We start from the raw sequence: 57,671 nt of genomic DNA on the forward strand, positions 1-57,671 counted from the left end.
TTGAATCGTGTTCTGGCAGGAACATACTGATTCTACAAGAGAAAACCACTCGCCATCTTCGTTTTCAGGTGAGTCTCGTGAATAAGCCGGGTTGAATACTGCCCTAAAGTTCAAGCGTTATTGCATCACAGGCAATCAACTTACCAAAAACAATCACAAACTGCGCGTTGATATAATTCAACTTAATCTCCTTGTATCACCCTAGGCCAAGGCATGCCAGCGCGCTAGCCTGGCCAGCCAAGCGCTCACTGCGCGCCACGAATTGATAACCCTGCCCAATTCACGTATGTTCGCCGCCTGTTTGGTATCTTTATCAGGACGACTTGCGGCCTTTTCCATGGCAAAACGTACGGCGGGTTATACATCCTCAGGCATCGGTAAAATTGCGACTCTTTCAGTGCTGCTGTCCGAGTTTGACGACGTCATACCGATCAGGCCTTTCTGCTCTCCGCCGTCAACGGTTATTGGCTGGGGCCTCAAGCCCACGACGCGACGATCGAAACGTTATGCCGAGCGCAAGAACCTGCCCCACATCGCCTTGGAGGACGGTTTCCTGCGCTCGCTTGGCCTCGGTGTCGAGGGCTATCAACCGCATAGCATGGTGGTGGATGCCACCGGCATCTATTATGACGCCTCGCGCCCCAGCGACCTGGAAACGAGTCTCAACGAAGCCACCTTCAGCAGCGAAGAGCTGGCCCGTGCCGAGCGCTGCATGGCCCTGCTGCGGCACCATCGTCTCTCCAAGTACAATCACGCCCCCGATACACCGTTGAATCACTCCAACGCCACGGTCCTGGTCGTCGACCAGACCGCAGGCGATGCATCGATCACCTATGGTGGTGCCAGCAGCGAGAGCTTTCAACGCATGCTGCAAGAAGCCTTGGCCAATCACCCCGATGAGGAGATCCTGGTCAAGATCCACCCCGATGTGATTGCGGGCAAGAAACAGGGCCATCTTACCCAGGCACTCGACCACCCCCGCTGCCGCATCATCAGTGAAGACATCAACCCCTGGGCACTGTTCGACCAGGTCGACAGCGTTTACGTCGTCACCAGCCAGCTCGGCTTCGAAGCCCTCATGGCAGGCAAACAGGTGCATTGCTTTGGGCTGCCCTTCTACGCAGGTTGGGGGCTGACCCAGGACAAGCTGGCCTGCCCGCGCCGTACGCGCACCCGCTCCTTGCCGGAAGTCTTTGCGGCGACGTATTTGCGCTACGCACGCTACGCCAACCCCTACACCTGCCAGCCCGCCACGCTGGAAGAAACCATTACCCTGCTGGCCGACCAGCGTCGCCAGCAGGAACGACTGCGCGGGCCATGGGTAGCCTGCGGTTTCTCCGCCTGGAAACGCGGCTTCATCGGCTGTTTTCTCGGCCCCTGCGCCAACATTCACTACCAGGAAACGCTGCCCAGCACTATCGAAGGCACGCCATCGGCCCCCCGCATCCTGGCCTGGTCCAGCGCCCTCACGCCAGAGTTCGAGGCACGTAATGCTCACGCCCTGCATAAAGTATGGCGCATCGAGGATGGCTTCATTCGCTCGGTAGGGCTGGGTGCAGACCTGACCACACCGCTCTCCCTGGCCATCGACCGCCAAGGCATCTATTACGACCCCACCCAGCCCAGCGAGCTGGAAACGCTTCTGGAAACCCACGCCTTCGATGCGCCGCTGGTCGAACGCGCCGCAGCGCTGCGTGAACGCCTGGTGGCTCTCAAGCTCTCCAAATACAACGTCTATGGTCAGGCCAAAATAGACCTGCCCAGTGGCAAGCACGTCATCCTGGTGCCCGGCCAGGTGGAAAGCGACGCCTCGATCGCCACCGGTTCTCCCCAGGTCAGCACCAATAGCGCCCTGCTGCGCGCCGTGCGCCATGGCCACCCAGACGCCTTCATCATCTACAAGGCTCACCCAGACGTGACCAGTGGTGCGCGGGTCGGCAAACTCGATAGCGACGCCAAACAGTTGTATGATCTCGACGGCAGCCACATGGAGATCACCGCCCTGCTGGAGCGGGTCGATGCCGTGCACACCATGAGTTCATTGACCGGCTTCGAGGCGCTGTTGAGACATCGTCAGGTACACACCTATGGCCTGCCCTTTTATGCCGGTTGGGGGCTGACCCGCGATGCCATGCACTGCCCAAGACGCACACGCAAGCTGACCCTGGATGAGCTGGTGGCAGGCACCCTGCTGGTATACCCCGGCTATGTCGACCCAAACACAGGTCAGCTATGCAACGCTGAAACCGTCGTCGCGCTACTGGAACAGGCCAAGACGCGTCAGCATCACTCACAAAAACATTTGCTTACATGGAAGCAGCGGCTCTATCGCAGCTATCGTAACGTATTCATTGGAAGATATTGAGTTGAAGCAGAAGCGTGCATTTTTATTCCTGCAGGGCGTATGCTCGCCCTTTTATCAGCGTCTGGCTAGGCGCTTGACCGATGACGGCCACCGTGTTGTCAAAGTCAACTTCAATGCAGGTGACATTCTTTATTGGCAGCGCACCCATAGCAAACATCATTTATTTCGTGGTCCGTTAACGGTACTACCTGAATACATCACATCGCTTTGGAAGCGCTACGACATTACCGACCAAGTCATGTTCGGTGATCGGCGTCCCGTCCATCGCTCGGCTATCGAACAAGCCGACAAGGCCGGGGTGCGTACCCATGTTTTTGAGGAAGGTTACTTTCGCCCTTTCTGGGTCACGCTTGAGCGCGATGGCGTCAATGGGCACTCTCTTTTGCCGCGAGACCCTGCTTGGTTCTATGAAACAGGGAAAACATTACCTCTGCTACCAAAGCCAGTGCGCTTTCGTTCGGCTTTCAAGATCCGTGCTTTGCACGATGTTGCTTACCACACAGCCGGATTGCTCAACCCGTTGATCGCCCCACGCTACCGCAACCATTCCCCCATCACGGCACCAGTGGAATACGCGGGTTACATCAAGCGCTTTACACAACTGAAACAGTGGAAAAAACGCGACGCCCAGCGCATCAATGCGTTGATCGAAAGCGGACGCTCGTATTTCATGCTGCCGCTACAGCTCAACACCGACGCCCAGATCCGTGACCACTCCCCCTATCAAAACATGGAGGAGGTCATGGACCATGTGATGGGCTCTTTTGCGGTCAACGCTCCACAAGGTGCCCAGCTATGCATCAAGAACCACCCGCTAGACATGGGGCTAGTCGACTACCCCGCCATCATCCAGCGGCTGGCCGATTTTTATGGTCTTCAAGGGCGGATCGTTTACTTAGAGTCAGGAGACCTCAATCGACTGCTCAAATATGCAGCAGGCACGGTAACAGTCAACAGTACCGTCGGTATCGTTTCCCTGGAACACAAGTGCCCCACCTTTGCACTGAGCGACCCGATCTATCATATGGCAGGCCTGACCTATCAAGGCAGTCTCGACGAGTTCTGGCACCAGCCGCCACCGCCCAGCGCCCAGCTGTTCGACTATTTCCGTAACACTGTCATGTATGCCACCCAGCTCAACGGGGGGTTTTACTGCCAGCCCGGCATCGACCTGGCGGTCAATAACGCGGCCCAGGTACTCGAAGCCTGCCCCTCCCCGCTGGAGAGACTGCTGTGAGCACCTCACCCCAAACAGGCCACCGCTGCGTGCTGATCACCGGCGCCACCGGAGCCATCGGCAGCGCCCTGGCCAACGAATATGCCACCCAAGACACCCACCTGATCCTCCACGGCCGAAACCTCGTCGTGCTGGAACAGGTAGCCGAAAACTGCCGCGCCCAAGGGGCCCAGGTCACGCTATCGAACATCGACCTCGGTGATCAGACCGCACTGGCCAACTGGCTGGGCGAGCTATGCACGCACCACCTGCCCGATATCGTGATCGCCAATGCGGGCAAGAACACCCACCCGCCCCAGGCGGGCGAGCTGGAACCCTGGCCAGACGTTCAGGCGCTGCTGGACATCAACCTGACCACCCCCATCGCCATGGCCCACCATCTGGTGCCCGCCATGCGCGCAAGGGGCAGTGGCCAACTGGTGTTCATCAGTTCCCTGGCCGCCTGGCACGGGCTGCCCAGCACGCCCACCTACAGCGCCAGCAAAGCGGCCATCAAAGCCTACGGGGAAGGCCTGCGTGGGCTGCTCGCCCCGGCCGGTATCGGCGTCACCGTGGTCATGCCCGGCTATGTCACCTCGCCCATGTGCAACGCCATGCCCGGCCCCAAACCCTGGGAGTGGCCCCCGGAACGTGCCGCCCGCGTCATTGCCCGAGGCATCGCAGCCAACCGGCCACGGGTCAGCTTCCCGTTTCCGCTCAACTTCGGCACCTGGTGGCTGGCCGTACTGCCCGCGTCGGTGTCCCAGTGGCTGATCAAACGGCTGGGGTTCGACCACCTGGAGGGCGGCTCATGATGCTGCTCTCAGGTGCCGCGATGGCCGCCATGGCCCCCGCGCTGGTCACCGGGCTACTCGGCAGCCTGCTGGCTGAAGCGCTGCTGCGCCCCCAGCCACGCCCTTTCTGGCAGCGCCGTCTGGCCGCCAATGCCGTGCACCTGGGCAGCTGGCTGCTGCTGTTTGGCGTGTTCACCCTGCTGCTGCAGCGCCCCTGGTTTGCCGTGGTGTTCATTCTCTCGCTGCAGTTGGTAGTAGTGCAGTCCAGCAACACCAAATCGGCCACGCTCAACGAGCCTTTCATCTGCCACGATTTCGAATACTTCTGGGATGCCATCTTGCACCCCAGGCTGTACGTGCCCTTCTTCGGCATCGGGCTCGCCATCGCTGCCAGCAGCGCTGGGGCCGTGGCCATCGGCAGCTTTTTCTATTTCGAGCCGTCGCTGGTGGGCCAGTGGGGCTTGATGCCTTGGCTCTTCAGTTGCCTGCTGCTGATATTGGCGGGTGCACTGCTGCTGGCGGCCAGCCTGAAGCGCTTGCCCCCGCCCACGCTAGCCCCCATACACGACCTGCATGAAACAGGGCTATACACCAGCCTGTGGAGCTACGGCGTCGCGCTGATGCGCTCCCGTGCGCCTGGCCCGGAACGCTCACCGTTCCAACCGTTCAGCCAGCCGCTCGGCGAACCCCAGTGCCCGCCTGACGCCACCACCGTCGCGCCCACGAGCAAGGGCAACACACTGCCAAACGTGATATTGGTGCAGAGCGAGTCCTTCTTCGACCCCCGCCCGTGGTGCCAGGACGTGGCGCCAGGGCTGCTCAGCCAGTTCGATGCCACCGCCGCCGAAGCCCTCGAACAGGGCGAACTGCACGTGCCCGCCTGGGGCGCCAACACCGTGCGCACCGAATGCGCAGTGCTGACAGGCCTGGCACCCAGCGACTGGGGGCCGCGTCAATTCAACCCCTACCGCACGCTGTCACGCCACCCTCTCGCCAGCGTGGCCAGCGCATTCAAGGCCCAAGGGTATCGCACCGTGTGCGTGCACCCGTACCCGGCCACCTTCTACCTGCGCGACAAGGTCATTCCTCTGCTGGGCTTCGACACGTTTATCGATCTCAGCGCCTTCGAAACCCAGGAAAAGCACGGCCAATACATCGGCGACCAGGCCGTCGCACGAAAGGTTGGACGCCTGCTGAAAGATGACGATAATAGGCCGCTATTCGTGTTCGTGATCACCATGGAAAATCACGGCCCGCTGCATTTGGAAGCCCCCCAGCAGCAGCGCCTCGCCGAGACGCTGCCCAACGCCCCATGGCCGCTGCCGAACCATTTGCGAGACTTGGCAGTCTATCTTCACCATCTGGGCGAAGCAGACCGCATGCTGGGGGGTCTCAAAACGGCCTTGACGGAGGCGCAAAGGCCGGGGCTACTGGGATGGTACGGCGATCATGTGCCCATCCTGCCCGCCGCGTATGGATATTTTGGCGCCCCTACGGGCCGCACGCCATACATGATATGGTCAACGCAACGGCAACCGTCTGACCCACCGCCTGCCGAGCACATGCCGCAGGGAATAGCAGCAAACGAACTTGGCGTCCGACTATTTAAACGAGTGTTTGGACGCGATATAAGTAGTGATGTGATCAAGGCAGAACCAGAACCTCAGGAGCAAGAATGACTAAACGCGTGGCCATTATTGGTGCCGCCCATCGTTTCCCAGGCACCACCCCTGAAACGTTCTGGCAAGACCTGCAAGCCGAAAAAGACCTCGTCACCCAAGTAGCGCCCGACCGCTGGAGCCACGATGCGTTCTGGCACCCCGACAAGCGCCACCCCGGCACCAGCGTGACGTTCGCCGCCGGTAGCCTGGGCGATATCAGCGGGTTCGACGCAGAGTTTTTCGGCATCTCCCCCAGGGAAGCAGCCAACATGGACCCCCAGCAGCGCATGCTGCTGGAGCTGGCCTGGGAAGCCATGGAAAGCGCAGGCATCGTGCCCAGCACCCTGCGTGGCAGCCAGTGCGGTGTGTTCCTTGGTGTGGCCAGCCTGGATTACTCCTATCGGCTGGCCGACGACATGGCGGCCATCGACGCCTCCACCGCCACAGGCAACACGTCCAGCATCGCCTCCAACCGGCTGTCGTACATTTTCGACCTGCACGGCCCCAGCATGTCGCTGGACACCGCCTGCTCGTCTTCCATGGTCGCGTTCCACCAGGCTTGCCAATCCATTCGCAGCGGTGAAACTCCCATGGCGCTGGCAGGGGGCATCAGCCTGCACCTGCACCCCTACGGCTTCATCATTTTCTCCAAGGCCAGCATGCTGTCGCCCACCGGGCGCTGCCAGGTCTTCGATGAAGCAGGCAATGGCTACGTGCGCTCGGAAGGCGCGGGCCTGTTTCTGCTCAAGGACTACGACCTGGCCGTCGCCGACGGCGACAACATCCTGGCGGTGGTAGCAGGGTCGGCGGTCAACACCGACGGCCACAAATCCGGCCTGACCGTGCCCAACCCCAGCGCTCAGGTTGCCCTGATGCGCAGCGCCTACGAGCAAGCGGGCATCTCCCCCGATGAGATCGACTACCTGGAAGCCCATGGCACCGGTACCGCCGTCGGCGACCCCATCGAAACCCGTGCCATCGGTGAAGCCCTCGGCCAGCATCGCAAAACCCCGCTGCTCATCGGTTCGGTGAAGAGTAACGTGGGCCACCTGGAAACCGCCTCCGGCGTGGCCGGGCTGGCCAAGGCGCTGTACAGCCTTCAGCACCGCGAAGTGCCCGCCACCATCGGCATTCGCAAGCTGAACCCGCGCATCAAGTTCGACGAATGGAACCTGCACGTGGTCACCAAGGCCCAGCCGCTCAAGCCCGAGGGCAAGCTGGTCATTGGCGTCAACTCCTTCGGTTTTGGCGGCGCCAACGCCCACGTCATTCTGGAAAGTGCCCCGGAAACGCCCGCCGCTGAGCGTCAGGTGCCGGACACCCGTCTGCCCATACGTATCAGCGCACGCAGTGAAGCCGCCCTGGCCGCCAGTGCCCAGGCGCTGGCCAACCACCTGCAGGCCACCGAGCAGCCGTTTTACGACATTGCCCACACCCTGTTTCACCACCGTGAGCAGCACAGCCACGGGGCGCTCTGCTTTGCCAGCAGCGCAGCAGAAGCCGCTGCCGCACTTGGCCAGTTTGCTGAGGGCGATACCAGTCAGCTCACCACCCTGGAGCGCCTCACTGACGCCAAGGGCCCGGTGTTCGTCTACGACGGCAACGGCTGCCAGTGGGCCACCATGGGCCACGACCTGCTCGCCACTGCCCCGGCCTTCAGCGACGCCATCGACCGCGTCGATGCACTGTTCCAGCGCCACGGCAACTTCTCACTGCGCGCCGAGCTGGCAGGCCTGAACCAGCAAGCCGGCGAAGAAGAACGCTTCGTCAGCACCGAAATTGCCCAGCCTGCGCTATTCGCCCTGCAAGTGGCGCTCACCGAATGGCTCAAGGAGCAAGGCATTACCCCCGCCGCCGTGTTCGGCCACAGCGTGGGTGAAGTCGCTGCCGCCTGGGCATCGGGTGCCCTGAGCCTGGAAGACGCGGTGAAGGTGATCTACTACCGCAGCGACTTCCAGGGCAAGACCCGTGGCCAAGGCGAAATGACCGCCGTGGCCATGAGTGCCGACGACATCGCCCCTTGGCTGGCCAAGCCCGAGTTCGGCCGAGTCAGCCTGGCCGGTATCAATAGCCCCAAAGGCATTACCCTGGCAGGCGATAAAGACCAGTTAAGCGAACTGGAAGCGGCGCTCAGCGCCCAAGAGGTGTTTGCCAAACGCCTGCCGCTGGATTACGCCTTCCACAGCCCCGCCATGGACAGCATCCAGGAAGGCGTGGTGGAAGCGCTGGGCGGTATTCAGCCGCAGCCCACTCGAATTCCGTATTTCTCCACCGTCACCGGAGCCTTGGCCGAAGGCACGACGCTGGATGCCCACTACTGGTGGCTGAACATCCGTGAACCGGTACTGTTCGACGATGCCGCCACGCAGCTGATTCAACAGGGCTATAACGTCTTCGTCGAGGTCGGTGCGCACCCCATCTTGCGCCGCTACCTCAACGAGTCGCTGCGCCAGCAAGAGCACAGCGGCCTGGTACTGGGCACCGTTGAACGCCACAAACCCGGTCTCGAAGGGCTGCAGCGCACGCTGGGCCAACTGCTGCTCAGCGGGCTTTCCCTGCCCAGCGGGCACTACTTCCCCGTGGAAGGCCAGCGCGTTCTGCTGCCTCGCTACCCATGGCAGCGCACCCACCTCTGGGTGCAAGGTACTCAGGATGGCCAAGGCCTGCTGTCGCGCTACTACCAGCACCCGCTGCTGGGCTACCCGCTGGCCCAGCAGGAGCACACCTGGGAAAGCCAGCTGGACACCAAGCGCCAGCCCTGGCTGGCCGACCACGTGGTGGGCGAAGGCGCCGTCTTCCCCGGCGCGGGCTTCATCGAGCTGGCCCTGGCCGCCGCCATGCAGCAAAAAGACTCTTCGCTGCTGGATATCGAAGAGCTGGAAATTCGCGCGCCGCTGCTGCTGGACGGCCCCAACGGGCGCACCATGCGCCTGACGCTGGACCCCGATGACGGTCGCCTGGAAATTCACTCCCGGGAGCCCGCCACCGGCAGCGAATGGCAGCTCAACACCGTGGCTCGCCGCATGCGTGAAAGCCGTGGCTTCCTGCTCAATCGCCAGGCCCCGGCACTGCCCAGCCGCGCTGCCGACTACACCCTGGAGCAGCACCTGGCCATGGCCGAGCGCATCGGCCTGCACTACGGCCCCGCCTTCCAGGCCATTACCCGTGGCTGGATCGAGGGCGACAGCGTCATCGGCGAGATTCACCTCTCGGAAGCCGTCACCGCCCAGCTCGACACGCTGCACGTGCATCCCGGCATTCTCGATAGCGCTTTCCAGCTGTTCATTCCGCTGCTGGCACGCCAGGCCGAGTTTGCCTCGCAGCTCGCCTTCGTGCCCGTGCGCGTAGGCCGTATTCAGGTCAATGCCGAAGCCGGAACCCCCGTGCTGGCCCGCGCCGTCATGGGCAAACGGGCACCGCACTCCTTCACCGCCGACTTCGAGCTCTACGATGCCGAAGGCCACGCCGTGGCCGTGCTCAGCCAGACCCGCTTCAAGGCCATTCGCCTGAACCGCGCGCACCACCAGCACTTCAGCTACCTGGATATCGAACTCACGCCCGCGCCGCTCAGCGCCGTCACGCTACCCATGCCAAGCGAAGCCCTGCCACGCCTGATGGGGCTAAGCGATGCCTTCAGCGCCAGCACCGGCCAGCGTTACGCTCAGGAAGTCGCTCCGCTGCTGGACAGCCTCAGCGAAGCCTTCGCCCAGCAGGGCCAGCCTGCCGAGGCCACCGCACCCGGCGACGATGCCGCCAGCGACGAAGCAGCGCCCCTGCCCCCGGAAACCATCTGGCAACTGCTGGTCCAAGACTACCCGGACTACTTCGCCCCCATTCATCTGGTGGGCAGGCTTGGTCTGCACAAGGAAGCCCTGGCGCGTGGCACCGACACCCTGGAAAGCCTGGGCGTCACCCACGAACACCTGGCAGGCATCAACCGCGTCCTGATTGGCGAAAGCGGCTGGCAAGTACTGGCCAGCGAGCTGGGCAGCCTGATGGAAGCAGCCCTGGCCGCCCTGCCCGAAGGCCAGCGGCTGGCCCTGCTGGAAGCAGGCCCCTGCGCCCCCGCGCTAGGCCAACGCCTGCTGGAACGGCTTGCCCATCACTCGCCCAAGGTCACCGACAGCTACCGCTACCGTGCGCTGACCACCAGCGACACGGCGCGCCATCAAGCGGAACAGCTCCAGGAACGCTACCCGCTGATCGACGTTCAGCCGCTGGAAGAGACCCTGCCCACGCTGGCAGAGGCACAAAAAGCCCAGCTGGCCTTCATCAGCGCCGATGTCACCCAGCCCGAACGCACCCGCCAGCTCATCGAGGCCTTGCCTTCGCAGTTGGCGCCGGGCGCACAGCTCATCGTGGTCGGCATTCATCCCAGCCGCTGGCTGGACGACCTGCTGGCCACCCCCGGCATCGGCCAGGCCGCGCTGGAACAAGCCACCCTCATCGAGTGGTTCTCCGCCCAAGGGCTCAGCGTGACCGCGCCCATCGAGCTGGAAGAGAACGGCGCCTACCTGCTGCACGCGCAAGCCCCCAGCGAACAGCCGGGCAGCGCAGCGCAAGCGACCCAGGCACATACCCTGGTCATTGCCGACGCTGCTCAGCAAGCCCTGGCCAACGTGCTGGCGGCAGCGCTGGACAACGTCACCCTGCTCAGCGATGGCGAGCCTGCGGCCCTGCTGGCCGAACAGCTGCGCCAGCACGAAACGCCTCCCGCCGCGCTGAACGTACTGGACCTGCGCGGCCTGGGCCAAGACACCACCGCCGCACAGACCCAGCGCTGCCACCTGGCTCAACAGTGGTCGCTGGCCCTCGAACACAGCGGCCTGGAAGCCCAGGGCAGCCGTGTCACGCTGTGGCTGCTCACCCAGGGTTACCAGCACGGCGACGACGCCGCGCTCTGGGGCTTTGGCCGCTCGCTGGCCAACGAAGCCGTAGGTCACAGCGTTACTCTGCTGGAACTGCCCGAGCAACCCAGCAGCGAGGCCCTGGCCTGTATGGCCGATTCCGTGACCCACCCGGATGCGGAAAACGAGCTGGTCATTACCCAGGCAGGCACCCGTTACGCCACCCGCCTGCGTACCCTGCCCGCCCCGCACCCGCACAAGGCCAGCCAGGCAGCGCCGCGCCAGGCCATGACGCTGGGCTTTGCCCTGCCCGGCCAGCTGCGCCAGCTACAGTGGCGGCCACGCCAGCTCCCCGAACTGGGTGCCGACGAAGTGGAAGTGCGCGTCAAGGCCACCGGCCTGAACTTCCGCGATGTCATGTACACCCTCGGGCTGCTCTCCGATGAAGCCATCGAAAACGGCTTTGCCGGCCCCACGTTGGGCCTGGAGTTCTCCGGGGAAATCGTGGCCGTCGGCAGCAACGTCACCCACTTGGCCCCCGGCCAAGGCGTGGTCGGTTTCGGCCCTGCCAGCTTCAGCGACCGCCTGGTCGCCAGCCAGCACGCCGTGGCCCCGCTGCCCGAAGGCGTCAGCTACGCCGCAGCCGCCACCATTCCGACCACCTTCTTCACGGTCTACTACGCGCTGAAGCACCTGGCACGCCTGCAGCCCGGTGAAAAGGTGCTGATCCATGGTGCCGCCGGGGGCGTGGGCATTGCCGCGCTGCAAATTGCCCAGTGGATGGGCGCCGACATCTACGCCACCGTGGGCTCGGAAGAGAAACGCGACTTCCTGCGCCTTATGGGCGAAGCGCGTCTCTATGACTCCCGCTCGCTCACCTTCGCCGAAGAAATCCTCGAAGACACCCAGGGCGAAGGCGTCGATATCGTGCTCAACTCCCTGGCAGGTGAAGCGATCAACCAGAACCTGCGCGCACTGCGCCCGTTCGGCCGCTTCCTGGAGCTGGGCAAGCGCGACTTTTACGAGAACACCCACATTGGCCTGCGCCCGTTCCGCAACAACCTCAGCTACTTCGGCATCGACTCCGATCAGCTGATGAAAGTGCAGCCCGCGCTCACCCAAACCCTGTTCAGCGAAATGATGGCGCTGTTCAACGACGGCACCCTCAGCCCGCTGCCGTTCACCGCCTTCAGCCACAGCCAGGTCATCGATGCCTTCCGCTACATGCAGCAGGCTCGCCAGATCGGCAAGGTAGTCGTCACCTACGAACAGCCCATTGCCCCACCGCGCCAGGAACAGCTGGGCAGCGGCAGCCTCACCCTGCCCGCCAATGCCAGCTACCTAGTTACTGGTGGCCTGGGCGGCTTTGGTCTCAAGACGGCTCAGTGGCTGGTCAGCAAAGGCGCACGGGAACTGATCCTGCTCAGCCGCAGCGGCCCTGCCAGTGAAGAAGCCCAGGCCGCCATCCGTGACTTCGACGCCCAGGGCATCAAAGTCATGGCCGCCGCCTGCGACATCACCGACCGCAACGCCCTGGCCAACGTGCTGGAACGCGCCAAGGCCGAGCTGAGCCCGCTGCACGGCATCGTCCACGCCGCCACGGTGATCGACGACGGCCTGATCCGCAACCTGGACGCCGAACGCATCCATAAAGTGCTGGCCCCGAAAATCGATGGCGCGCGCCACCTGGAAGCGCTGACCCAGGAAGCCCCGCTGGACTTCTTCGTGGTCTACTCATCGGCCACCACGCTGTTTGGCAACCCTGGCCAGGGCAACTACGTGGCTGCCAACCACTGGCTCGAAGCCTTCGCTGCCCGCCGCCGCGCTCAGGGCCTTCCGGCCACCTGCGTACGCTGGGGTGCCATCGAAGACGTCGGCTTCCTGGCCCGCAACACCCGCACCCGCGACGCCCTCCAAGAGCGATTGGGAGGCTCGGCGCTGCGTTCCGACGACGCCCTGAAGGTGCTGGAACAAATGCTGCTGACCCCCGGGCCAAGCCTGGGCGTGCTGGAGCTGGAATGGGGCGCACTGGCGCGCTTCCTGCCCACCTCCGACACCCCGCGTTTCGACGAAATTGCCCGCGCCAGCGATGACGACGGCAGCCTCGACCACGACGACGACATCAGCGCCATGCTGGCCGACCTCTCGCCGGAAGAGCTGCACAGCACCATCACCGAACTGCTGCGCGCAGAGCTGGCCAGCATCCTGCTCATCGACGAAGAGAAGATCGACGTCAACCGCTCGGTGTACGACATGGGCTTCGACTCGCTGATGGGCGTGGAACTGATGACCGCCATCGAGAACCGCCTGGGCGTTCAAGTGCCGGTCATGGTCCTCAGCGAAGCCTCCACCCTCGACAAGCTGGCAGGCGTGCTGATCCAGAAGCTCCACCAGCACGATGAAGACGTTGAAGAGTCGCCGCAAGATGCGTTAGCCTCTCTGGCCGCCCGCCACGGCGCGGACGGCATTACCAGTGAGCCCGCATCCTCCCCAGCGACAGAGACACCATGACCGCCAAGCGTTCAGAACTAAAACGCCAGCTACTGGAACAGGCGCGCAAGCGCCCTACCGCAAGAGCCAGCCAGCCCACTGCCCCTGCCACCAGCGCAGGGGCAACCCGTTCCGTGCCCGAACGCTTCACCCGCTTCGATGCCCACCCAGGCTATCAACAGCTCTCGATGATGCGTCAGGGCGCGCAACAGCTGGGCTTGCAGGTGCCGTTCTTCAAGGTGCACGACGGCCTGGCCGGGGCCACCAGCGTCATGCAAGGTCGCACCTGCATCAACTTCGCCAGCTACAACTACCTGGGCTACTCCGGCGACCCGCGGGTCATCCAGGCCGCCTGCGAGGCCGCCCAGCACTACGGCACCTCGGTATCTGCCAGCCGTGTGGTCTCGGGCGAGCGCCCCATTCACGGCGAGCTGGAACAGGCCATCGCCAAGGCGTATGCCGTGGAAGATGCCGTGGCCTTCGTCAGCGGCCATGCCACCAACGTCTCCACGCTAGGTTACCTGCTGGGCCCCAAGGATCTGATCCTCCACGACGAGTACATCCACAACAGCTCGTTGGTCGGTGCCCAGCTCTCCGGGGCCAAGCGCATGTCGTTCAGCCACAACGACCCCGACGCCCTGGACGCGCTGCTCACCCAGCACCGCCACCAGTTCGAACGCGTGCTGGTGGTGATCGAAGGGCTCTACAGCATGGACGGCGACATCCCCGACCTGCCTCGCTTCATCGCCATCAAACAGCGCCATCAAGCCTGGCTGATGGTCGACGAAGCCCACTCCTTCGGCGTCATGGGCGAAACAGGCCTGGGCCTGCGGGAACACTTTGCCATCGACCCCACACAGGTAGACATCTGGATGGGCACCATGAGCAAAACGCTCTCCGGCTGCGGCGGCTACATTGCGGGCAACCAAGCCCTGGTCGAAACCCTGCGCTACTTCGCGCCCGGCTTCCTCTACAGCGTCGGCATGCCCGCCCAGGTCGCCGCCCCCTCGCTCAAGGTACTGGAACTCATGGCCCAGGAACCCGAGCGGGTCGCCAAGCTACAGGCCATCTCCCGTTACTTCCTCGAACAGGCGCAAGCACGCGGCATGGACATCGGCCACAGCATCGGCTCCGCCGTCGTCCCCGTCATCGTCGGCAGCTCACCCCTGGCCGCCAAGCTCTCCAACGCCCTGCTCGAAAAAGACATCAACGTCCAACCCATCCTCTACCCCGCCGTCCCCGAAAAAAGCGCCCGCCTACGCTTCTTCCTCTCCTGCGAGCACACCCAAGCCCACATCGACGAAACACTGGATGTACTGGAGAAGCTATTGGCCGAGGGAAAGTGAGTGAGGAGTGAGGAGTGAGGAGTGAATGGTGAATGGTGAATGGTGAATGGTGAATGGCCCACAATGCATGGCGAACGACCAATGCACGGCGAAAGACAAACCGTAGCGCGGCGTAACGATAGAGCGAGAGCAACGAGCGAAAGAGGCACCCGCGAAGGGCGGCAGCCGCCGCCCCGATCACGCCACCGCGACCCTCTGTGCCCCCATCGGCAACGCTAACGCATTGCTTCGCGGGTGCGCTCCGCTTACACCGCGCTACGGGGTACCCACCACCGCCTATCACGCCACCCAGGGCAAAAAAAGGTAACCGCATGGTAATCGCAACACCCCAAACCAGCACCGCCCACTGGTACGTCATCCAATGCAAAGGCAGTGAATCCTTCCGCGCCGCCGAACACCTCGCCAACCAAGGCTACGAGGTGTTCCACCCCGTGCTGGACGTCAAACGCAAACGGCAAGGCAAGCTCACCACCGTCGCCGAACCCCTCTTCCCCTACTACCTGTTCATCCAGCTAGACCAGGTCAGCAGCAACTGGCGCCCCATCCGCTCCACCCGAGGCGTCCTGCGCCTGCTTACCTTCGGCAACACCCCCATCGCCGTGCCCGACGCCCTCGTCGCCACCCTCCGCGCCCAACCCCACCGTCAGGAAGGCAACCACAGCATCTTCACCGCCGGCGACAAAGTCACCATCACCGAAGGCCCCTTCAAAGACCTCGAAGCCATCTTCACCCGCTGCAAAGGCGAAGAACGCGCCATCGTCCTCCTCAACGTCCTCCAACGCCCCCACCCCGTCGAACTCCCCTTAGAAAGCCTGGAAAAGCGCTGAAGCGAATGGCGAACGGCGAACGGCGAACGGCGAATGATGGTAAACGGTGAATGATCAACCGTAGCGCGGCGTAACGACTGAGCGAGAGCAACGAGCGAGGAGGCACCCGCGAAGGCGGCGCCAGCCGCCCTGATTGAGCCACCACCCACCGCGCCACCGCCGCCCATGTGCCCTCATCGGCAACGCTAACGCATTGCTTCGCGGGTGCGCTCCGCTTACGCCGCGCTACGGGGTCATCGCCCATATTGGGGATGGGGACATAGACATGCCCACGGGCATGGGGAATGGGCACGGATACCCCGTAGCGCGGCGTAACGATTGAGCGAGAGCAACGAGCGAAGGAGGCACCCGCAAAGGCGGCGCCAGCCGCCCCGATCACGCCACAGCGCCCGATCAAATCTCGGCGGCCTCATCGGCATCCCTAACGGGATGCTTCGCGGGTGCGCTCCGCTTACACCGCGCTACGAGGTCATCGCCAACATCGGGCATGGGAATGGGCATGGACACGGGCACCCCCGTAGCGCGGCGTAACGACTGAGCGAGAGCAACGAGCGAAGGAGGCACCCGCGACGGCGGCGCCAGCCGCCCTGATTGAGCCACCACCACCCACCGCGCCACCGCCCACCCATATGGCCTCATCGGCATCCCTAACGGGATGCTTCGCGGGTGCGCTCCGCTTACGCCGCGCTACGAGGTCATCGCCCATATTAACCGTGGCGAATTGGCGTGGGCATGGACATGGGCACGGATACCCCCGTAGCGCGGCGTAACGATTGAGCGAGAGCAACGAGCGAAGGAGGCACCCGCGAAGGCGGCGCCAGCCGCCCTGATTACGCCACAGCGCCTGCTCAAATCTCGGCGGCCTCATCGGCATCCCTAACGGGATGCTTCGCGGGTGCGCTCCGCTTACACCGCGCTACGGGGTCATCGCCCATATTAACCGTGGGGAATTGGCACGGGCACGGATACCCCCGTAGCGCGGCGTAACGACTGAGCGAGAGCAACGAGCGAAGGAGGCACCCGCAGCGGCGGCCCGGCGCGAAGGCGGCGCCAGCCGCCCTGATTACGCCATCATAAACAACCACGCCACCGCCGCCCATGTGCCCTCATCGGCATCCCTAACGGGATGCTTCGCGGGTGCGCTCCGCTTACACCGCGCTACGGGGTCATCGCCAACGTCTGGCACAGGTAACCACCCCCGCACGAAAGATGCACTCCCTTTCCAATCAAGGTACGCTTACCCTAAATTCACTGCAGGGAAGCAGCCCTTGGCCACCTACCGACGCGCGCACATCCCCGGCGGCACCTACTTCTTCACCGTGGTAACCTACGGCCGCCAACCACTCCTGGCGGACCACCTCAACATCAACGCCCTGGGCCGGGCCTTCCGTCGTGTGAAAGAAGAACGCCCCTTCACCATGGACGCCTTCGTCCTGATGCCCGACCACCTGCACTGCCTCTGGACCTTGCCCGAAGGCGACGCCGACTACTCCTCACGGTGGCGAGACGTCAAAAAATACGCCTCCCAAGACTTTATCCTCCCTCCAGGCTCCCAAAACGCATGGCAACGTGGCTTCTGGGAACACGCCATCCGCGATGAGCAAGACTGGCAAAACCACATGGACTACATCCATTACAACCCCGTCAAACACGGCTGGGCCACCGCCCCCAGCGAATGGAAATGGTCCAGCTTTCACCAATGCGTCACCAAAGGCTGGTACGACCCCCAATGGGGCGCCCAAACCCCACCCGACATCGCCCAAATGAACTGGGAATGAACACTCCCGCGCCCTCATCGGCATCCCTAACGGGATGCTTCGCGGGTGCGCTCCGCTTACACCGCGCTACGGGAACATCGCCCATATTGGGCGTGGGGAATGGTCACGGGTATGGACGTGGGCACGGGCACCATCGTAGCGCGGCGTAACGATTGAGCGAGAGCAACGAGCGAATGAGGCACCCGCGAAGGGCGGCGCCAGCCGCCCCGATCACGCCACCACAACCCACCGCGCCACCGCCGCCCATGTGCCCTCATCGGCAACGCTCACCGCGTTGCTTCGCGGGTGCGCTTCGCTTACACCGCGCTACGGATACATCGCCCATATTGGGCGAGGGAAATGAGCATGGGCACCACCGTAGCGCGGCGTAACGACTGAGCGAGAGCAACGAGCGAATGAGGCACCCGCGACGGCGGCGCCAGCCGCCCCGATTACGCCACCACAACCAGCCGCGCCACCGCCCACCATCACGCCCCCCTCACCACCACCCGCACCCCAACATCACCCACGATCCCCCCACACCACAAAAGGCGGGTTCAGGGTTTGGGAGGGGGTGGCGTAGTGCAGCGGGTGGCCGTCCAGGGTGACGATGCGCCCTCCGGCCTGGTGGACGATGGCGTGGGCGGCGGCGGTGTCCCAGAGGCTGGTGGGGCCGAAGCGGGGGTAAACGTCGGCTTGGCCTTCGGCGATCAAACAGCTTTTCAGAGAACTGCCCATGGGGTGCATCTGATAAGGCCCCAACGCTGCCAGCCAATCGGTGAGCGCGGGGTCGTGATGAGAGCGGCTGCCCAGCACGCGCCACATGGCACCCTCGGCGGGCCTGCCCGACACTTGCAAACGGGTACGCTGGCCATCCGGCGCTACCTTGTAGGCCCCCAGCCCCTCTGCCGCCAGGTAAGCAACGCCTGTTACCGGAGCGGTCACCACGCCCAGGATCGGCACGCCGTGTTCGATCAGCGCGATGTTCACGGTGAACTCCCCGTTGCGCTTGATGAACTCCTTGGTGCCATCCAGCGGGTCCACCAGCCAGTAGCGGCCATCGTCACCCACCCCTGAAAAGCCTTCCACATCCTCTTCGGAAAGAATGGGATGCCCCTGCGGCAGCGCCTGCAAACCTTGCCGAATGACGTCATGCGCCGCTCGATCCGCCTCGGTCAGCGGGCTGTGGTCCTGCTTGATCGTCACATCGAAGGCGCGGCCATACACCGCCATGATGGCACTGTCCGCCGCCTTGGCAATGGCCAACACCTGCTCCAGTAATTCGCGCATGGCACCTCCCAAACATGAAAAACCGCCCACGGGGGACGGTTTTCGAACACGCAGCCTGCAACAGGCCGTTAAACGTCGTAACCCGCTTCACGGGCCAGCGTGGTATTGGCCTGCAGCCAGCCTTCGATATGCCCGCAGTCGAACGTACGGCCATGCATACGGTACGCCTGCACCGACTTGCCTTCCTGCATCAAGCGGTCGATGGCATCGGTGAGCTGGATTTCGTTGCCCGCGCCGGGCGGCTGGTCGCGCAGCAGCTCCATGATGCGGTAAGGCAGCACGTAGCGGCCAATCACGGAAAGGCGCGAAGGCGCTTCTTCCGGCTTGGGCTTTTCCACCACGCCGCGCATGTTGGCGCTTTCGCCTGCCGCAGGCTCATCGCAATCCACGATGCCATAGCGGTACACCTCTTCCTGGGGCACGGCTTCCACCATGATTTGCGATGCGTCGTTGGCTTCCCAGCGCGCCACCATGCTGCCCAGGTCACAGGCACTGCTGCCCAGCTGCGGCTTGACCAGCACGTCGGGCAGAATCACCGCGAACGGCTCATCCTGGTCCAGCAGGTGGGCCGCGCAAAAGATCGCATGCCCCAGGCCCTTGGCATTGGGCTGGCGAACACTGGTCACCTTCAACTGCTTGGGAGAAATGGCCGACAGCGTCTCCAGCAGCGCATCCTTACCCTTGCTGGCCAGCGAATGCTCAAGCTCGAAGTGGGCATCGAAATGGTCTTCGATGGCCGATTTACCCGCCCGCGTCACCAAAATGATCTCGTTGATGCCTGCGGCCAGCGCCTCTTCCACCACATGCTGAATCAAGGGGCGGTCGACCACCGGCACCATCTCCTTGGGGATCGCCTTGCTGATGGGCAGCAGGCGGGTACCAAACCCCGCCACCGGAATAATCGCCTTGCGTACTTGAGTCATTCAACACTTCCTTTTTCGTTACGTTGCTTGCGCCACTCACTCACTTTACGCAGCAGCTGAGCAGTACTGGGATCTTCTACATTCTGGTGCTCGATCGGCAAACCCGCCAACGTCTGATACAGGCTGGTGGCCAGCTGCTTGCCCAGCTCCACGCCCGGTTGGTCGAAGGGGTTCAGGTTCCACAACACCGATTGAACGAACACTTTATGCTCGTAGAGCGCCAGCAGCGCGCCTATCGACCACGCATCCAGCTCGCGCACCAGTATAACCGAATTGGGCTGGTTACCCCGATACCCCTGGGCCATATACCCCCGCAACGCAGGCGGAATGGCATCATCCCCCAGCGCAAACAGCTGGGCCTGGGCCAGGCAGTTCGCCAGGGTCAGGGAGTTTTGCTGCTCCAGCGCCTCCGCCACCGGCGAAGCCACCTCGGCGCGGCGCTGGGCCACGGCCACGAAATCGGCGCTCACCGTATGGCTACCCTGATGCAACAATTGATAGAACGCATGCTGGGCATTGGGGCCCACATCGCCCCACAGAATCGGGCAGGTAGCATGATTGACCGAGCGGCCATCGAGCCCCACGCTTTTACCGTTGGACTCCATCTCCAACTGCTGAAGATAGGCCGCGAGGCTCTTCAAACGACCATCGTAGGGCAGCACTGCGTGGGTCGGGATATTCAAGAACTGGCTGTTCCAGGCCCCCACCAGTGCCTGCAACACGGGCAGGTTCTGCGCCAGCGGCGTCTCCAGAAAGTGGCGGTCCATGGCGTGTGCACCTTCCAACAAGGCATCGAACTGCGCCACCCCCAGCTGCATGGCCACGCTCACGCCAATTGGCGACCACAGCGAAAAGCGCCCGCCAATCCACTCCTTGAACGCCAGCTGATGCGCCTCGGGAATGCCGAACTCGGTCATTTTTTCCGGCTTGGAAGAGACCCCCAACAGCTGGTAACGGCGCACCGTGGCCTCATCCACTTCCAGGGCGTCGCTCAACCAGGCCAGCGCCGTGCGCAGATTGAACTGCGTATCGGCCGTGGTGAACGACTTCGAGGCCAACACCAGCAGCGTGGTAGCCGGGTTCAGCGTTTCCATCAACGGCAGCAGCTGCGAGCCATCCATGGTAGACACATAGTGCACGCCCACCTGCGCCTGGCTCGGGCAATCGGCCAGCGCCTCGCTCACCAATTTGGGGCCTAAATCCGAGCCCCCCACCCCAATATGCACAATATCGGTGATCGCCTGGCCCGTGGCGCCAAACCACGCCTGCTGATGAACACGGGTCACCAGCTCGGCCATTTTCACCCGCTGCTGCTGGCAAAACGCGGCGGCGGCCTCCATGCCCTCAGGGGCAGGCGTCGCTTCCGGCCAGCGCGCCGCCATGTGCAACGCCGCCCGGCGCTCGGAGTGATTCACCTTGGCGCCTGCAAACAGCGCACTACGCCGCGCTTCCAGCCCACAGCTCTGCGCCCACGCCACCAATAACTGCAGCGTTTGCTGGGTCAACCGCTGTTTGCTGAAATCCAGATGCAGCGTGCCAAATGAAAACGCCAGAGAATTCGCCCGCTGTTGAGCAGACTCAGAGTTCCCCAACAGGTCGCTCAATGACTGAGCCTGCAGCTGGTCAGCATGCTGATGCAATGCATTGAAAGGCGTGTAGGTACGCTCGTTAACAATGGATAGTGAACTGTTCATGTGTCGTCCTTGATAAAAGGTGGCATGACAAAGAGAAATAAGCATTTGCCACGCCAACCTGCATCACTTCAGTGTTAACCATAAAGTTTACAGTAAGATGATGGGGGAAGGTACACAGCCAAAAATGAATAATACGTGGAAATTGAGACACCAGAGAGCAGCGCAGCGAACAATAGCCATAATACTGTGCCACTATTAACTACCTTCCCCACTCCAACGAAGCGACGATCGAAAGGAGTGGGGATATGCCTTAACAGAGTTCTACGCGGCCAACACGCCCGAAAGTAATTGCTTGGCGCTGTCGATCAGTTCGTCCAGGTGTTGGGGGCCTTTGAAGCTTTCGGCGTAGATTTTGTAGAGCGATTCCGTGCCGCTGGGGCGGGCGGCGAACCAGCCGTTGTCGGTGGTGACTTTCAAGCCGCCAATGGCAGCCTGGTTACCGGGGGCCTTGACCAGTACAGCGGTGATGGGGTCGCCCGCCAGGGTGGTGTCGGTAACGCTGGCGGCGGTGAGCTGCTTGAAGGCGTCCTTCTCTTCCACGCTGCACGGCGTGTCCACACGCTTGTAGCAAGGCTCGCCAAAGCGTTGGGTCAGCGTCTGGTAATACTCGCTGGGCGTTTTGCCGGTCACGGCCAGAATCTCGGCGGCCAGCAGGCACAGCGCAATGCCGTCCTTGTCGGTAGACCACGCCTTGCCGTCGCGGGTCAGCAGGCTGGCCCCGGCGCTCTCTTCGCCGCCAAAGGCCAACCAGCCATCGGAGAGGCCATCCACGAACCATTTGAAGCCCACCGGCACCTCGTGCAGCTCCCGCTCATGGGAAGCCACCACCCGGTCGATCATGGAAGACGACACCAGCGTCTTGCCAATGCGCAGCTCCTGGCTCCACTCGGGACGGTGGCTCATCAGGTAATCCACACACACCGCCAGGAAGTGATTGGGATTCATCAACCCATTGGCATCCACGATACCGTGGCGGTCGGCATCCGGGTCGTTGCCGAAGGCGAGATCGAAGCGGTCCTTGATGTCGAGCAGGTTGGCCATGGCCGCCGCGCTGGAGCAGTCCATGCGAATCTTGCCGTCGTGATCCGGCGGCATGAACGCAAACCGGCTATCGAGGGTGGTATTCACCACTTCCAGATTCAGCCCGTAGTGTTCGGCTACAGCCTGCCACACCGGCAGCGCCGTACCACCCATGGGGTCTGCCCCGAGGGTCAGGTTGGCCTTCTGGATGGCATCCATGTCCACCACGCGGCCCAACTGGGCCACGTAATGGGCCGTGAAATCGTACTCCTGCACCTGGGCCAGCGCCTCTTCCAACGACACTAGCGTAATATCGCTCAACTGGCGCAGCAGGTAGGCATTGGCGCGCAGTTCGATCCAGCGGGTCGCTTCGGTATCGGCGGGGCCACCGTGGTACAGGTTGTACTTGATGCCGCCATCTTCCGGCGGATTGTGCGAAGGCGTGATGATCAACCCATCGGCCTTGGCAGCAGGGTCACCCAGCGGGTGCTGAGTGTTGTAATGGATGATGGCCTGGCTGACCAGCGGCGTCGCCGTGTAGCCATGGCCCTTCTCGACCAGCACCGGCACGCGGTTGGCCACCAGCACCCGCAGCGCGCACTCCCAGGCGGGGCGCGAAAGCGCGTGGGTATCCACCCCCATAAACAGCGGCCCCTGGTAGTTCTCTTCCTTGCGGTAGTCCACTACCGCCTGGGTAATCGCGATGATATGCGCCGCGTTGAACGTACGCTCGGTGGCGCGGCCACGGTGGCCAGACGTACCAAAGGCGATGCGTTCCTTCACGACATTGGCATTCGGCGTTTGCTCATGAAATGCCTGGATAATGGCGTCCATTCTACTTACTCCCTGATTGATATACGGAAAAACGAGCCTGCCGTGCCTGCCAGAACTGTATCGCATCGTCAGGTTGGCCAATGCGCTGCGCATCTATAGCTGCCTGACGGGCCATGGCCGCGGCCTCTTGGGGATGATGAATCAAGAAGTGCAGTGCAGCCTGCCACTCCTCAGGCGTGTCACCTACCAGCAAGCCGTTGCTACCGTGGGAAACGACATCAGTGTAAGGGCCCCGACGCGAGTAAACACCCACGCCACCCATGGCAGCAATATCTAAAAACTTGATATACGACTTACCCCGGTTAAACGGTGTAGGCCATAGCGGAGCCAAGCCAATATGCACCCGATGCTGAGATTGGTAGTGACGAAACGCCTGCCAAGGCAGTGGTTCTGGCGTAGTCACACCTGGTAACTCAGCCAATTCGGAAGGCGTATGTCGCCCCAGCATAATTTCCAGCTGTGTACCCACTTGAGCGTTCTGAATTGCCTTAAGCGCGGGAGCGATATGCTGCAGGTCGCTCAAATGGGCGCGCGTCCCATGAAAGCCTATTCGCCAAGGTAAGCCTGGCGAAGGCGGTTGTCTGAAGTGGTTCAAGTCTTCAGGAAGGGCGGCGATCAATGGAGGGGGCAACACCGACACATTGGCATGGTCTGAACGGAATTGATCGGCTAACGCTTCACTGCACGCGACCACCTCATCACACAAGGCCAGCAATCCTGTCTGGCTATCGGCAATACCTGCCATGCGTTTACGGTAAGCATCGGGGAGTGATACATCGGCGGCAGCGGCAGAGATATCATCATCGATCAAATACACGACGTAGCCAAAGACACGACGATGACGTCTTAGCCAGCGTATCCATGCGGCAGGCAGGGAGCGGCACACGACCAGATTGGCCCCCGCATAATGATCCAGAAAATCTCGCCCCAGCAGCCACGGCGCGGCAAACCACCTCGAAGCCATCACGCGCTCAATGCGCAAACCCTGTTGGCGAAGCGCCGGTACAGCAGATTCAAGAAAGTAGATATCTTCCGTCGGCCTGCTGCCGTCGCTAAAAACAACCCAGTCTGCTTTCGGGGTCATAAGGCATCTTGCAGGCACACAAAACACATGAGCACACCATGCCGTGAAGCTGGCCACACAGACATGGCGTTACTCACAGGTATCACCAGCATGTTAACGGAGTGAGAAATCTTCATGCACCAGCGTCAAGTTAGGGTTGTAAGCAGGGTCATTATCCAACTGTTTGGCCCAACGGCGGCGCATATAAGCAACTTCGCTCAGCCACCGTGCGCGTTTGGTAGGCGTGTCATCTGCACCACGGGAAATAGACTCGTGATGATACAGCTCTGCATAAGGTGTCCATAAATTGCGGTAACCTGCCTCTCGAACACGCAAACACAAATCGACATCGTTGTAAGCAACTGCCAACTCGCGCTCGTTCAGGCCCTTCACTTTATTAAAGACACTTTTTCGCAATAACAAACATGCGGCAGTAACAGCAGAAAGATTCTGCACAACTTTCAAACGCCCGTTATAACCATCGCTTTCCCGCGGGAAGAAGCGATGCGCATGACCCGCCACATCGCCTAACCCAAGGATGACCCCACCATGTTGCAACATTCCATTAGGATAGTAAAGCTTAGCGCCAACGCAGCCGATTTCAGAGCGACACACTTGGCCGACCATTTCGGTTAGCCAGTGCTCGTTGATGGGTTCAATGTCGTTATTTATCAGCCCAATAATCGAGCCATGCGCGTGCGTTGCACCAAAATTATTGATGGCTGAATAATTGAACGGGTGATCCCACCGCAAAACTCGCACGCGAGCATCACGCTGCTCCACTTCGTTCATATAGGCCAGCGCCTCCGGGCAATCACTTTGATTATCCAGAATCAGCACTTCAAAATGGGTATATGCCGTACGAGCAAGAATGGCATCTACACAAGGCCGCAGGATATCCACCCCATTACGGGTAGGAATCAACAGACTTACCAATGGCGCAGGGCGCGGAATCGGCCACTCGATACGCACGCTATGCTCCAGCAAACCAGGGTGAACAACTGCATGATTACTGGCCACATGCTGTTTCAATACGTGCGTTACCAGCTGTATGGCATCCGCTTGAGAAAGTGAATAGCGAAATAGCGTACTACGGTGATACAGCATTGCAGGTAAATGATGAACCGAACGCTCACTCCCATGGACACTCTTCCACATCAAAAACGTCAACGCCAAGGCGTAGTCGACAGCCGCTCGGTTAGTCAGATGTGACAACAGGTCTGCTTGCTCGGTTTCCAGCTGCCATAGCAGTTTACGCTTGTAGAGTGCCAGGCGACCAATGTAATTGGTAGACAGCAATAAATCAGGGTTCCAATCTGGCTTGAAAACCGGCTTGCTACGCTCGCCATTTTCATTAATGGCATCTTCATCGCCATAGAACAGCTGCGCATCCGGATACTCGTTCCATGCCCTGGCCAGTTGGCTCAGCGCCTCTGGTGATAGCTGGTCGCCAACGCTAATCCGCAACACGCCATCCCCTTGGGTTTGAATAAACCCCTGGTGATCCAACTTCGCATAGGTGCGGTGATAGCTCCTGATCAGATTGATACGGCTGGTAGAAGGAATATAACGCTCAAGACTTCGCCTTTGTGCATCGGTAATCTCAGCCGACAACACGATGAATATTTCCCAAAAGAAATAGCTTTGCGCCTTGAGCGAATTGATCGTGGCAACAAAATGTTTCTCGCCTTTTTCAAAATCTTCCAGAGTCACGGGCATGATCAGCGAGAACAAAGGCGCGTGCGCCAGCCTGGAAATAAAGGCCTGAGCATCAAGGTGAGCAGAAGGCTCTTTGACATCGATCCAGCGCACATAATCATCGTTGATGTGCTGCTTCGCATGTGTCTGGTCATAGGCAGTAAGGGCCACTTTACGCCAGGAGCACCCTTCCGCCACAGACGCGACATGCAATTGCCGGATCACCTTGCGAGTACGCAGCCCCTTGAAGTCTTCATGGTTATTGATAAGCCGGCGCGCCAAGCGGTTATGTGCAAACCAAGGCGTCAACCACACCCATCGCAACGTAGCCGACTGCAGCGCCGCCTCGGAAGCACTGAAAGAAAGCGTAATACCAACAACGCCCAGCGGCACCCAAACAATCCGTTTAGTCGTTTTACCAGGACGTAAAGAAACAGAGGATTCAAGCTCCCCCTGCCGCGTATGAAGCACCAAAGTAGCAGCACCGTGAGCATCACCCGCCAGCCCATCCAGCTCGATCATATTCCAGCCTGGCCAAGGCTTGTCGCCGACTACCTCGCAGTCGACAGTACCGTTTTCGCGTTCATATTCGACTGCTTCATCAAGCGCCGAAGGCGTACTTCTGATATTCAAGACAGGCTGACGCCGCCAGATAGGCGGCATGTCAATCAAACGACCCAGCGCGGCCATCCATTCTTTAAAGCGAACTGTATGCTGCCCCATTCACACCTCAACCCAATTCTTTGACAAGGCAACCTTCATGAAATAAGTGCCCGAGCCGCCTGCGCCCAAGGCAGAATGCCCACCGTTTGCAGGTACTCATCCTCGGCGATGATACGCCGTTCCAGCACACCCTCAAGTGCTTTCTCGTCGAGCTGGGACGACTTGCTCTGCACCATCTCCTGTAAGCTATAGGCCACTGTAGGTACTTGAATAACAAAGCGCGCATTGGTCTGAGCGGCCAGATAAGCAGGGCTGACAGCCTGCACCAGAGCAGGGTCAACATTACCTGCGCTATGCACGAACACCACGCGCTGAAAAAGGCGGCACAGATAATTGAACATGGAATAGCTGGACGAGGAACCAAACAGCAAGCACGTGCCAGACATCAGCGCTTTCGGGTACTCCATCACCATCAGACGGCCAAAATTAGGCAGGCCATTGTCATAAGTCTTGTAACGGGTATGCGTAAAAGAAGTCAGGACCTCCACCACGGACGTCTGTTTGGGCGCCAACTTATTGCCCAAGTCCCCCCCCATGGTTCTTTTCTTGTAGCGATCTTTGGCAAACACTGACGCACACGACGACGCATCCAGCCCCAAGCGCTCGGCAAAAGCCAACGTTGCGGTCATCGCCCCCTGATGCGTCCAGTGCGTATCGGTCGGGATAAAAGCACCGTCTCCCAATGATTTCAGCGCCGCCACGGGGTACACCAACTCAGCAGCTTCTGGCAATGCCAATACCTGCTGCATGGGACCTGTCTCCCCGCCCTGTTGAGGGTGATACTGCTCGCCCATGACACTCTCTTTGGAAGGCGCCACCAACAACGCGCAGGGCACCTGGCCCGCCACCTCTGACAATTGGCGCAGATACGCCTGCCACCCCTCCACGCCAGCCTGGGTCAGCTGCATCCGTCCCGTAAATTGGTCTACGCTGCCATTGGTATCATTATCCAGAAACAGCCACCCTTTTTTACCTTCGAGGACTTTCAATGGCTGTGAAGGAGCAACATCCTGAGTATCCACGTGAACGTCTTGCAACAGCCAGCGCTCATCACCCAACGCAAGCCACAGTGAAAACTCTCTCAACAAGGGCGGCACCGTAAAGCGAAAACCGCACCGCTGCTGAGCGTGCCCTTCGGCGGCTACGCTCAGCACATTCTCGATGACATCAGGACGCTCGATATCCAACGGATAACACAGTTCGTAGACGGGCAACCAGCGAGCAACGATGCGAACCTGAGCTCGCATGTCCTGTAGATGCTCAGGCAGCAGCAGCCACCCTTGTACCACTCGCCCAGAAGGCAGAAAACGCGACCCGCGCTGCGGTGAAGGATAATCCAACGACCAGCGTTCAATCGGGGTTCGTTCATGCTCTGGGGTAGCATGAGTCCACTCCTTCACACGGCGCGTTAGCCAGCGCTTCAAGTCCTGCCCTGCCGAGCGCTCGTCGGCATTTTCTGTTACGTCATGTTGCTTATCTGCAAGCTGCTGCAACCATTTCATTTTCTGTTTAACCTTAGGCGCGAATTGAGCGGCCACATGACACTCAACATCGTTACGGTCATGGCGCATAAAGTAGTCACGCTGCTTTTGATAATGGGGGGTGGCAGCACTGCCACGCTGAGCCTTGCCCAGCACAAACTCTTCTACCGACTTGACCAAATAGTGGTTTATCCGCGCGCCGTCCCAGCAAACAGTGTCGCTCAACCCCTGGCTAACCGAGCCATTCGGCCCCTGACGTGCAATCAGCGGCGCCCCATGGCTATTGAGATAGTGGCCATGGCGCAAGCGAGCAATATGCGGGTTGATAAAACACTCGACATCACGCGGCCTGACCACACTTTTTATGTGATGGTTAGGCCCGAAGTCCTGCCGGGCACGCCGAGTGAAGCGTTCGATGACCAGCCCATCCTCACGAAACCTGGCACCAGCAGAGCCAAAGCAGGCCCAGTTCAGCCCCAACGCACTTACCTCAGGGTCAGAAAAGCGCGTTTTCAACCACGACAACAAAGGATACTCGTCATCTTCTAGGGTTTCAGTGGTGGGTAGCAAGAACTCATCGACATCAATAAACGCCAACAGATCAATAAGTTGAGGGCAATGATGCAACAATTGCCGATACGCCTGCAACTGAGGCGGCTGCCCCTCGGTGGGCACAGACAGCAAGGTCACCAGCCCTGCCTTTTGCATAGGAGCCAGCCACTCATACGTGCCATCATCGCTTTCATTATCGGCAATCAAAAAGTGGCTAACGCCTACCGACAAATGAAACGCCATCCACTCGGGAAGGCTCTCTCGTTCATTCTTGACGATAGCAGCAATGGCAAGCTTCAAGCATGTCCCTCCGCTGGATCTGTATGGTTTTGTCACGTAGTCGATGTCACGTAATCAATGCCACGTAGTCGATCACGGTGTATCTGCAAAGGCAGACACACCGGTTAACCGATACGCCTTGCACAATGCACTGCCCAGCTCAGCCGAACTAAACCAAGTCACCGCTCGCTGCTGTGCAGCCTGACCGAAGCGTCGGCATTGAGCGGGCGCAGCGGCCAACTTTGCCACCTGCTGGGCTGCCGCCGCCGGGTCGCCATACGGCACGAGATACCCCGTTTCACCATCAACGACCAGCTCGCCCAATGCGCCCCACTGATAAGCCACTACCGGCCGTCCTGCCGCCATGGCTTCGAGTACAGTACGCCCAAAAGACTCTTGAAAGCGGGATAGGTTCACCACGATATCAAGCTGAGCCAACGCCTCTTCAGGGCGTTCTACGTAACCCGCAAAGCGCACATTGGAAGGCGCACGGCCCTGCGCCTGACGCGCCAATAGCGCTTTTATCTCAGGGGTGCAGGCCCCAAACACCACCACCTCAGCAAAGGGAGACAAAGCTTGCAGGTGACGAGCCATGGTGGCCAGGTCATCGATGCCCTTTTTGGCAACATTGCTACTCAACATGCCCACCCTTACCCCGCCCTGACGCTCGCCGGGTGAAAAACGCACGGGCGGCAGCGCCAATAATGGCGGCATATGGATCGTATTAGGCACCACGCACACGGGCGTTGAAGACGGCAGTGCAAATGCCTCGGCAGCGCAGCGTGAGTTGGCGATCACCACATCGGCTTGTGCATGAACATGGGCCACCACCGCCTCAGGCTCAGCGCCCAACAAGGCACACAAGCCTGGATCATGACGCGGCAATTCACGAACATGCACCAGCGTTGGTAACCCCGCTCGGCGTGCCGCCACATAAGGTTCCAAAAGCACTGCTGTATTACCGTGTATCGCATTGACCTTGTGGCGCTCGATCAATGTTTCGAAATGAGCAACCGTCCTCTCGACCGGCAACCGCCCTGCCTGCCACCAGCCATAGGGGAGTACGGCCAATACCCGGCAACGCTTCAAAATAGCCTGCTCATACTCGGCATTCATGGCCTCAGGCAAGGTAACCACTACATTCCAACGCAGCTTGACCATGGCATCCAGCACATCCAACAGGCTACGCTCAGCGCCAAACAGCGTCTTGCCCGCCTGATGCGCGCACAACATGACGGTTGGCCGGTTAGAAAACGCCTGCTCCCCCTCCCACTCTGGCAAGGCTGAAAAGTCGTGTGCGTACCCCGTCTTTAAAAAATGAGCTAGCGGCTGACAAGGAAGTTGAGCCACCTCCGGGTAATAACGTAAATATCCAGACGTAGAAAAATCGGGCCCTGGATCTCGGCCTTCGGCGGCGCCCGCCTCCCAGAAATGCAGCAGCGGCTCGGTTGGCGTATTCAGCAAATCCGGGTAACGAGCAAGGTACCACCCAGCATCAAACAGCGTGGATTCGCAGACCCGCTCGAAATCGGTCAACGGTCCATTGGCAGGCGACTGCTCGCGCAGCATCGAAAGCGGTGCTGCAAATGGCCTTGACTCAGGCATAAAAGGCATCAACAGCGCCGTTCTGCTTTCTGCTGCCTGATGCCACTGGCGAGCCATCTGCATATAACGGAACCGTGCTCCACTGAACTGACTAACCAAATGCGTGCTGGTATGCTGGCTTAATGACCCTTCATCACTCAAGCCAAATGACAGGGGCACACCTGGCAGCACCTCAGCCACACTTTCCGGCCCAAAAGCCGCTTCCACACGATACCGAAACTCGGTATCGGCATTGACGTTCACGCGATCCCAATAGCCCAACGCCTCGAACGTCGAGCGCCGAAACATCAACGAAGACATATTCGGATAGACCCACCCAAACTCATCCAAGCGCCAGCGGTGGAAGTGCAAAGACGGCGTAACACGTACCCAATGCGAAAGGCAGGCCTGCACCTGCGGCTGCGCCACCAGCGCCTGACATTGGTGCCACAATTTTTGAGGGTGAGACCAGTCATCACTATCGTGGGTAGTAATGAACTCACCACGCGCCACTTTCAGCCCAGTATTACGTGCCGCATAGGCCCCCTGGTTACGCTCGTGGCGCAGCAACACCAGCTGCACATGGGAGGGTGCCTCATGCTGAAGCGCCTTGACTACCGCAGCACCGTCATCCGCACTGGCATCATCTACCACGATGATTTCAAGGCGCACGCCAGATTGCGCAAACAGCCCGCGCAACGCCGTGGCAATGGTGCGTTCAGCGTTATAAAGCGGAATAATGACACTCACCAATTTCAACGGAATGACATTATTGACCTCTTTATTGCCCGTGCCCCCAGCAAGCTGCAAAGCAGACAGCGCAAACGAAGACGCATCATCACCCAGACCAACGGGAGCGAGATCATGCGCCTCGAACATGGCATTCAAAACACCCAATGACGATGCGGAAGGCTCATCCAACCATTGCTGCATGTTACAGCGTGCCAGAGCGGTGTCGGCCAAATGTGGGTAATGGCTCTCTAAAAACGTCAGCGCCTGCTGAGCTGCCCCCCTAGTGTGACGAGCCACCTTACCCCGACAACACGCATCAATGACCAACAGCGCCGGCCCAGGGGACGAAAAAGCCTCCCACCGCCCTTCCGGCATCAGGCTATCCAGCACCGCATCCCAACGCTGCTGCCAGGCATACCAGCGTGCTAACGCCCAACGCGCCGCCATCCGCTCAGTAGCATTGGCAGAAGACGAGGAAAGCAGCTGCGCTAAACGAGGCAGCATGACACGATCGGCTCCTCGCCATAACGCATGCTCCCAGCCCACCACTCGGTTGCGAAAAGGCTGCCGGCCCTCTGCCCGGCCATGGCGCTGATAATGCTGCCACGGGTCCAACCCCGCCTCAGCCACATCGGGATAAGCGTCGAGATACCACTGAGCATCGAAATCAGCCGCGTCATCCTGCCGTAGCGGAGTGGCGTGAACAGCATCTCGGGCCGATGAAGGCCGACCCCACCATTTAGCCAGAAAAGAAAACATGGCAACCCATTAGCGAAAAGTGAAATCCCAAAACCCTACATACAAAAAAGCCGTCAAACCCTGGGTTGACGGCCCTTACATGCATTTATGGGCAACACGTTTTTATAAATAAAACCGAGGCCTAGCGGCAATATAGCATACCCGAAGCGTTAAATTTCCATGGGCTCGCTCAATCGCTGCCAAACAGGTCACGGGTATAGACCTTGTCCACCACATCCTCCAGCTCAGGCACCATGCGGTTTGCCAAGATCACATCTGCCTTCTGTTTGAAGGCGTCGAAGTCGCGCATCACCACAGAACCAAAGAACTTCTCTTTATCCAAGGCAGGTTCGAACACCACCACTTCGATGCCCTTGGCCTTAAGACGCTTCATGACGCCCTGCATGGCACTGGCACGGAAGTTATCGGAACCGGTTTTCATGATCAAACGGTACACGCCCACCACTTCCGGCTCACGGCGCAACACCGACTCCGCGATGAAATCTTTGCGAGTGCGGTTCGCTTCCACGATGGCCTGAATCATGTTGTTGGGCACATCCTGATAATTCGCCAACAGCTGCTTGGTATCTTTAGGCAGGCAGTAGCCGCCATAACCGAAGCTGGGGTTGTTGTAATGCTTGCCAATGCGCGGGTCCAGCCCTACCCCTTCGATAATCTGTTTGGCATCCAACCCATGAGTTTCGGCGTAGGTATCCAGCTCATTGAAATACGCTACGCGCATGGCCAGATACGTATTGGCGAACAGCTTGATTGCCTCTGCTTCCGTGCTGTTGGTCAACAGCACATCGACTTCCTGCTTGATGGCACCCTGCTTCAACAGCTCGGCAAAAGTCGCCGCCCGCTCCGAACGCTCGCCCACAATGATGCGCGAAGGGTACAAGTTATCGTGCAGAGCCTTGCCTTCACGCAGGAACTCAGGGGAAAACAGCAGATTCTGCGTGTTCAAACGCTCAGCAGTTTCCTGTGTATAGCCCACCGGCACGGTGGACTTGATGACCATGACCGCATCCGGGTTGATCTCCATGACCTGCTGAATCACGGCCTCAACGCTTTTGGTGTTGAAATAGTTGGTGTCCGGGTCGTAGTCGGTGGGCGTGGCAATAATGACAAACGCCGCCCCCGCGTAAGCCGCTTTGGCATCCAGGGTTGCCGTGAAGTGCAGGTCTTCCCGGGCCAAAAACGCTGAAATTTCCGCATCCTCAATCGGTGATACGCGGTTATTCAGCATCTCGACCTTTTCAGGCACGATATCGACCGCGACCACCTCATGGTGCTGGGCCAACAGCATCGCGTTAGAAAGGCCAACATAGCCCGTACCGGCAACTGCAATCTTCATCCTTAAGGTTCTCCAACAAGCATCGTTGCATCAGTCATCGCCAAAGCGACAGAGTCGGCGCGATTGTAACAAACTACGCGCCCATCGATTCATCATAACCATCACATTCACCAGAAAGTTCCCTACAAAGGGGGATGCCTTCCTAAGGCAGGATGCATGTTATCGCAAAAGACGGCCTGGAAAGCTCAGCGCCCACTCCCACAGGCCATCGCCAACTCAGTCCGCATCAGTTCAAGTAAAACACTTCCCATGCTTTGCAGTTTTTCTTGAAGCTCACTTCGCCTGAACGCTCTGCAGACAAATAACGCTCTGCCCCTTTCACTACGATCGCGAGCCCGCGGCCATTACGCTTGAAAGCCAACGGTTTACAGCCATAGGAATCATTGGTGGAAAAGACATTTCGGTTATCGAGAAACAGCTGCTTGCCTGTTTCACTGAGGGTCAGTGCGTGCTTTTCACGATCAAAGCAGACCAGCTCATCGTCATGGTCCAGCACCACATCGCGGGGGTGGCAGTGATGGATTTCTTCACTACTGTGTGAGTACACCAAGACACTTTTATGATGGGTCACCAAGCAAGCAGCAGAAAATCCCTCGCCCAGAAAATCAAGCTGCGGCAACGTTTCAAGCGCCACTGCATTGCCTTCACGCAAGAAGCAGAAGCGCTCAGCTACTGTACTTTGGCCAGCCGTCTTGGCTGCACGTGATTTTTTCAACTTCTGCTTGAACTGCTTGGCAAAAATGTCACTGCCCGGATGTACCGTGCGCACGTACATAGGAAAGCGTGGATTAACCACCAGCGGATGCTTTTCATCCACCTTGGTGTGATTACCCAAGCTATATACTGAGAGTAACCGTGGAGGAGAGGAAGGCCGATACACTTGCACCAAAGACAGGCCCATCGCAATTTTGGGGCTATGCCGTGGCAAAAAAGAAGAATATCCGCCCTCTTCATAGATACCTTCATAACCATTTGCAAACGTAATGGCATGGCCTTCGAATTCAGGCGAAATATAATGGTATAGCTGCTCTTCAAAATCATCCGCCAGCGCATCATCGTCATCCAGGCGAACGGTGGCGTAACATACCTCACCGCCAAATGCTTCCAAGCGACTCAGCAGGTGCTGCTGCATTTTCGAGATAACCCCCCCTTTGCTGGAAAGAGGCACGATTTCAAGATGGGGGCAGGCTTGCTGTGCTCGCTGTAATTGCTGCATGTTCTTCTCAGGCAATGCTTCTGACGTAAACACCAATACCGTTGTCTTGTCAGGCGACATTTTCTGCAAGGAAGGCAGCGTTACGTTGAAGAAAAGCTCTTCATGTAACGACATGCGCTCATCAGAGAACAGCTCTTTTTTATAGGCTTCAAATTCGTTATCACGACCAATGACCCAAGCAGTGTTGTTTTCAGACAAAACGCTATAGCGGATCATGACAAACATGTGCTTTTTCATTGATTTTCTCCTGATCACCGGCTTGTCCAACAATGGAAAAGCACGCCACCCCAAGAAAACCACTCAAAGCAATACGACATGACAATATAACGACACCACGCCAACTGCCTTTAAACAGCTTCATGGGAGTGGCGTGATATCGTTATTATTGGACTTACATTTTAAAACATCTATGAATTCTTATGATACAAAGGTATAGCACATCGTCACTGTGCAGGACAAGACCTTGCAACCAACCCACTGCCTATTTAATTAGCAGGCTAAAATCATCGAAGAAGGCACAGTCTGTCTTGAAGGCCCCTGTGCTGTCTCTCGGAGCCCACTCAGGGCTGCTGCCCCCATGAAACGTACTGAACATCAGCCGCTGAATCAGACTCTGATCGTTTTCGACATCTCGAAAGCGCAAACCGGTATGCTCGATGACCAATGCATCATCCACCCACACCAGCACCTGCCCATTATCCGCAGAGGAAGGGGCGTTCAAGTCTACCTGCATACGCACATGGTGGTACTGCCCTGGCGTAAACTGGAACGCCTCTGCACGGCGTGTATCACCATAACGCCCTGCCATATCCTGGTGGTAAACATAGGTTTGCAAGCCGCCATCGCCGCGGAACATCAAACGGGCGCTCCAACCATCCGGAGTAATGGTATTGCCGCCCGCCACTGGGTTAGCTGGCCCCAGCCCGTGGAGCTTACCGCCACGAGCAAAATCAAAACCGTCGCAGAATTCTACCCAGAAAGAGAGCTCGTACTGCAAAGCCGGTTCAATACGTGGCGACACCACCACACGGCGGCTACCTCGCTCGTATCCTTGATAATCGACCTGCAAGGCAGTACTTCCTTCTATACCCGCACCCGGCACTAAATGAGTCAGGGAGTGATCCACGATGGCCTGGCCCACGGGAGAAAGAGTATTGCTCTCGAAGCGCTCAGTATCATCGTCGGGGCTTGGTGTTGACTCCCAAGGCTGCCATGCCAGTAATAACAAGAAGAGCAAGGCCGCCGGGGTTATCCAAATTTTACTTTTTACTGACATGGCTTTCTAGAACTACCCGCCCACAATTTTATTTGGAAACACAGTTTTTCTCAGCGGATGCTCAATAATAGTTTTTCTCCCATAGAAATCTTCTATTGTCGCACGAATGTGAAGCTTACCAATCATGCTCTTATCTTTTAATTTAAAGACAGCTTGTAGCAAATAGCTACCCATCAAAAAACCACTCGCACTTAAAACTTCATTACTACCTATATACACAAGGGAAAACTCCAACTGAAACCCTTTATACAACTCGCTTAAATTGCTTCTAACTATCAATTTATCGTCTAGCAAGGTAGAATAGATGGAAAAATTTTCTTTTCTAAAACTCCCTGTTTCAGAAAAAATTAAATTCTCTTTATTTGATTGCTCCATGCTTTCTAGAAAACCAATGCTTACTCCATCAAAACCATATTCTTTAATTTTCTTTATGACTTTAATGATGACGTTTTTTGGTGGTGGAACATGCCCGTAGCCCCACTCCCCAACATATATATACCTATCTCTATACTTATAACTTGAATCAGAAAACTCTAGAACAGAGCTTTCATCTAAAATACCACGAATCTGCTTTCGCAAGTGATTCTGATCGTAGCCATTTATGAATATAATACTTTTTTGGCCATCAGTAAAATTAACTTCAGAATCTAAACATTTTTTGAAATAGTGATAATCTCCGTTTTTTATATTAGCATATGGGCTAGCTTTAAAGGCTGACTCATAGCAAGCATTGATATATTTTTTCGAAAAAGCGCTATTATAATCATAAGCCTTAATCTGAGGATTCCACACAAAAGAATATGCTTTATCCTGATTACGCATCATTGAATGTATATTTAAAGCAGCAAACCCTCCTCCACTGCCACCAGAAAGTATAACTTTTGAATTTTTAGAGGAAACCACATAGTCTAAAAAAGAAGCGATAGCACTTGTTAACTTACTTTCAACCTCGTCACCTATAAACCATGCTAAATTAATGGCTTCATTTTTCTCTAAGCTAGGGTCTGAAAAAGAAACCAAAGGGATATCTATTTGTTTAGCCACCCCCCTAAAATGAAAATAAGGAGGAGTAGTTTTAGCTCTATTTCTTATTGCCCCATGAAAACCAGCTAAAAAAACATCAAAATCACTAAAAAAATCGCCCTGAACGCAAACATTAAATGAAACATTATTATACGTTACCCGATGAACACCTTCTTTTAAAACCTCATCAAAACACTGCATTTCAATCTCATTATCTTAAGCATTGATTGTAAAGATACCTTCAACTTCTTTTCTTGTAACCGCCTCACCTTTTAAAAACTTTTTCTTTAAATCTAAACTATAAACATCACTCTCTTCATGCATAGTCCTTATATACATAATTTTTTTTGACAGCATAATTACTGGATGACGTTCATCAATATTTGAGTGCTTCCCCAGACCATAAATAGATAGCGGTTTAGGCTTTCTATCAGTCATTTTGAAAACATTAATAAACGACAACCCTAATGCAGTCAAAGGCGACTTACGCTTATTAAAGCCCACATACTTAACCCCATCAAAAAAGCCAACCACTCCTAGTGCAAAAGAAATGGCGTGTCCCTGATAGGCAGGCTTAACATATTCAAAAATATGCTTGAAAAAGTCATTAGATAAAGCATCATCATCATCAACTCGTACAGTTGCATAACAGACATCTTCCTTAAACAACTGCAGTTGCTGATACAGACAGTCATGCATGTGGCTAATCAGCTTTCCGCTACGAGGCAACAAAACAATTTTAAAATTATCTAAGCCATTCACCATATCATTTAAATTTTTCAGATGATTTTCTGGGAGTTCATCTGATGTAAAAATAAGGACAGTAGTTAGCTGCCTATCCATTCTCATCAAAGATGGAAGTGCAACTTCGCGAAATAACTTTTCGTGAAGACGCAGCCTTTCAGGGCTAAAAAGAGTTTCCTTATAACTTTCAAAGCTTTTATCTCTACCAATAACCCAAGATCCACTACTTTCAGTTAAGGCACTGTATCTAATCATTACAAAAACATGTTTTCTCATATAGCACCACCATTAATATATTTTTTTAGCAACCTACTTTCTGCACTCAGGTAGCACTCCCCAAGGTACCGATCAAACTCTTTATTAAAAGAGGAAAACTGGCCAGGGCGGGGGGTAAACTCACCAAAGGAAAAAGCGTTTTTACTTTTGATAAAGTCGATACGCATAAACGGCGTGGGGATCGCTTGGCTGACTCGCTTAGCAATTTCCAACTGCTCATTGGTGAATCCACTACCGACAAAACTCCTGCCTTCATAGCGCCCGGTTTCTGCCAAGCGGCCATCGGGTAGCCATTCGCAGTAGCGGGTTTCATTGGCACGCTCGACCTCCAGCACAAAACCGACTTCGCCGTAGAAGCAATAAAATTTGAGGTCGACGGGCGGCAAGGGCTTACCCGCCTCGAAATCTCCAATAAATTCTTCCAACAGCCAAGAATCTTTTTTGATGGTGCCCTGCTCTACCATTCCACGGGCCTTGGCCAGCGCCTCCTCTGCTGTGGCCAAGGTTTCCCCGGTGCGTACTTCGAAGGCACCTCCCTGCTCATCAAAAATGAACACGCCCTGGCTGGAAGAACCATTTTCAGGCTTCAGCACGCTGCCCTGCTTGGGCTGGATACTGGCTAACGGCTGGTTGAAGGCATAGGTGTCTGGCCGCTTGATGCCCAGCTCATCAATAAATTTATAGGCATAGCGCTTGCTGTTCAGTTTCCATTCTGGCTGAAAATTGAACAGCTGCCGACGCCGGGTCGCCTGCACCAACAGCTGCTGAAAGGAAGCCACGTTCGTGAGCGGCACTTTGTGCTGGCTCAACAGGCGTGTCAGCTTTTCTGTCAACTCATCGGATGTTAACAGGCTAGCCACCTGCTCCAGCACAGCCGGACGCTGTTCCATGGGCAGTTTGGGCAACGCAGCCACGAGCTGATTGGCAATGGTGCGCTTCTGCGCTTTTTCGCGCTGTACTTTTTCTTCTGCTTGGGCAAGCGCTTCTAACAAAGCGCTTACATCCTGCTGGCGTTTACTCACAGAGCTCCCCAATTTTTCAAGCCGATAAATTCGGGGTATCCGTCCAGGGGATACTCGGTCAAGGTGTTATCGGCTGTTTTATAATGGCTGGCTTTGACCACCTGGCCCATCACAACGGGCTCTACTTTACCTTGTTTAAGCAGCTCGAAGTAGAGGTTGCACAGGGCTTCCGGGGCTTTGTGGAAACTGGGCCAATGGAACAGGGCTACCTTCTGCTTGGGGTGCTTGCCGATGAATTCGGCAGCTTTCTGGCAGTCTTCCAAGCGAGAAAAATCGCCCGCAATCACGGTATTGAACACTAGAGGTTCATCCGTACGCTCGAACATACTGCGGGGCGCGGGGAACGCGCGCTGGGCTTTGGCATCGCGCACGTTCAAGTGCTTTTGCGACGCGTGCCACCAAGCGCAGATTTCGCGGTAGATATGACGCAGCCCGTAGTACACGGTGCGCACATGAGTGGCTTTGGTACGGGTGAGCGAGGACTCTTCATCCAGCGCAAAAGCCAGCGGGGTATCTGAATAGATCTTGGCGAACGATTTTTTCCCGAACTGTGCCTGCATGCGCCAGATGTACTCGGTATCGCCACCAATGCGCACGTGGTCCCACTCGCCAATGGTGTCCAACACTTCCTTGCGGAACATGAAGGATGACTGGCTCCAGTGCGTCAGGCAGCTGTTCGGGCGCCAGTTCTGAGTAAAGGCCAGATTGCCCTGGGCGCGGATCCAGTGCGCCGAGCAGCCCTTCACAGAAGGATGTTTTTCCAGGTAGGCCACCTGGGTAGCGATTTTCTGCGGGTGCGACCAGTCATCGCTGTCGTGGGTTGTAAACAGATCGCCAGTGGCAAAGGTGAGCCCGTAGTTACGCGCCGCGTAGGCCCCCCCATTGTGTGGCGGCTGCACGGCTTTCACGCGCGGGTCTTCTTTCTCTAGCGCCTTGAGCACCTCGAAAGTGTGATCGGGCGAGCAGTCGTCTACCGCGATAATTTCTATGTTTTCATAGGTTTGCGCCAGCAGCGACTCAATGGCGATGCGTACCTGCTCGCCTGCACTGTAGATGGGCATGATGATGGAGACTTTTTTCGTGCCCTTCACTTTCGGCGCAGGTAGCCCTACCACGTTGCCAATCGAAAGCGGCTGCGTTTTATCCTTGCGACGAATGCCACTGAACCCATGAATCGCGAAGGCCTGGTTGATCAGCTCGATGCGCTTGGCATCATCGGAGAGTGCGTTGGTAAGCGCAAAGTGGGCATCGGCATCATTGGGGTGACGCTCGACGAAAGGCTTGAGAGCGGCATAGGCTTCCGCAGGGCGGCCTAGCGTCAGCAGGCAGAAATAGGTGAGATACACCGTTTCTTTACGCGACTTGTTGGCATTGGTCAGTTCGCGCATTTTTCCGGCGAACGCCAGGGCAGATTCGATCTCGCCACAAAAATAGAGCCAACGCGCCGTGTGCCACATGGCCCACCAGCGAGACGCTTCCGTTGCATTGGGGTCGTTGTACACGTCTTCCAGCGCTTTCAAAGCCGATACCGAATGACCGTTCCAGAGCTGCACGGCCAGGTTGGCGGTGCCGTTGGCTTCCTTGTCCTTGATCTCATTCCCTTTTGCCTGGCCCTTGTACAGGTAATGCAGCAGCGGCACTTCATTGGGCTGCATCTGCGCCTTGTGCGTTTCCAGGTAAAAATCGTTATCGAAGCGTTTACAAGGGTTCAGCCCCAACCGCCAGCCTACCGCCAGATAATGCAACACGGGGTCCACCTTGTGAGGCATCCACACCTCATGCTCGACCAGATACCATTTGCCATTCACCAGCCGAGACTTCTTCACCAGCTCGATATCGTTCTCTACCTGCCCTGGCCGCACCACTTCCAAGGCATTGCGCAGCAGTTGGTCGCACACCTTCTTGTTGTCGATCTTGCGCAAGGCCAGCGCCAAATTGACATAAATCGGCTTGAACCCCTTATACCGAGACAGCGCGTTGACATAATGGGCAGCTGCCTGCTCGTAGGCTTCCTGCCGATATAGGTCATTTCCTTTTTCAAAACTCATGGGGTCGCTCAGGCTCTGTGTGGTCATCATATTCATGGGCAAGGTTCAAAAGAAGGGGGTACTGATGCCGCGCTGCATATACGAAAGCGCTAAACAAAATTCTGAATATACTATCATAATAAAGTAGATCTATTCGGCTCTCATCAGTGCTCGGGATAGAGCTAAACTGAAAAATCCAGCCCTAATTCTCTCTCAAGCTCGGTTGGCTCATGGTCTGCTTGAGAAGAGCGTCCATCACTGTGTTCTAGTTCCGCAATTTTCTTTTTTAAACGTGAGTTCTCTTCTAGAAGCTGACTTACCTGCTCTGCAAGCTGGCCCCTGTCTACCGCATGGTGCTCAACAAGTGACTGAATACGCGCAGCCAATTCCGCTATTTTAGCGACCTCCGATTTTTTTTCGGTGGCCGTATTTTTTGAAGTTTCATTTGTTTCGCTCATGATCCCTTCCTTGAATAGCATAAGATGAAGTTTGATGAACCACTACGTTTGTGGCAATGCTCTAGCGATATACTGAGCGCATGCATCGGCAAGAGAAGCATCGATGGCTTCCACCATGACGCGAATTAACGGCTCGGTACCCGATTTACGTAACAGCACGCGCCCCTGGTCACCCAATCTCTCTTCGGCGACTTGAACCGCCTGCTGCACACGAGGGCTGGCTAGAGGGTCTGCCTCGCCATCCTTGAAGCGTACATTGACCAATACCTGAGGCAGCTTATGCATGCCCTGCTTCGCCATAAACAGAGTATTGCTTTGATTAAGTAGCGACGTAAGCACGCGAAGTGAAGCAATGATGGCGTCGCCGGTGGAAGCGTGGTCCAGGCTCAACAAGTGGCCTGACCCTTCGCCTCCCAACCGCCAGCCGGTCGCTTTCAGCTGTTCCATGACGTAGCGGTCGCCCACTTTGGCACGTACAAACGGCATCCCCAGCATGGCCAGCGCCTGTTCTAGCCCCAAGTTGCTCATTTGCGTGCCCACCACGCCACCGGTATACCCATGGTGCTTGGCATCTTTGGCCAACAGGAAAAGCAGCTCATCGCCATCCACCACCGTGCCGGTATGGTCTACCATCATCAAGCGGTCGGCGTCGCCATCCAGCGCGATGCCCAGGTCGGCCTCGTGAACCAGCACGGCGCCGCACAAGGCACGCATCGACGTAGCACCGCACTCGGCATTGATGTTCGTGCCGTTGGGGCGGTCATTGATACTGATGACCTCTGCCCCCAACTCCCGGTATACCGCAGGGGCAACCTTGTAGCCTGCGCCATTCGCGCTATCGACCACGATCTTCAACCCCTGCAGGCTCAGCGTGCTGGGCAACACCGCCTTGCAGTACTCAATATAGCGCCCTGCGGCATCATCAATTCGGCGTGCCTTGCCTAGCGCATCCGACTCCACACACTCCATCCCGCCTTCCAGAGCGATATGAAGCATCTGCTCGATTTCCTGCTCCTGGGCATCGGTCAGTTTGAAGCCCCCCTGGCCAAAAATCTTGATGCCGTTATCGTAAAACGGGTTGTGCGATGCGCTGATCACCACGCCCGCATCGGCCCGAAAAGTAGACGTAAGGTAAGCCACCGCCGGCGTAGGCAGTGGGCCCACCAACGCGATATTGACACCCGCCGCCGAAAAGCCCGCTTCCAGGGCAGACTCCAGCATATAGCCACTGGCCCGAGTGTCCTTGCCGATAAGCACTTCTTTAACGCCTTCAGCGCCCAAGACCTTGCCAGCAGCCCAACCCAGTTTCATGGCAAACGCCGGTGTCATCGGAAACTCACCTACGCGGCCGCGAACGCCGTCGGTGCCAAAATAGTGTCGCATGATGTAAAAACCTGATTAAAAGATGGTGAGGGGAAAAGAGTGAGGGGTGAGGCGCTGGACTGCCACAGGTCTAGTAGCGCGTGGTAACGAGCAAAGCGAGGCACCCGCGGATGGGCGGCGATGAGCCGCCCCACTAACGCCACCCCACCAACGCTGGCACCCACGCTATGCCAAGCCTTACTCCACCGTAACGCTCTTGGCCAAATTGCGCGGTTTATCCACATCGGTGCCTTTTACCAGCGCCACGTGGTAAGCCAGCAACTGCAAGGCCACGACGTGCAGCACAGGGGAAAGCAAACCGTAATGCTCCGGCATGGCCATTACATTCACCCCTTCACTGGGTTTCACTGCACTATCACCATCGGCAAATACGTAAAGCTGGCCGCCGCGAGCGCTCACTTCCTGCATGTTGGCTTTGAGCTTTTCCAACAGCTCATCGTGAGGGGCCACCACCACCACCGGCATATCGGCATCTACCAGGGCGAGCGGCCCGTGTTTCAACTCACCTGCAGGGTAGGCTTCAGCATGAATGTAGGAGATCTCTTTGAGCTTCAGCGCGCCTTCCAAGGCAACCGGGAAGTGGCGGCCACGCCCCAGGAACAGCGCATGGTGCTTATTAGCAAACTGCTGTGACCACGCTTGAATGCTAGGTTCCAGCGCCAGTACCTTTTCGACGGCAATCGGCAGGTGGCGCAGCTCATCCAGGTAGGCTTTCTCATCGGTGGCGGGCAAGCGCTGATGAGCTTTGGCCAACAGCAGGGTAAGCAGAAACAGCGCGGCCAGCTGGGTGGTGAACGCCTTGGTGGATGCCACGCCAATTTCTGGCCCGGCACGGGTGATAAAACGCAGCGCGGTTTCACGCACAATGGCGGATTCCGGCACGTTACAAATCGCCAAGGTATGGGGGTGGCCCAGTGCTTTGGCGTGCTGCAAAGCGGCTAGCGTATCCGCAGTTTCACCAGATTGAGAGATGACCACCACCAGCTGGTTCGGGTTGGGCACACTCACGCGGTAGCGGTATTCGCTGGCAATTTCCACGTTGCAGGGTATACCCGCCACTTGCTCGATCCAGTATTTGGCTGTCATGCCCGCATAGCTGGAGGTGCCACAGGCCAGGATCAGTATCGAATCCACCTGTTCAAACACGGCTTGCGCATCGGCCCCAAAAATACCGGGGTGCAGTTGCCCTGCCCCACTGAGCATTTCCAGCGTATTGCCCAGCGCCTGGGGCTGCTCGAACATCTCTTTTTGCATGTAGTGGTTGAACTCACCCAGCTCTACCGCGTTCGCCGTGAGATGAGACGTCACCACGGCACGCTGTACTGGCTGCCCCAAAGCATCCACCACCGCTATCGCATCACGCGTCAGCTGTGCCACATCGCCATTTTCCAAATACATCATCTGCTGCGTGACGGACAGCAGCGCCGACGCATCCGAGGCGGCGTAGTGGCCTTCATCCGTTATGCCCAGCATCAGCGGCGAGCCTTCACGGGCCACCACCAGGCCCTCCGGCTCTTCTTCACTGACAACCGCCAGCGCAAACGCGCCCGTCAAATGCTTGACCGCACACTGAACCGCAGAGAACAGGTTGTCAGCGGGTTCACCGATTTGACCTTTGAAGCACGCCTGAATCAGATGGGCGATAGTTTCGGTGTCGGTATCTGACGTAAACACATAGCCCAGGCCCTGCAACTGTTCCCGCAGGGCTTCGTAGTTTTCGATAATACCGTTGTGCACCACGGCCAAGCCTGCCGAGATATGCGGGTGGGCATTGCGCTCTGCGGGTACACCATGTGTGGCCCAGCGGGTGTGAGCAATGCCAATGGTGCCACTGAGCGCCTGCTGTTCCACGCGAGCCGCCAGCTCCGCCACACGCCCTTTGGCCCGTGCCCGCTGCAGGCCATGATTGATGACTGCCAAACCAGCGGAATCGTAACCGCGATACTCCAGCGTCGAGAGCCCTTCCAATAGAAAAGCGATGCTATCCTTTGCGCTTACCGCGCCTACAATGCCACACATGGTATTCTCGTTAATTCAAAATTAGTAATGTAATGCAGAAAATTTCAGGATTAAAAGTTAGTACAAAAACCACTTTATTTACGAGTTAGTAACCCTAAGCCTTTCTCTAAAGGAAAAAACTCCAAGTTAAAACCGTAATTCTCGGCCCAATGCTCACAAACATCTTTCTCATCTTGTCGGTTGGCATCATCCATCCACACTTGCGCATTTGGAGAAAGACGATCTATGAAGGCAGGTACCGCTGGGTAACGCGCGTATTGGCACGTATTGCCTGGAGGGCCGTCTACTAAAAGCAAATCCACTCCCTCTATACCTGCCAAATTCAAGGGATACCATTTAGAAATAGGATCAGCATCCGCTGGGTTTAGATGCGGCCCTTCCCATACTTCTAAATTACCTACACGCAGTTCCACCCAAGGTGTTAAGTGTTCATCAGCAAGTGTTTCATAGGTTTGGTTAGCGTACTTTTCTAAATGCTCAAAACTATACAACTTGCCAAACCCATTTTGCCGAAGTGCATCTGCAATAACTAATGTTGAAGACCCACTACCTGTTTCAACAATAATCTTTGGCTTATTTTTACGAATCCAAGTATGTAGCTTCAACAAAAAATCAGGAGAGACTGGCCAGCCTCTCAAAGGTGGCAATTGGGCTTTTAAAGAAAGCCTCTTATTTAACCACATGACACTTTCGACTTGTGTATATAAGTTATCAATTGCCTTATGCAAATCAGAGCGCAGATAACTTAATTTTTTATCAGTAGACGAGGAAATGTTTTTTTCTAAAGCGCTAATTAAAGTCGAAAAGTCATCCATTTACATAGCCTTACTATAATAATAGTTTAGTAGCCAGTTGGGTTATTGACCTGCCAGCGCCAAGCATCTTGACAAATACGATCGATGTCAAGTTCTGCCTTCCAGCCAAGAACCTTATTAGCTTTGGTGGGATCCGCGTAGCATGCAGCAACATCCCCTTGCCTTCTGGCAACGATATTGAAAGGTATGTTTTTGCCACTTGCTTTTTCAAAAGCATTTATTAGCTCTAATACAGAAACACCTTTTCCTGTGCCTAAATTGAAAGAGGAAAAGCCACATTCCTGACTGCTATTTAAATAATTTAAAGCTGCTAAGTGCCCTTTAGCAAGGTCAGTCACGTGAATATAATCTCGAACACCAGTGCCATCTACTGTATCGTAATCACCACCAAAAACGCTAAGCTTCTCTAACTTACCTACTGCAACTTGTGAAATATAAGGCATTATATTATTAGGTATATCTTTTGGGTCTTCTCCAATCAATCCAGAAAAATGAGCTCCTGCAGGATTGAAATATCTTAAATTAGCAATCTTCCAATCTGGATCAGCTTTAGCAACATCAACTAATATTTTCTCGACCAACAGCTTAGATTGACCATAAGGATTAATGGTAGAAGTAGGGGCTGTTTCAGGTATAGGTAATTCCTTAGGAGTCCCATACACAGTAGCCGATGAAGAGAAAACGAGTTTTTTAACATTATACTTATCCATAACTTTAAGCAAACTTATAGAACCAGAAACATTATTATCATAGTATTTAAGAGGAAAGGAGTTCGATTCGCCAACTGATTTCAAACCAGCAAAATGAACTACTGAAGAAAAACCATACTTTTCAAAAACTAAATCTACACTTCTACTATCTCTTATATCAACCTCATAGAAATCAATCTCTTTTCCAGTTAAAGTACTCAACCTTTTCAAAGACTCTTTTTGTGAGTTAGAAAGATTATCAAGAACAACAATATTATAGCCACTCACCAGAAGCTCAAAGCAAGTATGCGCACCAATATAGCCAGCTCCACCTACTATCAAAACAAATTCAGAATTCATCTAAAAAACTTCCTAAATTTTAGTAATCGGGATGTATCATTATTTCTTCAAGCTTTGGAGGCCTAGAGCTGTCCATCCAAGCTCCATTTAAAAATACAGCCGTCGTAAAAATATGCCAAGTAGTTTGAGGGTAACTATTATTTTCAACAAAAGATTCCAGCTTAAACTTATCAAAAAGAGAATTAAAGACATGTGAATCATTGCTCAAAAGATATTCTTTAACATAACATCTAATCGAGAGATCCTGCAACTTCCTCCAATCATAGCTACTTTTCACACTATTTTTAACAAAAGACTCTCTATTTTCTTGACCGTCTAAGAACTTATAACGGACGTCAGACCCTTCTCTATCAAAGCGCCATCTAGGCCCCTCAAGAGGTAAATCTCTAATTTGAGGTGTCAATATACCAATAACATCAAATACAAGTCTCTCTGACCAACGAAGACTTGCTGGAAGCCTAAGCGCATTACAAACAAGAGAATTATCCATTAAAGGATCAATAACATTCCACTTTGTACGATTCCCAGCCCTTCGGGAGCACACCCACTTAGCATTACGATGCTTATGATAGTAGTAATCTAGAGCACTATGCGGGCTACTTATTGCCAAAGATTTAACTTCGGCTGAAATCAATTTAGAGTTATGTAAGGTTTCTTCATTAAAAAAAGCGCTGCCTCCAGACATCGTATTATCAATTATAGCGCATGCATCAACGAAATCTATGCTTGTTTTGTTTGTCAGCGTCATGCCACCACGTAGAATCTCCCCACCAACTCCCGACATTGTTGGGCTAGAAGAAAAACGGCCATAGTCAGAAAAATCATCCCATGCAGAGGTAGAGCAGTCATGTACATCTAAGGCACGTACTGTTCTTTTAACTGGATCTTCCGCATAAACCACCCCACCTTCTTTTTTTGAGATAGGCTTAATACTGTGTTGCCAGCCTAGCTTTTCAGCCAACTTCTTACCAATAAAAACATCTGGATCAGACATATCCCCCATAGTTGCAGTTCTTACGTTGACACTGTCAATATGTGATAGTGCAGCTGCAATTAGTCTTGAATCGCGACCTCCTGTGATAGAAAGATGAAGATCTTGATTACCAACAAACTTGAAGGAATTGACTAATGCATTTGCAACGTCTTTAACTGCCAAGTTATAACTATCATTTTCAATTGAGACATCTCTAGCTCCACTTTTAAACCAATCATAAAACTTAATTTCATCAGAACTAATGCAAACATATTCATGAACCAGAACAGAGAAAACGTTCTTAAAGCCCGTATGCCGACCAAAATAATGCCCTTGCAAAGCAAACTGCCGACATCCCTCAACGTCAAATTCAACACTGCCACTAATGGATAAAAAATTAACTACTGCAACTATTACATTGACTCTGGATGAAACCAAAAAAAACTTATCGGTCTCATAAAAATATAATGGATGAGAACCTACTGCATCACTGACTACTTCAACACCGTACTTACTAACTTTTATAAAAGAGAAACAGCCCGCCGTTTTTTCTAGAGAGTCATAATCTATATAACTATCCTTAAAAACATCTTCACAATCACGATCAGAGTACCCTAGTTTAAAATAAATATCTTGATTTTGTATGATATTTTCTTGCTCAAATACAGCTTCGTTAGAAAAAAACCAAGTTGATATACCACTAATAGGATTGTGATGGCATTGTTTGCTAACTTCCTCCAAAAAATGCCGCGTAGGGAAAAACTTGTGTACAGCTGTAGAAACAATATGGTCTATATACTTAAAATCAAAAGCATATGTTTTATTAAAACTTGAGCTTACCCTAGCTGACTTCGGGATTACTGAAAAGAATAAATTCATAAAGCACACCTTGATTAAAAATTATTTCCACACATATTTTCGACAATTATCCAGATCACTCACTGGCTCATAGACCTTCGAATTGACACCTTGTCTTCTTAATGATTCATTCACCACTAAAAAGTGGTTAAATTTCTGCTCTTTAAGCTTTTTAATGGAGGTATTTTCACCATGTAAAACACGATTATAAGAAATATAATTTAAATGTTTAAATTCACCTATTTCACTTAGCTTTAAATACATATCGTAGTCAACAGCATTTGTGATAAACTCATCAAAACCGGATGTAAGACTCCAAGATCTTGCTGTAAACATTCTAAAATGATGACAAATCATTGCAGATGTGAGCTTTTCTCTTGAAAACTCGGGCCAGTTATAACCTATAGCGATAAGATTACCTTCAGCATCTACGTTACGGTTCCCAGTATAAACGCAAGCTAAATGCCGGTTTTTTAGAAATTCCTTTAAGCACAATTCTACTGCATCTGGCTCGAGATAATCGTCAGAATCCAATTGCCCTATATAAAAACCTCTGCATAAATTGACAGCAGCGTTGGATGCCTTACCAATGCCTCCGTTCGTTTGTGTTATGAATCGTACACGTGGATTATTTTCATAGCTCTCTTTAAGTAGAATTAATGTCCCATCAGTCGACCCATCATCACAAATGCAGACTTCTAGATCCGTAACTGTCTGGTTCAACGCACTCTCAATACAGCGAACTATAGTGTTTTCACAGTTATAGGCTGGTATATATATAGAAACGAGAGGAACTCTGTGTATTTTAGCTTCGCTAATTGGTGCTAACTTACGATAAAAATAAGGGACTTTTTCTTGTACAATCTTTATTGTTATCGCTTTACCAGCAGCCCTATCTGTTTCATTTTCTCTTCCTGGTGGCTCTTGATGGTAAGCCATACCACCATGAATAACTTTAAAAAAGCACCCTGCTCGGAAAAGGCGGTAGCCAAACTCGTTATCTTCCCCCCCCCAATGTGTAAACTCTTCATCAAACCATCCAATTTTATGTAGCCACTTTTTAGAGAAGGCGACATTTCCACCAGAAAAATATCTAAAGGGACTATCACAAAGCCGAAGGTCTTCAGTTTTTCTAAAGTGTTCTAAACGCCAATCAACGGAAATACCTCCTTTTTTTGAATTCCCAACGTCACTATTCGTTCTGACTTCTGGCAAATTTTCTATCAGGGAGCTGTTGCCCAAAACTTCTTTAACGTCAATATCATGGGTATCAACATATTTTCGAGGGCCTATCAAAGCAATATCATCACATTCAATCAAACCATCTACATAACTTTGCACCCAGTGCGGCCCTGGAGCCATATCGCAATCAAGAATAGAAACAAAATTATAATTTGCAGTCCTCATACCCAAATTTCTTACTGCACAAAGTTGGTAGCCATAATCTCGTTGGCGTACAAACTTAATATCTAATTTATTTTCATACTTTCTGACAATATCAGTTAGATTTTCGCTGCTACCATCATCAGCCACAATCACTTCGAAGTTATGGGTTGTAATTTGGTGTGTTAAACACGCTAAAGTAATATCCAGTATGCGATGTCGATTGAAGGTTGGGATTATAATACTTAGCCCCACTGCTTCCTCAAGGCATTCTTTTTTTGGTTGATACCTAAACTTCAAATACCAATCAAAGTCATTTGGCCCTTCTGGTAAAGGAGCCAATACTAAATCGTCTGGCCAATCATTCGGAACAGGATTAACTTTCTTTACATCATGAATCTTTTGTGATTTCTTTCCACAGAGAGATTCATAAAAGCTCAAAAACTCGCCCCTCACCTCTTTGTTCAACTTAAGCTTATTATCATTATTTAACAAAAGCATTGTTATAGGATCCAGCTCAACCTCTTTTGTTAACCCAGATTTTTTTAAACACATTTCAATATTATACCTGACTAACTCATCACCATATTCTTTTGCTGCTTTGCGATAAAGGCTTAACGCACGAACGTATTCCTGTTTTTTAAAAAGCTTATTCGCTTCTAAGATAAAATTAGATCTTGTCATAGAACTGCTCCTAATATATCGATCCCTGAAAGGCACAATCTATGCCTTAATAAGTTTTGTCAAATGTTTGCCAAGAGCACTTGAAGCATTTGCAATATATCTCTTCTGATCACTAAATCCCTGATCTATTTTATTACTAATCTCGTTGATCAGCTCCACAGACTCCTGATTCGAATCAAGCTTTTTCTCTAGTTGAACTATAGCTTCATCTTTATTCTTCACAATTCGCTTTAATTCATCATTTTCTTTCTTAACACTCTTGCTTCCTAACTCAAGCATGTTATTTTTTTCTTCTAAGTCCAGCTCATTTTTCTTCTGTACATCTAGGAAACTTTTTAAACTAATTACTTCTTTTTGTGCTTTATCAAGCTCTTTTTCAAGTTCCTCAATACGCAAAAAACTTTTTTTCAATTCAACAAAACAAGGATTTCGATGCAATTTTATAAGTGGAAAGTCAGGATCACTATATGTATTTTCAAAAACTTCAAAACCTATCTCTTCACACCATTTAAGTATTTCTTCAACGGTAGGCATGCCTTGGTAAAGCGGCATCGCCCCTACCCTTAGCCATAGCTGTCTAAGCTGTTGATAGCTGGGCAGTGCTGCCAAAGCTTGTAGCAGGGGCCACACCAGTTCTGGCTGCTCAATCACCAGCACGCTTGGCGGGTGGGCCTGCTGCTCGTTCAATAGGGCTTCTACCCCTACCAGCGGCTGAGGGCTGCTTTCAATGAGCTCTAACCCTGGGTAAAGGGTATAAAGCCCAGACGCTGGCTGGCTGGCGTTAAATTCCGGCAGGTTAAATTCATAGTACGGGTGCTCGCCGTTAGCTTCCGCTACTTTATTAACCTGTTGCGTAGCCTGGGGGAAGATTGCGCGTACTTCTTCCCACTGTTCACTGTTAGCCGTTGGGGTAACGAATAACGCCTGCTCTGCTGAGTGAAAAGGCTCTAGCAGAGGAAGCGTTTCGGGCCTTAACGGCCCTATATAGAGTAAGTGGTGGCTCATGGTCGCTCGCTTTTAGACGTGGGCAGGTAAAGAAGAGGCGTTGCGCTTAGTGCTGCACAGGGGCAGGCAGCTGTTGGCGCGGCTGAGTGGGAAAGCGCTCTTCATGCTGGCCATAGCGCAGGTAGTGGAGCAGTGGGTTTTGGCCGGAAATGGCGACATCCGGGTATTCACACAGGTAGAAGTAAGTATCAAATTTGTCGCTGGGGTTGCGCCCTTCAATGGCACCAAATTTAAGGTAGTGCTCGGCGGGTTCAATCCCTGCGTTTTTTACGTCGGGATACTGTTCACAGTACCACTGGGCATCGAAGAAGCCGCTTTCTTTGATCATGGCGAGCTGTTTTGGCAGCGCTCGCTTGAAGGGGCGGCTGTAGCGGTAGGCAGCCGCCGCGTTGCGGTGCCCGCTTACCCGCAACCACTGGGTAATGCTTTCGTATTGGTGCTTCATCAACTGCTGTTCTTGCTTAAGCACGTTGATGGTTTTTTGGCGGCTATCCGCCTGTTTTTTAAAGTGATGGGCGTTTTCGGTATTTTTCACCAGCTGCTCTTGGGCTTCGTGGAGTTGTTCAATCACTAGCGCTTGCTCTTGCAGCAGTTGCTCTTGCTTATGCTGTGCTTTTTGCTGAGCACTGGCTGCTGCTTGCTCTGCTTTTTCCACCGCTTCTTGATGTGCCTTAGTGAGCGACTTCTCTTTTTGCTCGGCTTGTTTAACTGCCTCTTGGTGCGCTTTGGTAAGTGCTTGCTCTTTTTGCTCGGCTTGCTTGCTTAGCGTTTGGTAGGCGGTTTGCTGTGCTTGAGTTTCTTTTTTCTGCTCTGCTAGGGCTTTTTCAAGCGCTACTATGGCGCTTTTGTGTTCATTTTTTAGCTGGCTAAGGGCGGTTTTACGCTCTTCCAGTTTGGCTTCTTGGCTTTTGGTTTTCTTTCTTAACCAGTTGAGCTTCACCTCTTTTTCTTCAAGATCCGTTTGATGTGCTTGGTTGGCTAAGATGTTTTCTTCTAGCGCTTCTTGCACGGTCATTAGCTGTTCTAACAGCGCGGCGTTTTCTTGCTCAATACTGTGCGTGTGGTCTTGCAGCTTGGCGTGTTCGCGGCTCTGTTTTGCACTGGCTTCTTGGGCTTGTGTGAGCTGTTCGCTCAGGGCATCTTTTGTCTTTTGGGTTTCAAGCAGCTGGGCGCTTTTTTCTGAGAGGCGTTCTGTCGTTTCTTTTAGCTGTTTCTGGTGCGCTTCGTTATTTGCCTGTGCTTCTTTATGCTGTTCTTGCAGCTTTGTTAGTTGCTCTGTGAGCTTGGCGTTTTCTTGCTGTGCTTGGTTTAGCGCACTGTGTTGGGTATCGCGCTGTTGGTGCTCTTGCGCTAGGTAGTGAAGGCTTTGTACTACGGCTTCTACAGCGGGCTGCTGCCATGAGGCTACGTGGGCACTGCTGGCTTTTAAATAGCTGTAGGCTTGCTGTAGCAGGCTATCTTCTTGGGTGAGCTGGTGGGCCATTAAGCGGTAAATGGGCGCAATGCCGTTCAGCGTGAGCTGTGCCACTAGGGGTAGCTCAGCCACGGTGGAGGCATTGGGAACATAGCCTTCTAGCGTTACTTGGCGGCGCTTGCGCTTATAGAGCTTTTGAATCAGGTCGGCTTGATGGCTCCACTGCCAGAGCGCTTCTTTAGGGCGGCTGCCTTGTTGCAAGCTGGCGGCTAACCAGGCGCTGGGGTGCGGCCATGCCAGCGTATAGGTACGCTCAGCATCGGCTTTTAGCCAGTGTTCTAGTGCGGCCAGCGCTTCTTCTGTCATGGTGGAAAGGAGTAGTTGGGGCTGCCCTTCGGTGCCGTTCAGTGGTTGCCCGGTGGCTATGTCGCTTAAGGTAACGCCTTGAAGGGGTGATTCTTGGGCGTCTTCCTTTAGCTCATCGCGAAAGTGTTCTGTTCCGATATATACGGCTAACGACATTGTCTGGGCAGCTCCATTCACTTCTTTGATAGTCATTTGATTTACTTGAACTGGGGGGCTTCGTGCAGGCTGAGCCCTTGAGCATCTTTGTTGGATAGGGTGGGTCGTTGGTGTTCGCTCAGCGGCCATGTAATCGCTAGGCTTGGGTCGTCCCAACGGATCGACACTTCATCGCCGGGGGCGTAATAGTCGGTGCATTTGTATTGAAATTCGGCTTCATCACTCGTGACGTAAAAGCCGTGTGCAAACCCTGGTGGTACCCACAGCATTTGCTTGTTGTCCGCACTTAAATGGACGCCTACCCACTGGCCAAAGGTGGCCGAGCTTGCGCGCATGTCCACCGCTACATCGAACACTTCACCTTGCGTGACGCGTACCAGCTTGCCTTGGGGCTGCTGATGTTGGTAGTGCAACCCGCGTAAAATGCCCTGCTTGGATTTGCTGTGGTTGTCTTGCACGAACTGGTAAGGGCCGCAGTGTGTTTCAAATTCGCTTTGGCGAAAGGTTTCCATGAAGAAACCGCGCTCATCCCCAAACACTTGCGGGGTGAGCAGCACCACCTCAGGAATGGCGAGTTTTTCGTACTTCATCTTGTATCCTTTTGCCACGGATACTCACTGAAAACACGGATGAACATCGGCTTCTTCTGTTTCGTTTTCCGTGCTTTCCGTGTCTTCCGTGGCATCACGTTAGCTTCTGTGATTTCTGCTTGAGCAAGCGCTGGAGGTATTGGCCGTATTGGGTTTTGGCTAGGGGCTTGGCGAGCTCGGCTAGCTGTTCGCTGGTGATCCAGCCTTGCTGCCAGGCAATTTCCTCCAGGCAGGCGATTTTCAGGCCTTGGCGGTGCTCAATGGTTTGTACGTATTGGCTGGCTTCCAAGAGGCTATCGTGGGTGCCGGTGTCTAACCAGGCGAAGCCTCGGCCCAGGCGCTCTACGCGTAAATCGCCGCGTTGCAGGTAGGCGTTATTCACGCTGGTAATTTCTAGCTCGCCACGTTCTGAGGGCTTGACCTGCTTGGCAATCTCGACCACATCTTTGTCGTAGAAGTAGAGCCCGGTGACCGCATAAGCGGATTTGGGCTTTTTGGGCTTCTCTTCGATGGAGATGGCTTTGCCTGTTTCATCAAACTCCACCACGCCAAAGCGTTCAGGGTCTTTGACCAGATAGCCAAATACGGTGGCACCGCTGGTGTGTGCGCTGGCTCGCTTTAGCTGATCAGAGAAGTGTTGGCCGTGGAAGATGTTGTCGCCTAGTACCAGGCATACCGGGCTTTCGCCGATGAAGCGCTCCCCGATGATGAAGGCTTGTGCCAGGCCATCGGGGCTTGGCTGTTCGGCATATTCGAAGCGCAAGCCGAAATCATCGCCACTGCCCAGCAGGTTTTGGTATTGAGGCAGGTCTTCAGGGGTAGAGATAATGAGAATATCGCGGATGCCCGCCAGCATCAGTACCGAGATCGGGTAGTAGATCATCGGCTTGTCGTAGATGGGCAGCAATTGTTTGGAAACGCCCCGAGTAATGGGGTGCAGGCGCGTGCCTGAACCACCGGCAAGAATGATGCCTTTTCTGGGTGTGGTTTGACTCATTGGGGTCTCTTTGTTCATTTTTTAGCCACGAATGTTCACTGATAGCACGGATGACATCAAAAGAAACAATAAATAAAAATTTTCCGCTTTTTCAGAGCGTTCCGTGGCTTAGTAATGTTCCAGATGCTCTTGAAGCGTGAGCGCCAGCTGGCTGTGCCACGTAGGCAGGGTGATGCCTAGTGCCCGCTCTATTTTGCTCAGCGACAGGCGTGAGTTTAACGGGCGCTGGGCGGGTGTTGGGTACTGAGCCGTGGTGATGCCGTGGGTATTGTCAGGTGTAATGGCCAGGGCTAACTGCCGCTGGGAGGCCTGTTTGAAAATTTCGCTGGCGAGGCCATGCCAGCTGGTTTCGCCCTGCGTGGCCAGGTGGTAAACCCCTGATGGGATGTGAGGGGTCAAACGTGAGGCGTGAGGGGTGAAGGCCAACGCGGTGATTTGGGCGATCAAGCGTGCTGGCGTGGGCGCGCCTATTTGGTCGTTGACGATGTTGAGCGTTTCGCGCTTGTGGCCCAGGCGCAGCATGGTTTTCATGAAGTTGTTGCCCCGGGCGGCGTATACCCAACTGGTGCGGAAAATCAGGTGGTGTGCACCGCTTTGAGTCACCGCTTCATCCCCTTCTAGCTTGGTTTGCCCGTAAATGCTTAGAGGGCCGGTGGGGCTATCCTCTTGCCACGGGGTCTCGCCGTTGCCAAGGTAAACGTAATCGGTTGAATAGTGCACTAGCGCGATGCCCTGCTGGGCGGCATAGGCGGCTAGCTGTGCGGGTAACTCGGCATTCAGGCGTTTCGCTTGTTCCGGCTCGCTTTCGGCTTTGTCTACCGCGGTGTAGGCGGCGGCATTCAGAATCAAGGCAGGTTGGTGCTTTGCAAGATACTCATCCACAGCGTGAGCATTGGTTAAATCAAGCGCCTGCCGTGAGGGGGCCAAGATGTTGCCGAACGGGGCAAACTGGCGCTGCAGCTCAAAGCCCACTTGGCCGTTGCCGCCGGTGATGAAAATGTTCATGGTGAATCCTTTTTTGCCACGGACACTCACGGAAAACACGGATAAAAACATTAAACAACGACACGTTTGATCAGTGTTTTTGGAAATGTGAAATTAATGAGCAGTCCTACAGGTAAATTAGTGGCACGAAGATAATTTATGAGTTGCGGTTCAGCGGCTGGAGGCAAGTTTTTCTGCGCTTTCAACTCTAGAATAATTTTACCTTCTACCAACAGATCGAGCCGGTGCTCCCCTACCAGGCACTGTTTGTAGTAGATATTGACAGGCTTTTCAGCCTCCACATATAGACCGGCAGATTGCAGCTCAATGAACAATGCTTTTTGATAGATGCTTTCCAGAAAACCGGGGCCAAGCTGCCTGCTGACTTCAAAAACAGCTCCCCTGATTCGATATGTTAGCGCTTCTTCCTTGAGCATGTGCATCTCTTGTTAGTAACCACGGAAGCTCACTACAAACACAGATAAGATCAAAAGCAATTAATAAAAAAACCATATCTTGGTTTTATCCGTGCTTTCCGTGTTTTCCGTGGCAAAAAGCAGTGGCTCTACAGGCTGCCGAGGCGTTGGCCTTGGTAGCTGCCGTTTTGTACGCGTTTCCACCAGGTTTCGTTGGCAAGGTACCACTCCACGGTTTTGCGCAGGCCGGTCTCGAAGGTTTCCTGCGGCTTCCAGCCGAGTTCGCGTTCGATCTTGCTGGCGTCGATGGCGTAGCGTACGTCGTGGCCTGGGCGGTCGGTCACGAAGGTGATCAAGTCTCGGTAGGATTTTTCACTGGGCACCAGCTCTTGCAGCAGGTCGCAGAGGGTTTCGACTACCGTGAGGTTGGCTTTTTCGTTGTGCCCACCAATGTTGTAGGTTTCGCCTACTTGGCCTTCGGTGGCTACCTTGATAAGCGCGCGGGCGTGGTCTTCGACGTAGAGCCAGTCGCGGATCTGTTGGCCGTCACCGTAGACAGGCAGCGCTTTACCGGCGAGGGCGTTCAGGATCATCAGCGGAATGAGCTTTTCCGGAAAGTGGTACGGGCCGTAGTTGTTCGAGCAGTTGGTGACCAGCGTGGGCAGGCCATAGGTGCGCTGCCAGGCACGTACCAGATGGTCGGAACTTGCCTTGCTGGCGGAATAGGGTGAGCTGGGAGCGTAGGGCGTTGTCTCGGTGAAGAGGTCGTCGGTGCCTTCCAGGTCACCATATACTTCATCGGTGGAGACGTGGTGAAAGCGAAAGGCTTCCGCCTTGGCGGCGTTGGTGGCTTGTAGCGCTTTCCAGTAGCCACGGGCGGCTTCCAGCAGCACTGCCGTGCCCACGATATTGGTTTGGATAAATTCGGCGGGGCCATCGATAGAGCGGTCTACGTGGCTTTCGGCGGCCAGGTGCAAGACGATATCGGGCTGGTGGTGCGCGAACAGCTGCTGCATGGCCACGGCGTCACCAATGTCGGCTTGCACAAAGGTGTAGCGCTCGCTGGCTTCCACGCTGGCCAAGGATTCCAGATTACCTGCGTAGGTGAGCTTATCGATATTGATGACTTGATGCTGGGTGCTGTTGATCAATTCACGCACCACGGCGGAGCCGATAAACCCTGCTCCACCGGTAATAAACAATGTTTTTTGCATGACGTTCTAATTTTCCAGTGCTTAGCGACCAGGCCCGTTCACTCAAGGGACT

General features: G+C 55.2%; 38 protein-coding genes (1 of these 38 running past the window's edge). 8 read left to right on the plus strand and 30 right to left on the minus strand.

What is annotated here, in order from left to right; all coding sequences use genetic code 11:
- Nucleotides 1-337: 337 nt before the first annotated feature.
- The 8 genes from FEU76_RS16865 (at nt 338) to FEU76_RS16900 (ending at nt 17,324) form a co-directional block, all read left to right on the plus strand.
- The gene (locus FEU76_RS16865; RefSeq protein ID WP_144984464.1) at nt 338-2,365 is read left to right on the plus strand and encodes a capsular polysaccharide biosynthesis protein; all 2,028 of its coding nucleotides are present in this window, start codon (nt 338-340) and stop codon (nt 2,363-2,365) included.
- 238 nt (nt 2,366-2,603) lie between these two features.
- Nucleotides 2,604-3,602 (plus strand): capsule biosynthesis protein, encoded by a 999-nt coding sequence (locus FEU76_RS16870; protein ID WP_260851418.1) that lies wholly within the window; start codon nt 2,604-2,606, stop codon nt 3,600-3,602.
- Complete coding sequence (locus FEU76_RS16875; protein WP_144984470.1) at nt 3,599-4,396, plus strand: SDR family NAD(P)-dependent oxidoreductase; 798 nt, start codon at nt 3,599-3,601, stop codon at nt 4,394-4,396. Before FEU76_RS16870 ends, FEU76_RS16875 begins: the two co-directional genes overlap by 4 nt.
- Nucleotides 4,393-6,054 (plus strand): LTA synthase family protein, encoded by a 1,662-nt coding sequence (locus FEU76_RS16880; protein ID WP_096923224.1) that lies wholly within the window; start codon nt 4,393-4,395, stop codon nt 6,052-6,054. The genes FEU76_RS16875 and FEU76_RS16880 overlap by 4 nt, the downstream gene beginning before the upstream one ends.
- Nucleotides 6,051-13,394, plus strand: a complete 7,344-nt coding sequence (locus tag FEU76_RS16885; RefSeq protein WP_144984473.1) for a type I polyketide synthase — start codon at nt 6,051-6,053, stop codon at nt 13,392-13,394. The genes FEU76_RS16880 and FEU76_RS16885 overlap by 4 nt, the downstream gene beginning before the upstream one ends.
- Entirely contained in the window at nt 13,391-14,719 is a 1,329-nt protein-coding gene (locus FEU76_RS16890; RefSeq protein ID WP_144984476.1) for an aminotransferase class I/II-fold pyridoxal phosphate-dependent enzyme, read from the plus strand. The genes FEU76_RS16885 and FEU76_RS16890 overlap by 4 nt, the downstream gene beginning before the upstream one ends.
- Before the next feature lie 311 nt (nt 14,720-15,030).
- The gene (gene rfaH, locus FEU76_RS16895; protein ID WP_096923227.1) at nt 15,031-15,546 is read left to right on the plus strand and encodes a transcription/translation regulatory transformer protein RfaH; all 516 of its coding nucleotides are present in this window, start codon (nt 15,031-15,033) and stop codon (nt 15,544-15,546) included.
- 1,268 nt (nt 15,547-16,814) lie between these two features.
- The gene (locus tag FEU76_RS16900) at nt 16,815-17,324 is read left to right on the plus strand and encodes an REP-associated tyrosine transposase (RefSeq protein WP_039177759.1); all 510 of its coding nucleotides are present in this window, start codon (nt 16,815-16,817) and stop codon (nt 17,322-17,324) included.
- A 501-nt stretch (nt 17,325-17,825) separates the two neighbouring features.
- Here FEU76_RS16900 and cysQ read toward each other — a convergent pair.
- The 30 genes from cysQ to FEU76_RS17055 form a co-directional block, all read right to left on the minus strand.
- A complete protein-coding gene (gene cysQ / locus FEU76_RS16910; RefSeq protein ID WP_144984482.1) occupies nt 17,826-18,593 on the minus strand; it encodes a 3'(2'),5'-bisphosphate nucleotidase CysQ in 768 nt (255 codons plus the stop codon).
- 68 nt (nt 18,594-18,661) lie between these two features.
- Nucleotides 18,662-19,516, minus strand: a complete 855-nt coding sequence (locus FEU76_RS16915; RefSeq protein WP_144984485.1) for a UTP--glucose-1-phosphate uridylyltransferase — start codon at nt 19,514-19,516, stop codon at nt 18,662-18,664.
- Nucleotides 19,513-21,210: a glucose-6-phosphate isomerase gene (pgi, locus tag FEU76_RS16920; protein WP_144984488.1), complete on the minus strand. Its 1,698-nt coding sequence runs from the start codon at nt 21,208-21,210 to the stop codon at nt 19,513-19,515. Before pgi ends, FEU76_RS16915 begins: the two co-directional genes overlap by 4 nt.
- A 261-nt stretch (nt 21,211-21,471) precedes the next feature.
- Nucleotides 21,472-23,064 carry a phosphoglucomutase (alpha-D-glucose-1,6-bisphosphate-dependent) gene (gene pgm, locus FEU76_RS16925; RefSeq protein WP_144984491.1) on the minus strand — a complete coding sequence of 531 codons (1,593 nt, stop codon included), beginning with the start codon at nt 23,062-23,064 and terminating at the stop codon, nt 21,472-21,474.
- Between the two features lies 1 nt (nt 23,065).
- The gene (locus FEU76_RS16930; protein WP_144984493.1) at nt 23,066-24,148 is read right to left on the minus strand and encodes a glycosyltransferase family protein; all 1,083 of its coding nucleotides are present in this window, start codon (nt 24,146-24,148) and stop codon (nt 23,066-23,068) included.
- A 93-nt stretch (nt 24,149-24,241) separates the two neighbouring features.
- Nucleotides 24,242-26,548 (minus strand): glycosyltransferase family 2 protein, encoded by a 2,307-nt coding sequence (locus FEU76_RS16935; protein ID WP_096923233.1) that lies wholly within the window; start codon nt 26,546-26,548, stop codon nt 24,242-24,244.
- Nucleotides 26,549-26,583: 35 nt separating this feature from the next.
- Nucleotides 26,584-28,881, minus strand: a complete 2,298-nt coding sequence (locus tag FEU76_RS16940) for a glycosyltransferase family 2 protein (RefSeq protein ID WP_144984496.1) — start codon at nt 28,879-28,881, stop codon at nt 26,584-26,586.
- Nucleotides 28,882-28,953: 72 nt separating this feature from the next.
- Entirely contained in the window at nt 28,954-31,935 is a 2,982-nt protein-coding gene (locus FEU76_RS16945; RefSeq protein ID WP_144984499.1) for a glycosyltransferase, read from the minus strand.
- A gap of 169 nt (nt 31,936-32,104) precedes the next feature.
- Nucleotides 32,105-33,271, minus strand: a complete 1,167-nt coding sequence (locus FEU76_RS16950) for a nucleotide sugar dehydrogenase (RefSeq protein WP_144984502.1) — start codon at nt 33,269-33,271, stop codon at nt 32,105-32,107.
- 226 nt (nt 33,272-33,497) lie between these two features.
- Nucleotides 33,498-34,724 carry a glycosyltransferase gene (locus FEU76_RS16955; RefSeq protein ID WP_144984505.1) on the minus strand — a complete coding sequence of 409 codons (1,227 nt, stop codon included), beginning with the start codon at nt 34,722-34,724 and terminating at the stop codon, nt 33,498-33,500.
- Between the two features lie 244 nt (nt 34,725-34,968).
- Nucleotides 34,969-35,763 (minus strand): polysaccharide lyase, encoded by a 795-nt coding sequence (locus FEU76_RS16960; protein ID WP_144984508.1) that lies wholly within the window; start codon nt 35,761-35,763, stop codon nt 34,969-34,971.
- A 12-nt stretch (nt 35,764-35,775) separates the two neighbouring features.
- Nucleotides 35,776-36,987, minus strand: a complete 1,212-nt coding sequence (locus tag FEU76_RS16965) for a hypothetical protein (RefSeq protein WP_144984510.1) — start codon at nt 36,985-36,987, stop codon at nt 35,776-35,778.
- 15 nt (nt 36,988-37,002) lie between these two features.
- A complete protein-coding gene (locus FEU76_RS16970) occupies nt 37,003-37,806 on the minus strand; it encodes a glycosyltransferase (RefSeq protein WP_144984513.1) in 804 nt (267 codons plus the stop codon).
- On the minus strand, nt 37,803-38,828 hold the full coding sequence (locus FEU76_RS16975; protein ID WP_144984516.1) for an ATP-grasp fold amidoligase family protein: 1,026 nt from the start codon (nt 38,826-38,828) through the stop codon (nt 37,803-37,805). Before FEU76_RS16975 ends, FEU76_RS16970 begins: the two co-directional genes overlap by 4 nt.
- Nucleotides 38,825-40,912, minus strand: a complete 2,088-nt coding sequence (locus FEU76_RS16980; RefSeq protein WP_144984519.1) for a glycosyltransferase family A protein — start codon at nt 40,910-40,912, stop codon at nt 38,825-38,827. Before FEU76_RS16980 ends, FEU76_RS16975 begins: the two co-directional genes overlap by 4 nt.
- A 125-nt stretch (nt 40,913-41,037) precedes the next feature.
- The gene (locus FEU76_RS16985; protein WP_144984522.1) at nt 41,038-41,313 is read right to left on the minus strand and encodes a hypothetical protein; all 276 of its coding nucleotides are present in this window, start codon (nt 41,311-41,313) and stop codon (nt 41,038-41,040) included.
- Nucleotides 41,314-41,355: 42 nt separating this feature from the next.
- Nucleotides 41,356-42,696: a phosphoglucosamine mutase gene (glmM, locus tag FEU76_RS16990; protein WP_222114808.1), complete on the minus strand. Its 1,341-nt coding sequence runs from the start codon at nt 42,694-42,696 to the stop codon at nt 41,356-41,358.
- A 177-nt stretch (nt 42,697-42,873) separates the two neighbouring features.
- Nucleotides 42,874-44,715: a glutamine--fructose-6-phosphate transaminase (isomerizing) gene (glmS, locus tag FEU76_RS16995; protein WP_144984528.1), complete on the minus strand. Its 1,842-nt coding sequence runs from the start codon at nt 44,713-44,715 to the stop codon at nt 42,874-42,876.
- Between the two features lie 74 nt (nt 44,716-44,789).
- Nucleotides 44,790-45,530, minus strand: coding sequence for an O-methyltransferase (locus tag FEU76_RS17000; RefSeq protein WP_144984530.1), 741 nt, complete (start codon nt 45,528-45,530; stop codon nt 44,790-44,792).
- 26 nt (nt 45,531-45,556) lie between these two features.
- The gene (gene galE / locus FEU76_RS17005; RefSeq protein ID WP_144984533.1) at nt 45,557-46,579 is read right to left on the minus strand and encodes a UDP-glucose 4-epimerase GalE; all 1,023 of its coding nucleotides are present in this window, start codon (nt 46,577-46,579) and stop codon (nt 45,557-45,559) included.
- 19 nt (nt 46,580-46,598) lie between these two features.
- The gene (locus FEU76_RS17010; RefSeq protein WP_144984536.1) at nt 46,599-48,431 is read right to left on the minus strand and encodes a hypothetical protein; all 1,833 of its coding nucleotides are present in this window, start codon (nt 48,429-48,431) and stop codon (nt 46,599-46,601) included.
- Between the two features lie 21 nt (nt 48,432-48,452).
- Nucleotides 48,453-50,477 carry a glycosyltransferase family 2 protein gene (locus tag FEU76_RS17015; RefSeq protein ID WP_144984539.1) on the minus strand — a complete coding sequence of 675 codons (2,025 nt, stop codon included), beginning with the start codon at nt 50,475-50,477 and terminating at the stop codon, nt 48,453-48,455.
- Nucleotides 50,478-50,516: 39 nt separating this feature from the next.
- Nucleotides 50,517-51,482, minus strand: coding sequence for a hypothetical protein (locus FEU76_RS17020; RefSeq protein ID WP_144984542.1), 966 nt, complete (start codon nt 51,480-51,482; stop codon nt 50,517-50,519).
- Nucleotides 51,483-51,528: 46 nt separating this feature from the next.
- Nucleotides 51,529-53,454, minus strand: coding sequence for a hypothetical protein (locus FEU76_RS17025; RefSeq protein WP_144984545.1), 1,926 nt, complete (start codon nt 53,452-53,454; stop codon nt 51,529-51,531).
- A 5-nt stretch (nt 53,455-53,459) separates the two neighbouring features.
- The gene (gene rfbC, locus FEU76_RS17030; protein WP_144984548.1) at nt 53,460-54,008 is read right to left on the minus strand and encodes a dTDP-4-dehydrorhamnose 3,5-epimerase; all 549 of its coding nucleotides are present in this window, start codon (nt 54,006-54,008) and stop codon (nt 53,460-53,462) included.
- A gap of 94 nt (nt 54,009-54,102) precedes the next feature.
- Nucleotides 54,103-55,005, minus strand: a complete 903-nt coding sequence (gene rfbA, locus FEU76_RS17035; RefSeq protein ID WP_096923260.1) for a glucose-1-phosphate thymidylyltransferase RfbA — start codon at nt 55,003-55,005, stop codon at nt 54,103-54,105.
- Nucleotides 55,006-55,113: 108 nt separating this feature from the next.
- Complete coding sequence (rfbD, locus tag FEU76_RS17040; RefSeq protein WP_144984551.1) at nt 55,114-56,010, minus strand: dTDP-4-dehydrorhamnose reductase; 897 nt, start codon at nt 56,008-56,010, stop codon at nt 55,114-55,116.
- Nucleotides 56,011-56,060: 50 nt separating this feature from the next.
- Nucleotides 56,061-56,426: a GxxExxY protein gene (locus tag FEU76_RS17045; RefSeq protein ID WP_144984554.1), complete on the minus strand. Its 366-nt coding sequence runs from the start codon at nt 56,424-56,426 to the stop codon at nt 56,061-56,063.
- 128 nt (nt 56,427-56,554) lie between these two features.
- A complete protein-coding gene (gene rfbB, locus FEU76_RS17050; RefSeq protein WP_144984557.1) occupies nt 56,555-57,619 on the minus strand; it encodes a dTDP-glucose 4,6-dehydratase in 1,065 nt (354 codons plus the stop codon).
- Between the two features lie 38 nt (nt 57,620-57,657).
- Nucleotides 57,658-57,671, minus strand: partial view of an ABC transporter ATP-binding protein gene (locus FEU76_RS17055; protein ID WP_144984560.1) — the final stretch only. 859 nt of this gene lie beyond the right edge of the window; only the last 14 of its 873 coding nucleotides appear in the window; its start codon lies off the right edge, out of view; its stop codon occupies nt 57,658-57,660.

Origin of the sequence: Halomonas sp. C22, assembly GCF_007655045.1 — a bacterium.
Taxonomy (GTDB): Bacteria; Pseudomonadota; Gammaproteobacteria; order Pseudomonadales; family Halomonadaceae; genus Vreelandella; species Vreelandella hamiltonii.

Excerpts from the sequence above, each read along its gene's own strand:
- pgm (WP_144984491.1), bottom strand. The coding sequence starts at position 23,064 with ATGGACGCCATTATCCAGGCATTTCATGAGCAAACGCCGAATGCCAAT.
- FEU76_RS17025 (WP_144984545.1), bottom strand. The coding sequence starts at position 53,454 with ATGACTATCAAAGAAGTGAATGGAGCTGCCCAGACAATGTCGTTAGCC.
- rfaH (WP_096923227.1), top strand. The coding sequence starts at position 15,031 with ATGGTAATCGCAACACCCCAAACCAGCACCGCCCACTGGTACGTCATC.
- FEU76_RS17045 (WP_144984554.1), bottom strand. The coding sequence starts at position 56,426 with ATGCTCAAGGAAGAAGCGCTAACATATCGAATCAGGGGAGCTGTTTTT.
- galE (WP_144984533.1), bottom strand. The coding sequence starts at position 46,579 with ATGAATTCTGAATTTGTTTTGATAGTAGGTGGAGCTGGCTATATTGGT.
- FEU76_RS17000 (WP_144984530.1), bottom strand. The coding sequence starts at position 45,530 with ATGGATGACTTTTCGACTTTAATTAGCGCTTTAGAAAAAAACATTTCC.
- FEU76_RS16930 (WP_144984493.1), bottom strand. The coding sequence starts at position 24,148 with ATGACCCCGAAAGCAGACTGGGTTGTTTTTAGCGACGGCAGCAGGCCG.
- FEU76_RS16965 (WP_144984510.1), bottom strand. The coding sequence starts at position 36,987 with ATGCAGTGTTTTGATGAGGTTTTAAAAGAAGGTGTTCATCGGGTAACG.
- FEU76_RS16950 (WP_144984502.1), bottom strand. The coding sequence starts at position 33,271 with ATGAAGATTGCAGTTGCCGGTACGGGCTATGTTGGCCTTTCTAACGCG.
- FEU76_RS17020 (WP_144984542.1), bottom strand. The coding sequence starts at position 51,482 with ATGAGCCACCACTTACTCTATATAGGGCCGTTAAGGCCCGAAACGCTT.
- FEU76_RS17015 (WP_144984539.1), bottom strand. The coding sequence starts at position 50,477 with ATGACAAGATCTAATTTTATCTTAGAAGCGAATAAGCTTTTTAAAAAA.
- FEU76_RS16915 (WP_144984485.1), bottom strand. The coding sequence starts at position 19,516 with ATGACTCAAGTACGCAAGGCGATTATTCCGGTGGCGGGGTTTGGTACC.
- FEU76_RS16880 (WP_096923224.1), top strand. The coding sequence starts at position 4,393 with ATGATGCTGCTCTCAGGTGCCGCGATGGCCGCCATGGCCCCCGCGCTG.
- rfbD (WP_144984551.1), bottom strand. The coding sequence starts at position 56,010 with ATGAACATTTTCATCACCGGCGGCAACGGCCAAGTGGGCTTTGAGCTG.
- FEU76_RS17010 (WP_144984536.1), bottom strand. The coding sequence starts at position 48,431 with ATGAATTTATTCTTTTCAGTAATCCCGAAGTCAGCTAGGGTAAGCTCA.
- FEU76_RS16970 (WP_144984513.1), bottom strand. The coding sequence starts at position 37,806 with ATGAGAAAACATGTTTTTGTAATGATTAGATACAGTGCCTTAACTGAA.
- FEU76_RS16960 (WP_144984508.1), bottom strand. The coding sequence starts at position 35,763 with ATGTCAGTAAAAAGTAAAATTTGGATAACCCCGGCGGCCTTGCTCTTC.
- rfbC (WP_144984548.1), bottom strand. The coding sequence starts at position 54,008 with ATGAAGTACGAAAAACTCGCCATTCCTGAGGTGGTGCTGCTCACCCCG.
- FEU76_RS16985 (WP_144984522.1), bottom strand. The coding sequence starts at position 41,313 with ATGAGCGAAACAAATGAAACTTCAAAAAATACGGCCACCGAAAAAAAA.
- rfbA (WP_096923260.1), bottom strand. The coding sequence starts at position 55,005 with ATGAGTCAAACCACACCCAGAAAAGGCATCATTCTTGCCGGTGGTTCA.
- FEU76_RS16955 (WP_144984505.1), bottom strand. The coding sequence starts at position 34,724 with ATGAAAAAGCACATGTTTGTCATGATCCGCTATAGCGTTTTGTCTGAA.
- rfbB (WP_144984557.1), bottom strand. The coding sequence starts at position 57,619 with ATGCAAAAAACATTGTTTATTACCGGTGGAGCAGGGTTTATCGGCTCC.
- FEU76_RS16945 (WP_144984499.1), bottom strand. The coding sequence starts at position 31,935 with ATGTTTTCTTTTCTGGCTAAATGGTGGGGTCGGCCTTCATCGGCCCGA.
- FEU76_RS16865 (WP_144984464.1), top strand. The coding sequence starts at position 338 with ATGGCAAAACGTACGGCGGGTTATACATCCTCAGGCATCGGTAAAATT.
- FEU76_RS16885 (WP_144984473.1), top strand. The coding sequence starts at position 6,051 with ATGACTAAACGCGTGGCCATTATTGGTGCCGCCCATCGTTTCCCAGGC.
- FEU76_RS16980 (WP_144984519.1), bottom strand. The coding sequence starts at position 40,912 with ATGAATATGATGACCACACAGAGCCTGAGCGACCCCATGAGTTTTGAA.
- cysQ (WP_144984482.1), bottom strand. The coding sequence starts at position 18,593 with ATGCGCGAATTACTGGAGCAGGTGTTGGCCATTGCCAAGGCGGCGGAC.
- FEU76_RS16870 (WP_260851418.1), top strand. The coding sequence starts at position 2,604 with ATGTTCGGTGATCGGCGTCCCGTCCATCGCTCGGCTATCGAACAAGCC.
- FEU76_RS16935 (WP_096923233.1), bottom strand. The coding sequence starts at position 26,548 with ATGGGGCAGCATACAGTTCGCTTTAAAGAATGGATGGCCGCGCTGGGT.
- pgi (WP_144984488.1), bottom strand. The coding sequence starts at position 21,210 with ATGAACAGTTCACTATCCATTGTTAACGAGCGTACCTACACGCCTTTC.
- FEU76_RS16890 (WP_144984476.1), top strand. The coding sequence starts at position 13,391 with ATGACCGCCAAGCGTTCAGAACTAAAACGCCAGCTACTGGAACAGGCG.
- glmM (WP_222114808.1), bottom strand. The coding sequence starts at position 42,696 with ATGCGACACTATTTTGGCACCGACGGCGTTCGCGGCCGCGTAGGTGAG.
- glmS (WP_144984528.1), bottom strand. The coding sequence starts at position 44,715 with ATGTGTGGCATTGTAGGCGCGGTAAGCGCAAAGGATAGCATCGCTTTT.